We start from the raw sequence: 56941 nt of genomic DNA on the forward strand, positions 1-56941 counted from the left end.
GTCCAAATGGACAAACCCGCCGCTCTTTTCTTTATTATTCATTTTCAGAATCTCTCATGCGATTGATTGCAACAGCAATCAGTAGTGGATATGCGTCTGCTGGTTTAGACGGGGAATAGCCTGTGTTGTCGCGGATAGCATTTAATCGATATTTTATCGTATTGATGTGGCAGCAAAGTGCTTTTGCGGTATTTGCCATGCTGCTCTCATAGTCTAGCAAATATGCGGTCAAGGTTGTCAGCAACTCAGGCGTTGTTTCAATGTCTTCTATGATTTTTAGATAGCGAATCTGAGTTTCCCTGCAAGCACTTTCCTTTGCGCATATTTGGGCAAAGGAAACATCCGATGGACGTAAGACGCGCTTTTGCGGGTAGATGCTTCTGGCAAAAGAAGCGTACTGCATGACATCAAAGTATGCGTTATGGGCATCATTGGTCGTATTGAGGCAATCACAGCAAACCACTACGTAGTTACTATAAGAATCCGCCGACTCGTTAATGAAATCTTGCACGATAGAATCTCGTTCACCTGCCGTTTGGGGAGCGTGGGCAAAAATCACCATATTGGATTCATAGAAACCGACCAAAACCGTTTTGTATATTCCGGAAAAGTACTCTGTGCATTTCCTCAGCAATTTCAAATCCGGCTCTGAAGAATCAACAGAAGCAAACACCCACATTTGATTCAGCTCCGCAACATTAATTTGGAACAAGTCTGCTAATCGCCTCATTTTCAAGGGGTCATCGTCAATGATGGCTCGAACCAGCTCTGATGTTACAAGTTTTCCCAGATCCTTATTCCAAATATGGCTATATAGCTGGACAAATTCACTCGCCTGCCACAGATCTTCTCTTGATAGTAATTCATTGTACTTAAAAGTATATAAATCGAAACCTTCTTTGCCCTCCAAAAGTGTTGGGCAGTGTTGCAAATAATTTGCACCATCATCATAAGAGATCTTGACCGCTTGTTCACCCTGCATTTTTTGCAGTTGTTTTTTTAGTTCCTTGCTTAATAGCTCCGATAGCGATTGCGGCCAGCACGCGATATTGCTGATTGATTTTTTGTAATCTGTTAGAATAATTGATGCCTGCAAGTGGTTGCTGAGCATACGAAGTAATGTGTTTGTGTTGCGCTGCTCTGCAGGAAGATTAGAAAACCGGCGAATAAGTGTACTTACATAATTTGAACCTGCCTGTTGATCCTTGAAAATCGCATGATATATGTCGCCAATCACGTCACTATATTTATGGGTCCTTATATCCTCGGGCATGGTAATCAATACTAAATCAAGTTCATTGCAGCAGGCAATAACCCGATCATCCACGCTTGGAAGGATCAACCCGATGTAAAAAAGGATAAACCCAACGCTCCCCATTGCTTGATATCTACGGATGTTTTCGCACTGTGCCTCAACATTGTCTGCAATTGTGGCAAACGAGGTAATAATCAGATCATTCCCTTGAAACTCGGTTTTGGAAAATAATTCATCCAACGTGTTGGTAATCCACCCATACTCCAAAACGGTAACTGATTCAACAGGGTTTGACATTCCGGCATGGCCTGCGAGAATAGTTGCGCCATACATAGATGGTAGTTTCATGACATCCGCGACCGTGATCATTCGCATCACCTCCTACAGTAATTAAATACAGGGTTGAGCAAAACTCCGATTTGCTCAAGAAGAAATACAATAAACGGTTCCGCTTAACTTACTCGAACACTATATATTGTGTATCGGTTTTGCAAAACTCACGTTTTGCTCATCCCTATAATTGAAAGTATATCACAGATTTCTTCTCAAAGTACAGCGAAAAAACAAAAGCGTATGGAAATCTTCTATATATTCCTGTATCCAAAGGAAAAGTGGCCTCGATCTGGTGCTGCTCTGCTATATGTTAAATCAGCAGAGAGTACTGCTCGATAACACTTCAGTCCCACAGAGTAGAAAAGCATGGCAACCGGAAAATGCAGATCCTATTGACAAACTCAATCTGCTCGGTTATAATATACCAGCAGTATATACTGCCAGTATATCGGGAGGCGCCAATGGAACGTACAGAAACTCAAATGAAGATCCTCGAAGTTGGGAAAAAAGAATTTCTGGAAAAGGGCTTCAAGGACGCATCTCTAAATAAAATCGTTGCGGAGGCAGGCTTCACGAAGGGCGCCTTTTACGGCTATTACCCGGATAAGGCCGCGCTTTTTGAAGATCTTGTGGGCGAGGCAGCAAAGGGACTGCTGGAGCAGTTCAAAGCCGCACAGACCGCCCATTTCGATCTTGTCTCCAAGGAAAAGACGAAGGACAGCCTGAAGCTGTCCAATGAGTATTTGCGCGTCTTTGTGGAATATATGTACGCCCATTTTGATGCCTTCAAGCTAATCCTCTGCCGGGCGGAAGGTACGCGCTATGCAAATTTTTTGGAGGAGCTTGTGGAACTGGAGGTAAAGTGCTCAGAGGAATACTACGCACTTCTCCGCAAAAGAGGAAAGCTCTCCGGGAAAATGACAAAGCAGCTTCACCACATGATTACCAGCGCCTATTTTACGGCGGTATGTGAGACGATTGTCCATGATATGCCCAAAGAAGAAGCTGTGCGGTATGTTGAGGAGCTTGCAAAGTTCTTCAACTCTGGCTGGGAAGGCTTGCTCCGGCTGGAATAATACACAATCATACAATCACTTTAATTTTTTACACGCGAGTTAGCCTACTCTAACTGAACAATATAAAATTGGAGGTCATTTATTATGCTTAAAACAGATGCGAAGAAGCTGGAAACAAGGGACTTTATATCGGTGGGCATCTTTTCGCTCATCTATGCTGTGGTGGCGTTTGTGATTGGCGGGGTTGCGCAGATGACGCCGGTCACTTTCCCGTTTATGCCAATGATCGTGGCGCTCTTTACGGGGACAGTTTTCATGCTCTATGTGGCAAAAATACCGAAGAAGGGAGCTCTCTCCATTCTCGGTGTAATCGCGGCGATTTTGCTGTTTGTTACGGGAATGTTCTGGATGATGTCCGTATTCTTCCTGGTTTTCGGCGTGATCGCGGATTTTATCTGCGCTTCTGCTGATTTCAGATCCTTTAAGAAAAACCTGCTTGCCTACTGCGTCATGGCGCTTGCGCCGATGGGGGCATATATTCCAATGGTTGTCATGCCCGCACAATTTGATGCTTTTATGAAGAATAAAGGCGACTTCGCCTCCTTTGAAGGAGTGATTCATTCGATCGGGGCTACCTGGTGGGCGATCCCCGCAATGATTATCGGGACGATCGTCTGCGCGATCATCGGCGGACTGATTGGAAAGAAGCTTATGAAAAAACACTTTGAAAAAGCAGGGGTTGTATAAATGAGACTCGACCCACGGACGAAGCTTCTGATTCTCGCGGTCACAAGCGTTTCCGTTTTTATGAATAAAAGCATCGCGGTGGAGTGTGTGCTTGCGGGGATTCCGCTTGTACTTCTGAGCACTTCCGGCAATCTGAAAAGAATGCTGAAATACGCAGCTTTTTTTCTCACGCTTCTGCTGATCCAGCTTTTTATCGTACCGAGGCTGCCCGTGACTTTCGGCGGAATCGTCTATATGTTTGCAGTGTATATCCGCAAGCTTCTTCCCTGTTTTATGCTGGGCAGCTTTCTGATTGCAACGACAAGCGTAAGTAAATTTCTTGCGGCGATCACAAAGCTCCGATTGTCGAAAGGACTCACGATCGCTCTTGCCGTTACGCTCCGTTATTTCCCGACCATGAGAGAAGAGTGGGCCTCCATACGGGATGCCATGGCGCTGCGAGGGATATCAGCGTCCGCGGCTGGGCTGATTAGCCATCCTATACAGACGATGGAGCATGTCTATGTTCCCCTGCTTGTTTCTGCTTCCAGGATTTCGGACGAGATTACGCAGGCAGCGATTACAAGAGGCATTGAGCACACAGGTGAAAGAAGCTGTATAGAGGAAATCGCGTTTTCGTTTGCTGATTTGCTGGTGGTAATTGCTTACGCGGCGCTCGTTGCCGGCATGCTATACGCGGGCATGAAAGGGGTGTTTTGATTATGATATCGTTCCAAAATGTCTCTTTTACATACGCTGAAAGCGGGAACGGCGGAGTCCTTGATTTGAACCTTATTGTTCGGTCCGGCGAATGCGTGCTGCTTTGCGGGCCGTCCGGATGTGGAAAAACAACAGTTACACGGCTCGCAAACGGACTGATTCCCCATTTCTTCCACGGCAATCTTTCGGGGCAGGTGAACGTAAACGGTATGGATACCCGGGAGACAGAGATTGCTGCGCTATCGGATGCGGTAGGGACGGTTTTTCAGAATCCTCGAACGCAGTTTTTCAATACGGATACGGACAGCGAGATCGTGTTTGGGCTTGAAAATCGGGGCATTCCGCGAGAGACTCTGCGCTCCCGATTAGATGAACTTACGGAGGAGTTGCATCTTAGCGAGCTCCGGGGTCGAAATATCTTTGAACTGTCCGGCGGCGAGAAGCAGAAGATCGCGTTTTCCAGCGTATATGCTTCGGCTCCCGATGTCCTTGTGTTTGACGAGCCATCATCGAATCTCGACATGAAGGCCATCGGAGAATTGGCTGATTTGATCCAACGGGCGAAAATATCAGGAAAGACCATTCTGATCGCAGAGCACCGCATCTGGTATCTGATGGACATTGTGGATCGCGTCGTTTATATGCAGGATGGCCGGATTGCGTCGGACATGGAGGCTGCAGCGTTCAAGGCGCTGCCTGAAGCGGATATTCGCAGAATGGGACTGCGTGTCAGAGATCTGTCGGTATCCGAATCGGGCAGTGTGAAAACAATCGCTGCCGATGGATTGCTTTCCGCTCAGAAAATCAGCGTCCGTCTCGGCGGCCGAAGTGTATTGAATAATCTCTCTTTTCAGGCAAGCCGCGGAGAAATCATCGCCATTGCGGGCGTCAACGGCGCCGGGAAATCGACCCTCGCCAGAATGCTCTGCGGATTGCAAAAGAACAGCGCTGGCACTGTTTTGTGGGCTGGAAAACCGATGAGCCGACGGTTGAGGCGGAAAAAGGCATACATGGTCATGCAGGATGTGGGGCACCAGCTCTTTACCGACAGCGTGGCGGCGGAATGCGCGCTTGGCATAAAAGCTCCGAACAAAGACGAGATTGACCGCACATTAGAAAAGGTGGATCTGCTGGCGTATAAGGAACGGCATCCCTTGTCTCTTTCCGGCGGGCAGATGCAGCGCCTTGCGGTTGTGGTGAGCGATATCTGCGGCAAGGAGCTGCTGGTGTTCGATGAACCTACCAGCGGACTGGATCTGAAAAGCATGGAAGAGGTCGGTGCCTTGACACGAAGCCTTGCGACGCAAGGCAAGGTGATTTTGATCATCACACATGATATTGAGTTTATGATGCGGATTTGCACAAGAATACTGTTCATTCGGGACGGAGAAATCGTGGAGGATCTTTCCGGTGGGCAGAAAGAAAAGATTGTAAGACTTTTACGAGGTGAGGAATGATGGCGGGAAAAGAAAACTCGGCGATGACGATTCTGATGGATTTTGCGAAGCCGTGCAAAGGGAAACTGATCGGCTCCGTCATACTTGCGGTTTTGGGGGCGCTTTGCGGCATGATCCCCTATATCGCGGTGTCCCGCGGGATCATTATGATCTGCCACGAAGACTATGCTTTCAGCAAGTTGGCGTTTCTGGCATTGATTGCTCTTGCGGGCTATCTCGGGCAGGTGTGGTTTGGAACTTTTTCTACAATGAAAAGCCATGAGTCTGCCTTTATCATTCTGCGGAATATCCGCATGGCGATAACAGAGAAGCTCTCCCGTGTCCCCATGGGAACGATCCTTGATACGCCGTCCGGGAAATTCAAAACGATCATCGTGGACACCGTGGAAAAGCTGGAGCTTCCGCTGGCGCATATGGTACCGGAGCTCACTGCCAACATCCTAATCCCAGTTCTAATGCTCGTTTACCTCTTTAGCCTTGATTGGAGACTCGCGCTGATATCTCTTGTGACGATTCCGGTGGGTGCCTTCTGCTATATGGGAATGATGAAGGATTACGAGAAGAGATATGCCAGAGTACTTGCCGCAGGGAAAAACATGGATGCCGCAACGGTGGAATACATCGGCGGCATCGAAGTGGTGAAGACGTTCAATCAGGGTGAACGCTCATATAAAAAATACGCCGACGCCGTGGCGGAGAACGAGACCGCCAAAGTGACCTGGTTCAAGCAAACCAACGGCTACTATGTGATGGGGCTTTCCATCCTGACGGCAACGCTTGTGGGCGTGCTGCCCTTGGGGAGCTGGCTCTTTATAAACGGAAGGGTCGAAGCGGGTACGCTGATTACCTGCATCATTCTCGCCCTTGGACTCGTAAAACCACTGATTCAGGCATTGCAGTACACCGACAGCCTGGCCATGGTGGATTCCACCGTAAAAGAGGTAGGGAATCTTCTGGATGAGCCGGAGCTTGTGCGGCCGACCGAGAGAGCTGTCCTTGTGGACGCCGACGTATCCTTTGATCAGGTTACCTTCCGATACAAAGAGACGGAGGTTTTGCATGGAATTTCCTTTGACTGCGCAAAAAACGGTATGACGGCCATTGTGGGTCCCTCCGGCTCCGGTAAATCTACCATTGCGCGGCTCATCGCCTCCTTCTGGGAGGCGGAGAGCGGTGGCGTCCGTATTGGCGGCGTAGACGTACGGAACATTCCTCTCCCTCAGATAATGGAGCTTGTCTCATATGTATCACAGGATAACTTCCTGTTCCATCTGTCTATCCGGGAAAACATTCGCATCGGAAAACCGGAGGCCACAGACGCAGAGATCGAGGCAGCGGCAAAAAAAGCGAGCTGTCACGATTTCATCGCCGCTCTGCCGGAGGGCTATGATACGCTGGCGGGCGATGCGGGAAGCCACCTCTCCGGCGGAGAAAGGCAGCGTATCGCCATTGCAAGGGCAATCCTAAAGAACAGCCCGATCGTGGTGCTGGATGAAGCCACGGCATTTACCGATCCTGAAAATGAGGCCGTTATTCAAGCATCCATCGCAGGGCTTGTAGCAGGAAAAACTTTGATCGTCATTGCGCATCGGCTGTCTACCATTACAAAAGCAGACAAGATCCTTGTCGTGGATAAAGGAAATGTCGCTGCGGAAGGAACCCATGAGGAGCTTCTTGAAACAAGCAATCTATACAAGGAATTGTGGAAAGCCCATATGCAGGGCAAGGATACCGCAGAGGAGGTGGCGTGATGATAAGGTTGTTTCAAAGACTTCTGTTGTTCTCGGGCTTACAGAAAAAGCGTCTTATCCGCTCTTTCCTTGCATACCTTGTCAGCTCGTTCTTTGAGATGATCCCAATCATGGCCATTCTAACGGTGCTCACAGGAATCCTGAAGCAGCTTTCCGGCGATGTTATGCCTGAAAGCACGATCTGGATTTCGCTTGGCATCATGATTGTTTCCATTGTAGGGCGAATTGTATTTGTCAATCTTTCTGCCAATGCCAGAACTCTTGGCAGCTTCGCGTTCGGGTCGGAAAAGCGCATGGAGATCGGCGAACGCCTGAAAAGAGCTCCTATGGGCTATTTCAATGAAAACAGGCTCGGTGATATCACTGCGGCGGTGACGACCACCCTTGGTGATCTGGAGCAGCAGTCCGTTACCATTATGGAAAATGTGGCGGGCGGGTTTATCCACGCCATCGTGATTGGCGTTTGGCTTATAATCTATGAGTGGCGGATCGGGCTGATCTCTTTGGCCGGGCTTGCCGTGGCGCTCATTGTTTATTCGCTTATTGGCAAGGTCGGCAGGAAATACGCGCCCCGCCGTCAGGCCGCACAGGCTGGCCTGGTCACTGCCGTTTTGGAATATGTGCAGGGCATGGGCGTAGTCAAGGCGTTTGGGCTGGCGGAGCGCACCGGAAAAGCAGTTGACGCCGCAATCGAGGAAAGCAAAGAGGCAAATATCGTGCTTGAAAAGGCGTTTTCCAAAATGACGGCGCTCTATCAGACGGTATTCAAGCTCGCACGGGCGGCTATTCTGGTTTTTGCGCCCTATCTTTTGGCAGGAGGAAGCATCACGCCGGAGAAGTGCCTGCTTCTTCTCGTGTCCAGCTTCATGATCTATGCCGCCGTGGAGGTGGCGGGCAGTATGTCCTCCATTGCCCGCGCGGTGGAGGCTTCCCTGGACCGGCTGGATAACATCATGGACATTCCATCCCTGGACGAAAACGGGGCTGATCTTGTGCCGGAAAATTTCAATATCGAAGTGAAGAATATGTCCTTTGGATACGGGGAAAAGGAGGTATTACATCAAATCAGCTTAAGCGTACCCCAGGGAAGCTCCTGCGCCATTGTTGGTCCCTCCGGCGCCGGAAAAACCACGCTGGTCGGTCTGATTGCCCGTTTCTGGGATGTGAAGGATGGACAGATTACGCTCGGCGGCCGGGATGTGCGGGAATATACCAGCGGCAGCCTTCTAAAGAATTTCGCCATCGTATTTCAGAATGTGTATCTCTTTGAGGACACCGTCGAGAACAATATCCGGTTTGGCAGACCGGACGCAAGCGAGGATGAAATCATAGCAGTCGCAAAGAAGGCCTGCTGCCATGACTTTATCATGACGCTGCCCGATGGCTATCAGACAAAGATCGGCGAAGGAGGCTCCAGCCTCTCCGGCGGGGAAAAGCAGCGAATCTCCATTGCAAGGGCAATTCTGAAGGACGCACCCATCGTCATTTTGGATGAAGCCACAGCCAGCGTGGATCCCGAAAACGAGCAGGAGCTGCAAAAGGCCATCCGGGAGCTGACAAAAGGCAAAACGATCCTGATGATTGCCCACCGTCTGTCCACCGTGCGCACGGCAGATCAAATCATCGTGCTGGAGAACGGCAGGATCATTCAACGCGGAAACCATAAGGAGCTGATGCGCGAAGACGGCCTGTACAGACGCTTTGTGGGAATGCGCAGCCAGGCAATCGGCTGGACGCTGAAAGGCGGGAAAGCACATGGATAGAAGGTTAGACAAAAGATACTTGACCGGAGCGGTATCTGCAATGGAAAAACAGTATGGCGCGGAAAAGACAGACGCGATCATAGAAGATGCATGGAGGCGTTATGCGGAAATCGTAGATGAAAACGCCGACGAGCCGAAAAAGATGTATATGCATACGAGGAAACGCATCTATCCTGCCATCGCCGCCTTTGACGCCATGACGGGAAATGGAATCTCCCGTGAGGAAGCGGCGGCTTTTCTGAATAGATATTATGAAAAGCGGGCAGCGGGCGTTGGTGCAAAAATCCAAGGGGCAATGAAGATACCGGGTCTGTATAAGCTGGTGCCGAGGTTCTTTGCCAAAATGACAAAAAGCTCCTTTGGAGAGGACTGCGGTTTTCGGGCTAATTGGATACGAACAGAGCAAGAGGAAATGTGCTTCGACATGCTGGCCTGCCCCTATCAGGACACCTGTGTGAAATACGGCTGCCCGGAGATTGTGGCCGGCTTTTGCCGCGCGGATGACGAGGCCTACGGGCATATGCATCCAAAGCTCAAATGGGGACGGACAAAGACGCTCGGACAGGGCGGAGACTGCTGTGATTTTAGACTGACGATAGAGTAATGACCCTATGGAAAGACTGATGAGATACAAGACCCTCCAATGCTTTCTTGCGGCGCTGATTATGATTGCGTTCCTCGCTCCTTCTGCATATGCATCCGGTGCACCGGACACATATGAGGCAAGCGCAAACGCTGTTTCCGAAAAATATATTGGCAAAACGGTTCCAGGCGCGTGTGTCGTAATTTCGGAGCATGACAATTCGGTATTTGCGAAGGGGTATGGCCTTGCTGATTTAGAGAACAATACGGCCATCGACCCGGAGACCACGGTTTTTGAATGGGGTTCCATATCAAAGACCTTTGTGTGGGTCAGCGTGATGCAGCTTGTTGAGGATAGGAAAGTCGATCTGGAAACGGATATCCGCACCTATCTGCCGGACAGCTTTTTGAAAAATCTGCGATTCGCTGAGCCGGTTACTTTTCTCCACCTGATGAACCATACGGCAGGATTTGAGGAAGAATTGCTGGATTTGCGCTATTACAGCGCGAGTAAGGAAATCCCCTTCAAAGAAGTACTATGTAGCAGGTGTAGGAATTGCAGCGGCCATCTGCGGGTTTTTCACGGGAATTAGCCATGCCGTAAAGAGAAAAACCAGAGCACCGGTCCTTACGATTGTTTTATTTGCATTGCAAATTATATCTGCGTGGATGCTCGGATTCTTAACAGTAGTATAAATTAACAGAAAACGGAGGAATGGATTTATGGACAAAAAGAAAAAGTGGACGGTTAAGGATGTTATTACAACGGTGCTGCTCTCCGCAGTGCTGATCGTGATCCAGCTCGTCGTCAATATGGTCTGCATGGCCAACGACTTTGTCAGCATGGTGCTGTCGGTGGGGATCACCATGTTCCTCTGCGCACCGGTCTATATGCTCATGGTCAGCCGGATCGGAAAGCGGTTTGTGACGCTGATCTATATGACGATCCTCGGCGTGATTTTCCTGCTGATGGGCAACTGGTTCTTGCTTCCTTATTATGTTCTCGTGGGAATCCTCTGCGAGGCGATTCTCTGGAAGGAAGGCTCCTGCCAAAAGCCGAAACGGCTGACCGCCGCCTGGACGGTGGCAAGCCTTTTATACAACGGGGTCAATCTGCTGCCCATCTGGTTCTTCTGGGACACCTACTACGATTTTGCGCTGGCAAGCGGTATGGAGCAGAGCTACATCGATTCCTATGTGCGTTACTACACCTCTCCCGGCTGGCTGGCCTTTATTCTGCTGTTTACGACACTGATGGGCTTTTTAGGCTGCATGGTGGGCAGTCGGCTGATCCGCAGGCATTTTAAGAAGGCCGGCGTTCTATGAGGGCGGACGCATCCTTCGCGGTGCCGGTCAAGCTGTGGGCGCTGCTGTGCGTCTTTGCCGGAGTAACCATCGGCGGGAATGTGCTGCTTACCTGCATCCTGACCGGCGGGGCGCTTCTTTATCTCGTCTTACAGAGAAATTTCCGCCTTGCCGCGTCCTATGGCTGCTTTTATCTGCTGCTGGCGCTGCTGCTGTACGGCATCCGCTTCCACGGGCTGCACATGCCGATCTTTTCGGAATTTTATGTTCTGATGTTCTGGAATCTGTCACCGATCTTTCTGGTGTCATGGGATCTGATCACCACGCCGCCGGGGATGCTCTCCGCGTTCTTATCCCGCCTCCGTATGCCCACCTCGTTCATTCTCGGGCTTCTTGTGGTTTTTCGCTTCTTCCCTACCATGCGGACGGAGCTGAAAGGCGTAGGCAGGTCGATGAAAAACCGGGGGCTGACCGCGGCGGGGCAGCTGCTCGCGCATCCCGTGCAGAGCATGGAGTATGTGCTGGTTCCGTTTCTCCTTCGGGTGTTGCAGCTTGCCGATCAGCTTTCCGTTTCCGCCGTTGCAAGGGGTGCGGAGCGTCCGGGCGTGCGCGGCAGCTATTATGAGAAAAGGATCGGGGCGCGGGATCACATCGCGGCAGCCGTATGTGCGATAGTCACGGCTTCCTATTTGGTATTGGAAAGGAGCATGGCATGATTGAGCTTACACACGCTTCCTTTCAATACGAAAACTCAGACAGAGGCGTGCGGGACATCTCCCTTTCAGTAAAAAGCGGCGAATGCGTCGTGCTGACGGGGCTTTCCGGCTGCGGCAAGACCACCGTGACAAGGCTTGTCAACGGGCTTGCGCCGTCCTATTACCCCGGAGCCTTCAGCGGAAGCGTGAGGATAGACGGCAAGGACATATCAAGGCTTTCCACATGGGAGATCGGGCGTTTGGTGGGAAGCGTTTTTCAGGACCCTAAAAGCCAGTTCTTTTCCTCCGAGCTTGCCGGAGAGGTGGCCTTTCCCTGCGAGAATTACGGCCTCTCCGCCCGGGAGATACGGGAGAGGACGGACGCCGCCATAGAGGCGTTGCAGCTGTCCCATTTGAAAGACAGGGCAGTTGACGTCCTCTCAAGCGGAGAAAAGCAGCGGGCGGCCATTGCTTCCGTATATGCCATAAAGCCAAAGGTCTTTGTGTGTGATGAGCCGACGGCCAACCTCGATGCCGCCGGGACGAGGCAGCTTGCGCAGACCCTACGGCAGCTCAAGGAGCAGGGCTTTACCCTGCTCCTCGCGGAGCATCGGATCGACTGGCTGATGGGGATCGCAGACCGGTTTTTATATCTGCGGGACGGCAGAATAGCGGCTGAGTATACACCGGAGGATTTGCTTCTTCTGCCGGAGAAGGACATTTTGCACATGGGTCTGCGCTCTCCGCACGAGGGAAAGTGCCTTCCCGCTCCCTCCGTATTGGACGAAAGCCCTGCCGTCTTGAAGACAGCGTGGCTCTCGAAAAGAATACGCAAAGAAGTTATTTTTGAGGATATTTCGCTGTCCGTTCCAGAGGGCGGCGTGACCGCCATAACGGGACAAAACGGCGCGGGGAAAACCACCCTTGCGCAGATCCTCTGCGGGCTGACAAGGCAGACAAGGGGGCATATCCTGATAGATGGAAAAAAAGCAAGAGCGGCGGTCCGGCGCAGGGAGATCTATTACTGCGGCAATGACACATCAACGCAGTTTTTTACGGCAAGCGTGGCGGAGGAGCTGCTGCTGAATACCGAATTGACGGAAGAAAACAAGGACCGTGCCAGATATTTGCTCAAAGAGTTTGGGCTTTATGAGTACAGGGATGCGCACCCGTCCGCCCTGTCCGGCGGGCAGAAGCAGCGGCTTGCCATTGCTTGCGCCATCTTTTCCGGCCGCAGGATATTGATACTCGATGAGCCCACCAGCGGCCTTGACGGGCAGAATATGCGCCTGATCGCGGAAAGGCTGAAAAGCGAAGCGCGGAACGGCAGAACCATTCTCGTGATCACCCACGACAGGGAGCTGATCGAGAGCTGCTGCGACAGAATTGCAAAGATCGGTGTAAAGTTTGGAGGGGGAGATGTTGCATAGATGAAACAAAAGATCAGCAATGTAGCGTATTTGTTTCTTCGAATCTAAATCGTATAATATAGAAGTCATGATAGCATTCTGTTGGCAACGATAGAATGCCGGCAGAGTCTTTTTCCGCATAGCGTTCCTCTAATAGGATGATCTCCGCAAGCAAGTTCTCATACAACGATCGGTTGACATGCAAATTCGTTTCATTTACACTATTATTAGGAACACTTCCTGATGATAGTGTAACAAATATGCTTGATTTCCGGGCGAGAAAGGGGCGTGTCAATATTGGAAACACCAACAAATACGCAGGCACACAGACGGAAAAGAACCTTTGAAAGCCCCTTGCCTGAGAGCCTTAGACCCGGAACAAGTACACCTGCTTCGCAGCCAAGGCCAGGAAGGAGGGCTATGAGCAGATGGCTGCTCTCTTCCTAAAAGACCGCCAATAAAAGGATATATGAGGATGTCTGCAAAGTGGATGATAAAATCAGCTGCGGAACGGTCTGCCGTAACCTGGGGCGCTTAACTGCTGACGGGCAAATCTGTCATGTGCGCGTTCCAGGTACGGATCGGTATGACAGCCGAACAGACATGCACAATCATCTGAACTGTATGCAATGCGGTACGGCAGTAGATGCTCCTTTAGATTACCGGACAAAGATCGATACAACCGTTGCAGGGATGACCGGCCGTCAAATCAACCGGCATCGGATCATTGTGGAAGGCCTCTGTTCGAAATGCCAGAGAGAATGCGAAAAAGGATGGTTGACAAAGAAATGATAAATGGGGAAAACGGTAAAATGCTTCGAAACGACCCGTATGAGATCCGGCTGATGCAAAATCTATATGATGCAGCGGTAAAGCAATTATCCCTCAAATTTGAAATACTAAACAATGAGTTCAAAGTGCTCTATGCCAGAAATCCCATCCATCACATCGAGGGCCGCGTAAAGGCCATAGAAAGCATGGTGGCAAAGCTACGAAAGAAGGGTCTTCCGCCGACGATTGAGGCGGCGAGGGAGAGCATCAACGACATTGCCGGCGTCAGAGTGGTATGCAGCTATATTGACGATGTGTACCGGGTGGCGGAAATGGTGGAGCGCCAGACGGATATTGAGATCATCAAACGGCAGGACTATATACGCACGCCAAACTACAATGGGTACCGGTCGCTGCATTTGGATATCCGTATGCCGGTGTATCTGTCAGATCGGACGGAGCATGTGACCGCAGAGATACAGATCCGCACGATCGCCATGGACTTTTGGGCCAGTTTGGAGCATGACATCCGATATAAGGTAGACAAAACAAAGCTGCCGGAGGGCATCAATGAGGAGATGCTCGAATGTTCAGGTAAGATTGCCGAGATTGACCGGAAGATGCAGGATATGTACAGGCGGATCAAGGCGGCGGAAAAGAACACAGCGTCTCCAGCCCTGAGTGAGCCAAAGAAACAGGATCGGGAGTGATTGCGCAGAAAATGCGCCATACCACATTGCGCAATAGTGGTATGGCGCATTTTTTAGTTATCGGGTTGCGTGGCTGTCAGCCGAGTCCGTAGATCAGCAGTGAAATACCACAGGCGAGCAGACTGACTGCCGAGCCAATCAGGAGCTGCGGCAGGGTGTGGCGTGACAGCTTCAAAGAGGATCGATAGACCGCTGCGATCAGCAGCACGGACGGTATAATAAAAAGCGGATGCAGCTTCCACGTCAGCAGAAACACAGGTGCCGTCGTGCTGCAGGCATGGCCGCTTGCGTGCAGCCTGAAAACGGCGTTGAGAATCAGCAGTGCTGCGATGGAAATGACATAGGAGAGGAATAGAATGTGGACGAGCCAGGAGCACGGGGTCAGTATTGACCAGAGAAACCCGCACAGGTATCCGATGGCACTGCATACCAGCGCCGTGCTGCGCTGTCCCTTTCTCCGATCCTTTCCAATGTGAAATATCTCCCGTATAGGATATGCAGCCATGGGGATGAGCAGCAAAAACAACTCGCACAGGAGCAGCTCACGCAGTGTCATAAGCTTTGCGGGGGCATACATCAGAAGCACTGTTATACCGATGACGATGGGTGGTAGGGTTAGAATGCGCACGATCAGATGAAAGATTCCGGCGCATCTTCCCTTTTCATTGGTTGTGCCTGCTCTCATGACTCAAAGCCCAGCATAATCCCGCCGCGCTCGGCGTAATAGCTGCACAGTCCCCGCAGTGGATAGCTTCTCACGTCTGCCGCCGGAAATCGCTGCCGGATCTCGGCGCAAAGCTCCAGCGCAAGCGCCGCATTCTGACAATGCCCGATCCGAACCTTCCCGCCCTTGTAGCCAAGCTCCACCATTTCGCTCAGCATAAACTGCCGCGCTTTACGAACCCCACGGCATTTTCCAAGCATCTCAAGCATACCTTCAGCGCTGGCCTGCCCGATGGCGCGGATCCCGAGGACGCTTGCCATTGTTGCGGCGAGCTTGCTGACACGGCCGTTCTGTGCAAGGTTGTGCATGGATTCCAATGCAAAAAGCAGGTGCGTGTGGGCCTGATATGTATTCAAGGCTTCGCATGCTTTATCAAAGTCCGCATGAGAACGCAGCTCATATAAAGCCCTTTCAATGAGAAGGGCGATTTCGGGCCCGGCGGAGAGAGAGTCCACAACATAGATGCGCCGGGCCGGGTTGCGTTCCTCACAATTCTTCTTTGCCACGCATGCAGCATTATAACTGCCTGAAAGAGCGCTCGTAATGGTAAATGCAATTACATTGCCGCTCTCACCGAATGCGCTTTCCCAGTCTGCGATGTTCGGACACGCACTGTAGGAACGCCCCTTGGTGTCGCGGAGCGTGCTGACCATCGCGTCAACATCAAGGTTGGTGTCATCGTAAAACTCCTCGGCGTCCGTGCGTATTGAGAGCGGGACACTGATGAAGTCCGCTCCATCCAGTGTGAGAAGGTCGCAGCTGGAGTCTGCAACGATACGAAACTGATTCATGGTGTGTCCTCCGAATAACAAGAAACATTTCAACCGGCTTTGGAAGCCGACACGGAAATTCTATCAGGTTTTTATCATTCCGTCAACAGTTTTCAGAAAACCGATAAAAAGATTTTAAAAACCGTTGAAAGATTGAAAATACCCGTGTATAATGGCTGCATGGAAAAGGGAGTGAATAATATGATAGAGACTATTGAGGGCTTTCGCTTACCGCGGTATGCACAGATTCCGAATGTCGGGCTTTATCTGGAGCAGGTGGTACGCTATGTCAACACACACCTTGCGCCGTTGGGGGAGCCGGAGCTGACAAGTTCAATGGTGAGCAATTACGTGAAGCAGGGGCTGATCTCATCCCCCATAAAGAAGTCATACACGGCGGAGCACCTTTCACGGCTCCTGTTCATCGCGGTAGTCAAGCCCGTTGTCCCGTTGGAAGGGCTTCGAATGATGTTCAGCATACAGGGGGACAACTATACCCTTCCGACCGCATATGACTATTTTTGTGATGAGTTTGAGAATATGCTCGGCGCGGCGTTCGGCATAGCTCCCGCAAGAGAGGGCCTCGGCAAGACACAATCCGACGCAAAGGATCTTCTCCGCAACACGATCGTGGCCACCGTCAACAAGGTCTATCTGGATCGGTATCTGGAAGAATATCAAAAGCAGAGGGAAAAAGCCCCAGATGAACAGCAAACATGATCGAGAATGTTTCACTATCTCGTTCCGCCAAAGGAGCTACACTCCCTTGCGATGCTTGCATGCCTATCCCTTGTGGACTTGCCGTTCGCAAACAGCATAAAACGCTGTTCGCCACCAGCAAGCTTGAACGCGAATAATATGAAGCAAACTAATCGGAATTCAATTAGGAATTTTATATGGATAAGAAAAAAGATTTTCTGTTATCGGTTGTTGGATTGGCAATTTTACTTGTAGGAGCGGTTATAGTATCAGTTATGGATTACCCGCTGGGGTTATTGCTTATTCTTCCGTCTGCAATTCCACACATCGTTAGACTGTATACTCTAAGAAAGGATAAGTAGAATTCCAGTTTATCTGGCTAACAAACCCCTCAAAACACGAGCGGCCAAGGTCTTGCGTGAGGTAGGAAAATTCAAAAAGTTATGCTAAAATTAAAATGGTTAATCAATAGGCAAATTAGAATTTGATAAAGGAATGTGATTGTATGAAAAAAATGATTTTAGGAATTGTGTGGCAGCTAATGGGTTTTCTTGGTTCAATAATTATTCTATGCTCTGCGGCACCTTACCAGTTGGATTATAACGGAATTACTGGTATTTTAGGCAGTTTGTTGGGATTAGACTTAATAATCCCACTCATTATTTGCATTATATTTTTTATTTGCGGTGCAGTGGTCTGTTTCAAGGCAATAGGTGAAAAGTAAAATTCAGTTGATAGAAAGTCCAAGCTGGGAAGAAGGAATTCCAACTGCTCTTTCTGAAATTATGGACAAGCTTTGTGACGCTTTGGACGAATAAAAAAGAAAAATTCCAGTTTGTCAAGCTGAACATAAAAACCGAACACCGAAAAACTGACCGTTGACCCGCGCCGTGTGCGTACAGTCAGCGGTCTTTTTTATCCCCAAAATCAAAAAAGTCTATCGCAATGACAAAAGAGAAAGTCATTTTCTCCGTCCAGTGATATTGTGCATTGATTTGAGGGAGACTTTTTGAGAAAACAGGACGATCGTTGCAGTTCAAAGGAAGTGAGCTGTTTGCCATACTTCAGAATTCTCTTTTCCAAGTCTCCTATCTGCCCCTATTTGAAACTGCAACAACTGTTTGCTGTAATTCATCTCTCTCCTCCGTGTAATAGGATATCTGAAAAGGTCTACCTTTTCGGCGTTACCAACAGGCAGACAATCGGGATATGATTTTGTGTCCGAAAAAGTTATTTTGTCATTTTGGGATATGTCCGAAAAAGGCATGAGCTTTTGAAACGGAAAAGGAGATGAAAACAAGGTGAAAAAGACATACGGCTATGCCCGTGTATCCACGAGAGAACAACATCTGGATCGGCAACTCAAAGCCCTCATGGATGCCGGTGTAGAGGAGCGGGATATCATTACGGACAAGGTAAGCGGCAAGGATTTGGAGCGTGAGGGGTACCGATCGCTGAAGAATCACTTTCTCCGCGACGGAGATACCCTGATTGTTAAATCGCTGGATCGACTCAGTCGGAGAAAGATTGACATCAAGAAAGAGCTGGAATACTTCCGGGAGCACCACATTCGGATCAAAATCCTTGACATCCCGACTACCATGGTGGAGCTTCCTGATGAGCAGGACTGGATTTTTGAGATGATAAACAACATCCTGATTGAAGTACTTGCGAGTATTGCTGAACAGGAGCGTATCACAACAAAGCGGCGACAGTCTGAAGGGATCGCCATTGCAAAAGAGGCGGGGAAGCATTTGGGGCGCCCAATGATAGACTTTCCGCCAAACTGGAATCAATTCTATTCAGACTGGAAGGCCGGTACGATTATGGCAGTTGCTGCAATGCGCCAGCTAGGCCTAAAGAGGAGCACATTTTACCGATTAGTGAAGCAGCAGGAGGAAAAACATGAAACTGAAAAATAAATTGTTATTAGGCGGCCTCACAGCCGTTCTTCTCGCAGTTATGTCGTTTTCTGCATGGAAGATATGGGTGATTAGATCCGAGTATCACACCGGTGAAGCTGCTTACGAGGATATCAGTCACATGATTTTGCTTCCACAGAAAGCTGCTGAACCACAGCCACCTGTTATCAACAAACCAGCCGGGGCAGAAACACTTCCTGATGAGGACGACACGGTTTGGCCTGAGGTGGATTTTGCTGCACTGCGTGAGATCAACCCTGATATCGTTGCATGGATCTACATTGAAGGAACGAAGATCAACTATCCGATTGTACAGGGAGAGGAAAACAGCTATTATTTGAAGCACCTGTTCAGCGGCGAGTGGAATGGATCCGGCTGTATATTCCTGGATTTCCGAAACGACGCAAGTTTTGCCGACCGGCACTCCATAATTTATGGACATCATATGAAGAACGGCACAATGTTTACAGACCTTGATAAATATAAAAAGCAGGAGTTCTTTGATGAGCATCCGGTCGCGCTGCTGATAACACCGGACAAAAACTATAAAGTAGTGTTCTTCGCGGGGTATGTTGCCGCACCACAGGACGATGCGTGGGAAATTGGTTTTACGGAAGCGGAATTTGAAGTCTGGCTTCAGAATGCGGCTGACCGTTCCTGCTTCACCAGCGAGATTGCACCGAATATCTCTGATCACATTCTAACGCTCTCTACCTGTAGCTATGAGTTTGATGATGCCCGTTTTGTGCTGGCAGGGGTGCTTCGATGAAAAACCATTAACTTGTGTTAGATAAAAAAGCAATAGAAGTGATAAAATTTTCCATTCACATCCGGAACCCATAAGCTGTGCCGGACATGTCGGGCATTATTCGGGCAAGTCCACCTCGCCGACGAAAGAATATGTCCACAAGGAACTCTAGCGCAGCGGTGTTACGCTGAACCTGCTGTGGCTGGAATACTGCGACCGGTGCTAGGCGGCGGGCGAGATTCCATACCAGTCCACCCAGTTCAGCAAGTACTATGCCAACTATCTGGTAAAGGTCAACGCTACCATGCACCTGAGCCACAAGCCCGGTGAGGTTATGCAGGTGGACTGGGCCGACGACACTGCCGCTGTTATTGACACAGACACCGGTGAAATTATCCCGGCCTATGTGTTCGTGGCAACCCTGCCATACAGCGGCTACAGCTATGTAGAAGCCTTTTTCTCCATGAACCAGGAGTCATGGACCACTGCCCATGTGAATGCTTACAAATACTTCGGCGGCGTCACCCGGATCATCCAGTGCGACAACCTGAAAACCGATGTGCAGAAACACGGAAAAGACGAGGTTGTTCTCAACAAATCGTATCAGGATCTGGCGCTGCTGATAAAGCATACCACCACCTACAAGGGGCTAAAGCCGCTGTATAGCGAATACAAAAAATCCCGCGACAAGGAAAAGTATCTGCGCGGACGTGAGCGCGAAATCATTCTCTTTGAAGCATCGGCGCGGGCGCTGAAAGCAGCGGGTGTCGGTGACAAGCTCCCCGACCTTGCCAAGCTGCGCGAGGAATATTCCAGACTGTCCGAAGAAAAGGATCGGCTGTACGCTGAGTACGGAAGCCTGAAAAAACGTATGCGGGAATACGATGCCGTCAAGCAGAATATTGACAGCATCCTGTCCCCCAATCGTGGGCAGGAACAGGACAAAGCCTTGTAGCTTCTCTGGCATTCACACATTATTTTCAAACAATTTAATGTGTGTTCGTCGTTTCGTGGTTGACAACCGCACATTATTTATTTATAATATAATGTGTGATTGTCAAAGCGAGGTGAGAAGCATGAACGCCAAGGAAAAAATCGAAGAGCTACTGGAAGCATCGGAGGACGGCACGATCACCGCAGCGCAGGTAACGGAAGCCGGACTGCACCGCAGCGTTTTACAGGAATTTGTCAAGAGCGGCGAGATGTACCGCTTTGGGCGCGGCCTGTATGTGCGGAGCAGCGCATGGGAGGACGATTTCTACCTCTTGCAGCGCAAGTATGGGCGCGGGATTTACTCGCACGATACCGCTCTGTATCTGCTGGGCTATTCAGACCGTACCCCGGCGAAATATACGATGACCTTTCCCAAGGGCTACAATGCCCCGTCCTTAAAGCAGGAGAACTTAATCATCAAGCGCGTTGTGCCGGAGAACTATGAGTTCGGACAAACTCAAATTGAATCCCCCTCCGGCAATCCGATTCGTGTTTACGATTTGGAACGGACGCTGTGTGACATTCTGCGCGGCAGCGGCAGCGATATTCAAATCGTCGGTGAAGCCATGAAACGCTATGCGGCATCCAAAGATAAGAACATTCACAAACTGATGCAGTACGCAGACCAGCTTCGTGTGAAGCCCAAGGTGCTGCGATACATGGAGGTTTTGTTATGATTACAAAAAATCCGATGCAGCTGAAAGCCTTTATCAAGAACAAAGCGGCGGAGAAGCATATCTCGGCGCAGCTCGTCATGCAGAACTATATGCTTGAACGGCTGTTGGAACGGATTTCGCTCTCGCCCTATCAACACAATTTCATTCTCAAAGGCGGATTCCTGATTTCCGCCATTGTGGGGCTGGACACACGGGCAACAATGGATCTGGACACAACGATCAAGGGCTTCACCCTGACGCATGAAGCAATCCGCAAAATCTTTACAGAGATTTGCGCTGTCCAGATTGCCGACGACGTGCAGTTTGAGGTCGTCGGTATCTCTGACATTCGGGAAACCGACGATTACCCCGGCATCCGGGTCGCGCTGAAAGCGAACTATCCGCCGATCAGCGTACCGCTGACGGTGGATGTCACCACGGGCGACATGATAACGCCCCGTGAGGTGGAATACTCATTCTCGCTGCTGTTCGATGACCGCACAATCAGTATTCTTGCCTACAACCTTGAAACGGTGCTGGCGGAAAAGCTGGAAACGGTGCTGTCCCGCAATATTGCAAATACCCGTCCGAGAGATTATTACGACGTACATATCCTGTACGCGCTGCGCGGCGCGGAATGTGACAAAGCGACGCTGCGCCGGGCGCTGGAACGGACAACGCAGAAACGCGGCAGCGGCGTAATGCTGACAGACTACCCGGAGATTATGAAAGAGATCCGCGAAAGTGATACACTCCGTAGGCTGTGGGAGAAATACAGCCGCGAGTATGAGTACGCAAAGGATATTTCCTTTGATGATACCTGTAATACCATTCAAACGATTATGGACGCAATCATGGCGTAAACGAAAGGCTTCCTTATGGGCTGGCTGGCAGCGCAGGGCGCGATTATGGCGATTGGGCTTTTCATCGGGCTTGTCTGCTCGGTGATCGGACTATTCTTCGGGCATATCATTCTCTTTGACAGCATCGCTCTCGGCATCGCCGCCGGAGTGTGCTGCAATCAGTTTACCGCAATTCATCCGGTGCTGTGCATTGTGATCGGCATTGCAACATTTCTGCTGCTGTTGTGGCTGCAAAATACCAGCATCGGCTTCTGGCTCGTCGGCGGGCTGCTCACGCTGATCTATGCAGCGGTATTCGGACTGCTGGCCTACTTCATTTCGGAGCATGATCCCATTTGGGGCTGGGTGATTGGGCTGAATGAGATGTTCAAAATCGTCGAGCGTGAAGATGATATTATCGCCGATGAAGAAAAAGCGTTTGATGGTTTTCTACGAACAATCAATACCGAGATTCTTGGCGCAGATTTAATAGATGTAGGCTTGATACTTAGAGCATTGACAGTCGAAACCCTTTTTGTTAAGATAAAAGTGCACCTGACAAAAAGGTTTTTTATCCTGACTGAAAGGAGCTTCGCTTGTAATGTGTTTAGCTGCACCTTTTAGTTAGGTGCAGCTATTTTTGTGAAAGGATGTTGAAAATGCAGACAAGAGTTGCCGTAATGGCTGTCATAGTTGAAGACGACGACGCCGCCGAGAAGTTGAATGCGGTTCTCCACCATTATGGAGAGCATATTATCGGGAGGATGGGTATTCCCTATCGTGCGAGGGGAATCAATATCATCTCCATTGCAATAGACGCGCCACAGGATGAAATCTCCTCACTTGCAGGAAAACTTGGAAATATTCACGGCATCAGCGTTAAAACTGCATACTCTAAAGTCACAGATGAGGGCTGATACTGTTTCTTTGATCGACAAACTCGCACGAGAGCACCGCCTTAAAAAAAAGGAGTACCTTGCGCTGCTTGAAAATGCAAGCGTTGAGGAACACGTTCACGCAGCAACGCTTGCTGATAAGGAACGCAGAAGGCTTTACGGTACGGAGGTTTTCATAAGAGGGCTGATAGAGGTAGGAAACATTTGCAGAAACAATTGCTATTATTGCGGGATCAGAGCATCAAACGGCAAATGTGTACGGTATACGCTCACCGATAAACAGATCCTTGCTTGCTGCAGGGAAGGACATGAAATAGGCTTCAGAAGCTTTGTTTTACAAGGCGGAGAGGGAGCTTTTCCTGTTGAACGGGTAATCCGCATCGTATCTGAAATACGCGGTGAATTTCCCGATTGTGCAATAACCCTTTCCCTTGGAGAGTACGAACGGGACGAATATGAAAAAATGTTCAATGCGGGCGCAAATCGTTACCTTCTGAGGCACGAGACGGCGGATGAAAAGCACTATGGTTTACTCCATCCGGGCGAGATGTCCTATAAACACCGTGTGCAGTGCCTTGAATCGCTTCGAGAGGTCGGCTTTACCGTCGGCTGTGGTTTCATGGTGGGTTCACCATTCCAGACTCTTGAAAACATTTCTTCCGACCTAAAATTCATTGAGGAGTTTTCGCCGGAAATGTGCGGAATTGGACCATTCATTCCACAAAAAGATACGCCGTTCGGAGGCTTTCGTGCAGGCTCGGCAGATTTGACATGCTTCCTGCTGTCGTTGATCAGGCTGATAAAGCCGAACATTCTGCTTCCGGCAACAACGGCTCTTGGCTCAATCGAACCGGACGGAAGGCTGAAAGGAATCCTTGCAGGCGCAAATGTCGTCATGCCGAACCTGTCACCGGTCGAAGTTAGGAGCAAGTACATTTTGTACGACAATAAGCTCTCAACGGGTTCAGAATCTGCACAGAACCTTGAAGCGTTGAAAAGAAGCCTCGCCTCAATAGGCTTTTCCGTCGCCGAATCGAGAGGCGACATAAAAACATCTGACGGAAAGAACTGAGTCTGACCGAAAAGAAAGGAAACAATATGGCTATTTACAATCCCGAATCATTATCAGCGGAGGAATTCATCAATCATGACGAGATCCTCGAAACTCTCCAGTATGCGAAAGCCAACAAAAACAACATTGAGCTGATTGACAGCATACTTGAAAAAGCAAGGCCTAAACATTACGCCGATGGTAGAATCATGCATTGCCCGGGCTTGACGCACAGGGAGGCATCGGTGCTTCTCGCTTGCGATATCCCCGAAAAGATCGAGGAGATATACAAGCTTGCAAACGAAATCAAGCTTTCTTTTTACGGCAACCGCATAGTTATGTTTGCTCCGCTTTATCTTTCCAACTACTGCGTTAACGGTTGTGTCTACTGTCCGTACCACCTCAAGAACAAGAGCATTGCGAGGAAGAAGCTTACTCAACGGGAAATTCGGGATGAGGTCATTGCTCTTCAGGACATGGGACATAAACGCCTTGCAATAGAAGCGGGAGAAGATCCCGTGCATAATCCGATAGAATACATCCTCGAAAGCATTAAGACGATCTATTCCGTTCACCATAAGAATGGCGATATTCGCAGAGTGAATGTGAATATCGCGGCGACGACAGTTGAAAATTACCGAAAGCTGAAGGAGGCTGGGATCGGCACCTACATTCTCTTCCAGGAGACATACAACAAAGCAAGTTATCTTGAGCTTCACCCAACGGGGCCTAAGCATGATTACGACTACCACACCGAGGCTATGGACCGCGCCATGGAGGGCGGCATAGATGATGTGGGGCTGGGCGTACTTTTCGGGCTGGAGGGCTATCAGTACGAGTTTGCAGGCCTGCTGATGCACGCCGAGCACCTTGAGGCCGTTCACGGCGTCGGACCGCACACGATAAGCGTGCCGAGGATAAAGCGCGCCGACGACATCGACCCCGACTCGTTTGAAAACAGCCTGTCGGACGAGCTTTTTGCAAAAATAACCGCCTGCATACGCATCGCCGTGCCGTACACCGGCATGATAATATCCACCCGTGAGAGCGAGGCCGTGAGAGAAAAATTGCTCACGCTGGGTATCTCACAGATAAGCGGCGCTTCTCGCACCTCCGTCGGCGGCTATACCGAGGACGAACGCCCGCACGACAGCGAACAGTTTGATGTGTCAGACCAGCGCACACTCGACGAGGTCGTCAGATGGCTGATGGAGCTTGAACACATCCCGTCGTTCTGCACTGCCTGCTACCGCGAGGGCAGAACGGGCGACCGCTTCATGAGCCTGTGCAAATCAGGGCAGATACTCAACTGCTGCCACCCCAACGCGCTGATGACGCTTGCTGAATACCTTGTCGATTACGCAACCCCCGAGACAAAAAGGCTCGGCTTCGACCTTATAGAAAGGGAGCTCGAAAAGATACCTAAGGAAAAGATCAGACGCATCGCAGCGGAAAATATCGAGAGAATCAAATCCTCGGACAAGAGAGATTTCAGATTTTAATGGAGGCGCGTCATGGATCTTAACTCTACTGTAAGCGCTCAAAGGCTCCATATAGGCTTTTTCGGAACCGTCAACAGCGGAAAATCGAGCCTTGTAAACGCTTTGACCGGTCAGAAGCTCTCCATCGTTTCCGATACGAGGGGAACAACGACCGACCCCGTACAGAAGGCCATGGAGCTGCTGCCCTTAGGCCCTGTCGTCATCATAGACACCCCCGGCCTCGACGACGGGACGGAGCTCGGCAGGCTCCGCATCGAGCGAACGATGCAGATGCTGAGAAAAACCGATATTGCGGTTATTGTTACGGATGCTTCCGAAAAAAATGCAGAGACCGAGGGCTTCATTAAAAAGGTCAGGGAAGAGGGCATACCGTATATTCTTGTCAGAAACAAATGTGACCTTGACGACACAGATGCCGATGGCAGCGATGTGCTTTTTGTCAGCGCAAAAACGGGGAAAAACATTAATGAGCTAAAAAGGCGTATCGCCGCGAGCATACCGGCGGTAAGGGCGGAGAAAAGGATCGTTTCGGATCTTCTGAAAAAGGGCGATACCGTCATTCTCGTCACTCCGATAGACGAGTCCGCCCCGAAGGGAAGGCTGATACTTCCCCAGCAGCAGACGATACGCGACATTCTGGATATCGGGGGTATCTGCATGGTCGCTCAGCCGGACAAGCTCGCTTCTTCACTTGACCTGTTAAAGGAGCCGCCGAGGATGATCGTTTGCGACTCGCAGGTGTTTGGCTACGTCGATTCTGTTGTGCCGAAAGGCATCGCTTTGACTTCATTTTCAATTCTTTTCGCAAGGTACAGGGGGGATTTCGAACAACTCATTCGAGGGAGCGATGCGATCGATCGTCTTAAAGACGGCGACACCGTACTTATCAGCGAGGGCTGCACCCACCATCGCCAGTGCGGGGATATCGGCACCGTCAAGCTGCCCGCCTGGCTGAAAAAATACACGGGCAAGGAGTTGAACTTCCGCTTCACCTCCGGCGGTGAATTCCCAAAGGATATTTCGGGGATTGCTCTGGTTGTTCATTGTGGCGGATGTATGCTTAACGCCCGGGAACTTTCGGGCAGGCTTGACAACTGTGAAATAGAGGGAGTCAGTGTTACGAACTATGGTATTGCCATAGCGAAGATGCACGGGATACTCGAAAGAGCTCTTTCGGTTTTCCATATCTGTCAAGTGTAAAGAAATCACTCATTGCCAAACTAAAAGAACAAGCGTGGAGCAATGTCTCACTTGTTCGTTATTTTTCTTGAAACCACCCAATATTGGCGATTTCGCCGCAGATACCTTTTGATAATGATCGCGAAGAAACCGCCGCAGATTCCCTGCGGCTATGCGTGCGGGCTTGTTCAGCTCCTTGTCGCCGGAGATTTCCGAGATGACCTTCGAAGACTATGCTCTGTGTGGCTATAACGAAAACTTTGGTATGGAAGGATACGTAGTCAACTCTAATTTTTTGAACTAACACTCCCGTTGTTTGTTGAATGGGATGTACAATTCCGGGCTTGCTTAGTGAAGGCATAATATGCTATACTGTGCTACATAAGAGAGGTGAAGCAAATGACCTTTGCAGATGCGATTCTGAAACTGCGCAGTGAACGGAGGCTGTCCCAGACTCAGCTTGCCAAAGAATTGGGTGTCAGCTATACCTCCGTAAACCGATGGGAAAACGGGAGGTCACTTCCGACAAAAATGATGCTTCTCGTGATCTGCAGATACTGTGAAGAGCATCATTTGGAATTCTCTTGTGAAGAGGTTGGCCGCCTGTCGTAAAAGAAATGACCCTCAGATACAGACATTGCGCTGGTGCGGAATGTCAAGTACGGTGAAAAGCCGAACATGTATCTGAACTGCCACAATGCTACCAACCAAATATCATAATGAAAGGTCTGTTAAAACCAATGAACCAAAAAGAACTCAACGAGCTGCGACGCCGCTGGAAGCCGGATAAAAATGCCATCAGTCGTATTTACGGCTGTTTTGTCAATAGCAATAAGGAGATTATAACCGATTTGGACGAGTCGCTTGGCATGATGACACAGGAGGAAGCCGAGAAATACCTCAGCCTGCTGAAAAAGGCACTGTCAGGAGCACTCGGAAAAAACTTGATCGATATTGTGTTTTCCACCCAGCAGGTCATGACGGGGGAAGAACACAGAATGTTGATGGACCTGCGCACATCCGGTGCGCAGGATGCTCGGGTGCGGCAGGCATTTTATCAGAAAGTCATTCAATCGTTGGACATGGGCGAGAACAATTATCTGTTGCTGCTGGCAAGCGACAGCTATGATGTACCCCGTCGAAATCGCGACGCCATGCGAGTCGAGGAATCGGAGGAGGTCTTTTCCTATATTCTGTGTGCGGTCTGCCCGGTTAAAACGGGAAAAACGGAATTGGGCTATTTCTCCGGAGACAATGAGTTTCATTGTGCCGCCAGTCAAACTGTTGCTGCACCGGAGATAGGCTTCCTGTTCCCGGCCTTTGATAACCGCAGTGCCAACATCTACAATGCACTGTTTTATTCCCGCAAAGAGGGAGAACTGCATCAGGAGTTTATCGACGCAGTATTCCATACCGATTTGCCCATGTCGGCCGCAGAACAGCGGGAGGCCTTTGAGGCCGCTCTTTCCGAGTCGTTGGGCAGCGCCTGCAGTCTTGAGATTATGCAGGCAATCCACGGTCAGCTTGCCGCAATGATTGAAAAGCATCGGGAGACGAAGGATCCGGAGCCGCTGACTGTCAGCCCCTGTGAAGTGAGCAAGATTATTTTGGATTGCGGTGCTTCGGAGGAACAGTCGGAAGCTTTTCAAGCTGCCTGTGGGGAACGGTTCGGCGCAGGCGCCGTTCTCAATCCGGCCAACCTGATTGATGCAAAGAAAGTGGAGCTGAAAACGGAGAAGGTATCACTCTCTATTGATCCTGAATACAGCCATCTTGTGGAAGCGAAGGTCATCGACGGTCAAAAGGTGTTAATCGTTCCGGTAGAAGATCATTTGGAATTCAACGGAGTTGCCGTCAATGTCAATAGGGACAAAGAATAACCGACAATGCGCGCAGCGAAGCTTTACGGTATGCCGAAGGGGGTATTTTTACGGCTCGGCGATATAGATTGGCAAGAAAACAGAAAAGGATTACGCTAACGGCGGCAGCCAAAATGCTTGGCGTTTCGCAGCCGACATTGAGCGCGTGGGAGGGCGAAAGGAAGAACCCTTCTGTGGAATCCCTGATTCAGATGTCCGAGCTTTACGGCGTGAGCGTGGACTTTCTTCTGGGCCTTCCGGAAGCTCGATATCATCGGGCAGATATGCTTCAGCCGATTCCGCCGGAAGCTCTGCCGGCTTTTCATGATACACCCGTCTTCTCAAGCCGATATGGCTGGGCAATGGTGAATGCGATAGAAGGAGAGCTTCTCTTTGCAAGCGGGATGCGTCTGTCGCTGGCAGATGCAGCCGAAGTGTATGTTCTGCCTCCGGCCTTTGCAACACCCGGCGCGGCAGTAACCATGCCGTTGAGAAGGGACGAGCTTACCGGGTACGACTGCGTATGGGTGGAGCCAATCTCCATGGACGCCGCCCTGCGAGATGAGCTTCGCGGTTGGTATCATATTAAAAGACGCTTTGTGGAAAACGAGGTGGGGCAGCGCTTCTACTTTGATTTTTACGGTGCAAAATGGCTTGCCTTTCCAAACGGACCGGGAAATATATGAATGAGGTCCATCTTGATGCGCGAAGTGAAATCAGAATAAGAACGTCCGCCCGTTTCTGCCCTTGAGGCGTGGAGCGGGCTTTCGTTCATTTTCCGGGCTGGTCTCGTTGCACTTTTGTGACACTTTCCATGCACTTTTGCGGGGGAAGTATTTGGCGCTCTCCTGTATACTACAATCAAGGTTGACACCCAACCAAAACGATTAAAAAAGGAGCGTAACATACCATGAAAAAGAAAACGGTTTTGAGCTTTGCACTGGCATTGGCATTGATGGTAACGGTCATCGGCACAGCGACCTCCGCCTTTGCCGCCACATCCGCACCAATGGAGCCTGTTACTAAAATTGCAACCGAGAACGAGGATGCCATCTGGGAGCAGATCGAGGCGGTGGAAGAGAAGAGCGACGCCATCTTCCAGAGAAACGCAGCGCTGTGGGAAAAGCTGGACGAAATCTGCAACGCCCTGCCTGACGACTATGACTTCACAGACTTTGACGAGGCGGCGTTTATCCGCAGCACCAATGCCCTGACCGAAGCGGAGAAGGAAACGCTTCTGGCAGACATCAAGGAGCTGAACGAACTGGATGCCCAGATGGAGGCACTGTACGCTCAGCTGCCCGCCTGCGACAATATGCCGCTCTATGAAAAGGCGCTGGAAAAGGCCGACCCCAAGGTGCTGGATGAGATCGACACTCTGGAGCAGGAGTATGACCGCGTCTGCGAAAAGCACGCCGACCTGTGGGACAAGGTAGATGAAGCGTACTTCAATCTTCCGGACGACTACGACTTCGACAACTACGATGAGGCAGCCTTCATCCGCAGCCTGAGCTTCCTGACCGACGCGGAAAAGGACGCGCTGATCGCCGACTACAACCGTCTTACGGAGATCGACAGCCGACTGTGCGAGCTGTACAATTCCATCTGGGGCAACACCGGCTGCGAAAGCGGCATCTGCCCCCTTTGACGGAAAGGCGGTTTTCTGATAGTATAAAATCAACATCCTGCCGATGCTGCGCCCACGCGCAGCATTTGGCGCTGCTTGCAAGGAGGACGCATGGGACATACCATTTATCTGGCGGACGATGAAAAGAGCATACGGGAGTTGCTGCACAGCTTCCTTACAAGCGACGGCTATACCGTGCGCTCCTTTGAAAGCGGTGACGCGCTGCTGGAGGCGTTTCGTCAGGAGCCCGCGGAGTTGGTGATCCTGGATATCATGATGCCCGGCACGGACGGACTTGCCGTGTGCCGGGAGCTTCGCTCTGTTTCCGATATTCCCATCATCCTTCTTACGGCCAAGGACAGCGAGCTGGACTACGTCATGGGCATCAGTCAGGGCAGCGACGATTATCTCACCAAGCCCTTCCGTCCGACGATATTGCTGATGAAGGTGAAGGCGCTGCTGCGCCGCGTGGAGATGGATCGAGGAAAAACAGCGGCGGCAGAGGATGAGCTGCGCTACGGGGATATCCGCTATTCCGCTACGGAAAACGCCGTCTTTTGCGGAAGCACGATCGTGGCGCTGACCCAGACCGAGCTGCGGCTGCTCAGCTATATGATGAAGCAGCCGGAAAAGGCCTATTCCCGCGAGGAGCTGCTCAGCGCGGTGTGGGGCTTCGACTCGGAGGTGGAGACCCGCGTGACCGATGAAACGCTGCGCCGCATCCGAAAAAAGCTGCTGCAAGCGGGCAGCAACGTCAGCGTAAGCACCATCTGGGGCTTTGGTTATAAGCTGAAGGGGGCAGAGCGCACGTGAAAAACATCAAGCTGCGGATCGTGTATCTGATCCTTTGCTCGGCTCTGCTGCTCTTTGCACTGTTCATGCTGGCGGTGAACCTCATCATACCCGCACACTTTGTACGTGAGGCAAAAAAGGCGCTCATCAGCGAGGCACAGTACCAGAACCGCACCATCCCCTATACCGACGATGAATCCTTTTTTGACGATGAATGGAATGACACGGAGGAGCACTTCCTTACGCCAAGCATCGTATTTTTAGAGTTGGATCATGTCAATCAATCAAGCGGTTGGAACAGGGACGCATATCGCCTGGAGAAAAAACTGCTGGAATACTGCAAGGGGCGGGATCTATCGCTCAACCAATGCTATACCTTCAAAACGGACAGGCATCACCTGATCTTCATGTCCGTGCAGGAGGAGCAGGACGATTGGGAAAAGCCATACGCCTATATCATGTACATAGACATCGGGCCCATCACCCGCTATATCGTGACGCTGAATTGGGCGTTCTTTGCGGTGCTGCTGGCGATCTCCTCCGTCATGTGCCTGCTGGGGTTCCGCTTCGGTCGGGATATTGAAAAGGAAGCGGAGCGGCAGCAGACCTTCTTCCAGAATGCCTCCCACGAGCTGAAAACGCCGCTTATGGCGATACAGGGCTATGCGGAGGGAATACAGGCGGGCGTCATGGATGCGGGCGGCGCTGCGGAGGTGATCCTGGAGGAAAGCGACCGCATGACGGAGCTGGTGGAAGAGCTCCTGGACATCTCGAAAATCGATATGGGGCGGCAGCTGCTTGCCTTTTCCGAGATGGATATTCGGGAGCTGCTATACGACAGCATACGCGCCGTGGAGCCGACAGTCGTCAGCGGCGGTATCGCCATCGTGCCGGAATTCCCTGAAGAACCCATCATGGTCAAATGCGATGACACGCAGATGCGCAGGGCGGTCACGAATATCCTGACCAACGGATTGCGCTATGCCCGCAGCGAGCTGCGCCTGACCTGCCGCGCAGACAGGCGGCAGGTGACGATACGCATACAGGACGACGGGGACGGCATCGCCGAGGAAGATCTTCCCCGCATCTTCGACCGCTTTTACATGGGCAAAAGCGGAAAATCCGGCATCGGCCTTGCGCTGACCCGGGAGATCATCCACCTGCACAAGGGAACCATCCGCGCCCGCAACGGGGACACCGGCGCTGTTTTCGAGATCTCCATTCCGGTGAGCAAATAAGAAGATCACCGCGCCGCCTTTGAGCGTCCCTCTTGCAAAAAGGACGGGCCTGGAAAGAATCTTTGCTGGTGCCGGGCGGAGAGTTTCCCGTGATTTCCTCTTGTGCCCACATTGTCAGAATGGAGTACATCTATGGACTGCAAAGCAAAAAAATATCTGCATATTTATGACTGGAACTACTGGTGGGGCTATTACCGCTGCTGTAAGGACTGGGAACCTTTCCATGTGGCGGAGTTTTCTCTTTCCGAGGACGAGGCAGGAAAGGCGCCCTTTTTCCACTTTGATTTCCATAACCTCCCTGCCCTTCACCAGACCATTCTGGACGGTGAGTTTGTGGAGCCGGATAACCCGGATCTTCCGCACTTTCTGGAGCAGGCAAGGCGGCTCAGAAGCGGTGAACAGGACTGGTTCGTCGGGGCGCTGTACTATCCGCTTTTTTCACCGGAGATGCATTTCTGCAACGCCTCCGTCCGGAGCGGCGTCCCGCTGACACAGCTGCTTTCCCCGTCTGTACCGCCCTATTATGGGGTGATCTTTCTCCGGGAGGAGCGCCCCCTCACTCCGGAGGTGCTGACGCATTGGGCGGAGACACTGTCCCAACCCCTGTTCGGCCAGCCGTTTTCCTGTACGCTTGCACAAGTCCCCAGCCGGCAGGAGGCCATGGAGCAGTTTGAGAATGAGATGCGGCTGACGCGATGAACGAGCGCCCGCCGCGCTGCCCGGCAGCAGCTGCAAGGCCCCCAACGCCCTGCGGTTGCAGAATTACTTACAACGGAGAAAATGCATGACATTTGAAATTCACAGCAATATCACAAATCGATCTATGACCGTAGCCGCCCGCGCGATGCGCAGGGTGCTGCGGCGAAAGAGAAACATTCTTTGGGCCATCTTCGGCTGGAGCGTCTTTTTATTCAACGCATTGCTGCTGATTCCATTCGATGGAGAGCCTTTTGCGCTTGATGTCAGAACGGTGACTTCCCTGCTGGCAGAGGTGATGCTGCTGTCCGTTCTGCTGTTTCAGGACCGATTCAATGGCATGATCGCCCGCAAAAACGCGCTGGCGGGCACAAAGGAATATCATGTCGCATTCGGCGAGGATTCCTATACCGTCGTTACGGCGGCCACCACCTCCACGTTCCGCTATGAGCTGATCGACGCACTGGCTGAGTCGCAGGACTACATCATCTTTCTGATGAAAAAACGCTATGCGCAGCCTCTGGACAAGCGTACTCTTACCGGCGGGACGGTGGAGGAATTCAAGCGATTCCTTGAGGAGAAGACCGGAAAGACGTTCCGGCGTGTGAAATGAACGAATTTTCTATTACGCCCTTTCGCGGGCCGCATTTGCTTCTGCTTTTGCTTACGGCAACGGCGGTGCTGCTCATATTCTTGCTGCTGCGCGGAAAACCGGAAGCACGGCGCTCCCGGTATCTGATCGGCGTTTGCTTTTTTAATCTCGCGCTGTTTGCCGGCTACAAGCTCTCACTGTCCATGGACGCAGCGTATATCCGTGCGTACTATCCCAACGGCTTCAACATTTTCAATGAGCTGCCGCTGCACCTGTGCAACATCAATCTGTTCCTGATCCCGCTGGGCGTGTGGAAGAGAAACCGCTCGATCATGGGCTTTTCCTTCTTTGTAGCGCCCTTTGGCGCACTGATGGCGCTGCTCTTCCCGGAGCCGCTGTTCTCCGGCTTTTCGCTGTTAATGCCGCGAATTTTCGGCTACTATGTGACCCACGCTCTCCTTGTTGTCTGCGGCCTGAGTCTGGCGACGCTGGGCTTTTACCGCCCCGACCCCAAGGATATCCCGCGGATCCTCAAGACCTTTGGTTTGCTTGCCGTAGGTGCGCACCTTATCAATCTCCTGTTACGCCTCACGCTCTGCCCGGAGGCAAACTACTTCTTCACCTACGGCGCGGAGATCGGCGTGCTCAAGCTGTTTTGGCGCATCATCCCGGCGCCGCTGCTTTACGGACTGCCGGCACCGCTGTTCCTTGCAGGCTATATGTACGCGGTCTGTGCGTTGTCCCGCCTGACGCGAGGAGCGGAAGAAGTGCCTTTTTCATAAATTGGATAAGTCCCACAGCGCAAAAACAGGAGGATAAGACATTGCTGCATACCAATCAAAGATAAAACGCGGCGGCCAGAGCGTTGCAGGCCTCGTTCAAATCGGGTACTGACAATACACTCCCCCGCCGTTCAGCATCTCATTTCGCTCTTGCCGCCCGGCTTTTCAACGCGCATCGTTTGAATTTCCGCCTGCTTGAAGAGGATGCAGCCGCAATGTCCCTTGAAGGTGGGGAAGCAGATGATCTTCAGATCCGTGTCGATCTCCGGGCTGTGATCTATGATCTCCAGCGTTTCACCGCCGCTGTCCTCGACCGTGCCGGAGCCTATGCGATCACGCGCGCAAATTGGAGCGGTGACCTGCCGGAGGACGTGACCCGCATCGATGTTCCTACCGCTATGGCGTGGTCCATCACCAGAACCGTGCTCTCCGGCGAGGCGGATCTTCCGAATGTCTATGCCATTCAGGCGGGCATGAAGCTCCTGCCGCTGTCCGCCTACCTGAGCGGAGAGGCGTATCAGCCCCCGAAGGGAAGCTATCAGGAAGAAAACAACTATGTTCCCGTCAATAAGGTCCTCTCGCTGGACCCGGTCACATTCTTCAGCAAGGCAAACGCGCTGATGGAGAGCAACCCGCCGTCCGCTGCCGACGCAGAGCTGCTGGAAAAGCTCGCGGCAGTCGGCGTTGGCCCCGGTATGAAATTTGACGCAGCCGTTCTGACCGGGGATGTGCAGACAAGCTGGCAGGAGATGCTTCAGGGTCTTCGGCCGAAGCTTGCGGCAGAGGGCATGAAGTATTCCAACAAGCTGGGTCAGTGGAGCTATTTCGGCGCGCCGATCGGGGATTTCGGTACGGAATATGCCTGTCGTGCGCTGGTGGCGATCGCCGGGCTTGGGGCAAATACCGTGGAGATCGCCCTGTATCACAAGACGGATAAGGACGCTGACGGGAATCCCCTGACGGGCGAGAAGTCCTATCTGCTCCACTTTGAGAGCGATCCGCAGGTTCTTGATGGCGGCTTCTGGTCGGTTACCGCATACGGCGATGACGATTTCCTTATCGACAACCCCATCGACCGCTACTGCATCAACGACCGCTCGGGGCTGAAGCGGAATGACGACGGCTCTGTGGATGTGATCTTGTCGAAGGACGCGCCGGAGGACACGACGAACTGGCTCCCGGTCTCGGACGGCGGCTTCCACCTCTTTATGTGTATCTATACGCCGGATATGGAGGCGCTCAAGACCTGGACAGCGCCGACCATCACGGCGATCGGCTAAAGGGAACCTCGTTTGAAAGCCGCCCTTTCATAGACACAAAAGCTACCGGGGAGCGCAACTCCCCGGCAGCTTTTTCTCGCTTTCCGCTTTTGAAGCATCGTCTTGTGTCGCATCAGAGTGACGCTCTATCCCCTGCGCAGCGGTGTAGTCTAAGAATCCGCGCTTACAGGTATTTCTCCCTCAGGTATTCTGCTTCCTGCTTGGTGATCGACCGGCCCCATTGGCAGGCGTTGATGCTGCCGTAGAGCTCTCCTCACAGGCAATCGAGGCAGGACACATTTTCCCGCAGCTGCGCTTGTATTCCTCCAGCGCGTGCAGCAATGACGTCGGCAGATCCTTCTCATAGTGCGGGAGGAACTCTGGCGATCCGGCAGTCGTTTGTTCAGCGGAATTCCCCACATAGATCCCCTCCATGTCATCCAGTCTCAGACAGGCCGGCCGGCGGTGCTCCGAGTGCCGATTCCCGCAGCCGCAATCGATATCGATGATATTATTTCCATGCTAAAATCCCAGGCGGGGCGGCTTTTCGCTGCCTGTGGGCAAATATGTGGTCAAAGGGGTACGGCGCAGAGAGGAAGTCCCGGTTCTGTGCTGTAATTGCCCCTGCTTGCGGCATATTTGGCAATATGCAGGGGAATAATCCACAGAAATCACGGGTGGGTTCAGTTGCGCTGGCAGTTGCAAACATCAGAACTGCTAAAAGCCGTGGAATTGTTGTTTCGGCATAAAACACTAGTTGCTGCCCCAAGTGTATACTGGAGTATCTGCAGTTCCCGTTAGACTGCTCGAAGAGGTAAAGACTCTGTTTGGCGAGTGCTCCCAGGTGACATTCCCATTGGCGTCCTTCTTGATAAACTTAAAAGAAAACGTCGTTCCGGCAGGCACGCTTACATGAAGGAACCACTCTGGATAATTTGGACACATCATGGCCTCGGTGCATTTGTTCGTGTCCCAACTGCCCAGTTCTGGAATGGAGCCAACAATGTGAATCGTTTCTCCGTAATTTGTGCTTGCGTTAACATGGAAGATCACCTGATTGGGATCCCCGGATAGAACAGTATATTTGAATCCATTGCTGACATTAGAACCTTTTGTTACGGTAATGGTGTTTTCGCCCACTGTGGCACTGCCGGGAACAAGCACCTCAATCAATGTGTCAGATGAGGACACCACCGTGGCAACTGCTGAACCAAACTTGACCGTAGGGGTACCACCTAAGCCGCGTCCGTAAATATAGACAGTATTACCGGCTCTGCCCATCGTTGAGATTACATCTCCGATACAGGGAATATCAGGATCCATCACGGGATTGTGCGACCACACGCAAACTTCACCGCCAGTAAGAGTAAAACTTGGGATGGTGCCATTGCTTACAGTTATGCCTTCACCATAGAGTAGCCCACTTAAGACATCGCTGTAAGTACCATTGGGGAGTGAAGTAACCAGAGAAGGGATCGCATAAGCTTGGGTTGGATGCCGATTGATGGCAACAACGACTTGTTTGCTGAAAAACTGTCTGGAGTAGACAATCACATCTGCAGAAGAATAGAGTATCTGAGTGGTTCCATATGCCAATGCATCATTCTCTTGCCGTAAATCAGACAGCGCTTTGATCAACTGTGTGGCTGTTGTTTGCCCGAAGTTGGATACAGCCCCCATGTAGATGCGCCCGGCTCCGCTGTCCGCTGCGCTGAGGTATTGCTCTGTACCGTAGTAAATGTTAGGAATGCCGCGACATGTCATCAAGGCGGCAATCGCAGCATGGTAGGGCCTGTCATCTTGCTGAATGAATCGGAAACGTGTCACATCGTGATTGTCAATAAAGGTCACTGCTTGGTTTTCATAGGTATAATCGTTCGCAGTGTATACAAGCATCTCAGCAAAAGCTGTCATGTTCTGCGAGAAGTTTCCAAATGTACTATCTACTGTATTATAGAACTCAAAATCAAGATCATTTACACCGGTTCTGTCTGGAAAACTGGCATATTCTGAGTATTTGCTATCTGGCTTACCAATAAAGAACTCACCAAAGTGGGATAGCGGACCACTTACAGAATCGACAGCGTCTTTTGCATTTTTCACAAATGCAGGATTCATGTGCAGTGTCGCATCGTGACGTATGCCACTAATGCCTTTAGAGGCCCAAAACTTCATTGCCTCCTCTAAATATGCTGCGACCTGTGCATTTTCCTGAGAGTAGTCTGCTAGATTTGCCAGTTCTTTAAAGCGGTAACCAAAGGTAGAGTTGTCGGTTCCGCGGTCACCAAGATGGTGGAACCAGCCGTTTGTATCATTGTTAGGATCTGCAACTAGGTTTTCAATTTGCCCATCGTTGTTGTAGTCGATTGGATCGCCGTTACTATCAAATGTGTAGATTCCACTCGCGTCCTTATCAGGCTCATAGAGGCGTCCGTCATATCGGCTGTCACTAGAATGGTTGGAAACAAAGTCAATTACCAACTTAATTCCTGCGCCTGTCAGCGCATTCTTCATGTCCGTGAAATCGGCCATTGTACCATAGTGCTTATTGGTTGTAAAGTAGTTTCTGGCGTGATATCCATGATAGCTGGTCCAACCGTCGTCGGTAACGGTATCTCGGTTTTCATAAGGAGCTGAAATCCATACAGCCGTAATGCCCATGCTCTTCAAATATGGGATCTTGTCAATGATTCCCTTCCAGTCTCCACCCTGATATAGCCTGATATCGGTGCCGGTTCCGTCAAAAAGACTTGGATTAAAGCCGCTGGGGATGTTGTTGGATGTATCTCCATCATAAAACCTGTCTGTAATGATCTGATAAATTACATCCTTAGATGTTACCGGACCAAGATAATCGTTGCTGAGCGTGCTTGTGTTTTGTGAATATGGCGTATGCACTGCGGCATCTACCGAGGCGCTCGCAGAAGACACCTTTACCGAGATGAGTATTGCGACAACTATAACAACGGCGAGAATACGTTTTGCTTTTTTCATACTGAGCTCCTTTCTGTGTTTCGGTGGAAATGTGTACATGTGATCTCCCATATACCAAAGAAAGCCGTGCGAGAACACTTAAGCGGCTCGCGGGTATTAGGACAGTTGAAGACCCGAGGCGGAATGCTTGCCGGGAAAAAAGATTGACACACGAATTAGTAGAGACCAAGCACTTCCTCGATGGCTTCATGGAGCGAAGTGGGGAGCGAATTCAGCTTTTGGGGAAAGAATCGATAGCCGATTGCTTCTAAGGCATTGAAAACCGACTCCTTCAGGTTTGTTTCTATCTGCGCCCGTTGCAGCAGGCAAAATAGATTTTCCCTCCGAATCTCCGCTTGAACTGATAAATAGTCTTGAATAAATACATGGACATCCTGATCTGTTTCTGACTCTGCAATCTCTGCCAAGCTCCCTTTTAGTGTGTTGTCATAAATGCAGCGCACTTTATACTCAGACAAACCGCAGCGAACCGTCGCCTCCTTGACGACTATGCCGCAGAAGCAAAGAGTAAAGGCCCGTTTTCGGGGTAAAAAAGGATGCCGTCCGGGCGCTCTGATGACGAAATGCCCCTGTTTCCAGAAAAGAAGGAACTGTGTTTTCGCACCGGGGGCGCTTGAAATACCGTCGTCTTCGTACATCGTAAAGCATCCGTCCGCACCGGGATAAATCCGCAGGAAAAGCTGCTTGGGGTTTTCATCAATACAGTGAAATTTGGCCGTTGGAATGATTCCGCCGGCCCTTACAAACACCGGAATAGAGGAAAGCGGACGGAATGCCCGCAGCCGTCGCCCGCCGACATAGCGTACGCCGGTAAAGAAATCATAGTACGTTCCGGGCGGCAACCAGACGTCCGTCCCCGCCATTTCCAGCTTCGGGCAGCAGGGGGAAACGGCTGGCGCAACAATCATTTGGGACCCAAATTCATACTGGTTTGGGCAGCAATACGCGGCTTCTTCCTTCGGAAATCCGTGGTACATCGGTCGAATCAGAGGGATTCCCTCTGTGTGGCAACGGTGGTTCATGGTATAAAGATAAGGAATCATCTGGTGCCGCAGCCGAAGAAAGCCTCCCATGATTTCCCGGATGTCGTGACGAAAACGCCATGGCTCCTTCCCGGCAAAGCGGTTGCAGGTGCTGTGTAGTCTGTTGATAGGGGAAAAAACGCCGAACTGCATCCAACGGCATATTAGCTCATCATCTCGGATACCATCCATGTGTCCACCGATATCATGACTCCACCAGCCGTAGCCGATATTAGACGCAGTTGAGGTGAAGTATGGCTGAAATCTCAGGCTTTCCCAGGACACTACCGTATCTCCTGAGAATCCAACAGGATAGCGATGAGATCCTGGTCCTGCGTATCTGGAAAGAATCAGAGGCCGCTTTCCATGGCGTGCGGCCTCTATAAAATGATAATGATTCAAAAGCCACAGAGGATCCAACCCGGGGATTCTGGATTCGGCTTCTTGTTGCCAATCAATCCACCAAAAATCGACACCCTCCTGCTCCATGGGGTGAAGCAGGACGGAAAAGTATGCATTGCGAAAGCAAATGTCCGTAAAATCGAAAGGGATTGTTCTTTGCGCATCAGGAGCCAGCCCCATGGCCTGCGCCATTTGTGCATAGCGCTGCTCGAACGGCTGGACTCCGGCTGCCGGGTGTAGATTCAGCGTTACATGCTTGCCACGGGCATGGAGCTGTGTCAGTAATTCAGCTGGGCGCGGGAGCAGCTTTCGGTTCCATGTATAGCCGGTCCATGAATTATATCCGTCCGGTACACTGGTAAGATGCCAGTCCATGTCCAGCACGGCAACGGAAAATGGCAGGCGTTCGCTCTCAAAGCGATCCATCAGCGTCAGATATTCCTGCTGTGTATAGGGCCAGAAGCGACTCCACCAATTTCCCAATGCGTATCGCGGCAGCAGCGGAGTCGCACCGCAAAGCCGATAGAAGTCCTGTAATCCTCTGGAGTAATTCTTTCCATAGAGGAAAAGGTAAACGTCCGCTGCATCGGAGCACCTTGAGCACAGAACGCCGGATGCTGTAAATACACAACTCTTGTCCTCCAGAAGGCCGATGCCCTCCTCTGAGAAAATACCGTCCTCCAGCTGGATAGCGCCATCTGCCATGTCCAGCGTGCGGGCCGTACCACCCAGATTGTGCAGAGGATCCCCATAATTCCAAATTGCCCCTGTGCAGGGTGATTTCGCAGAAAACCGGAAACGGGTTTCATTCAGCCAGATTGCTGCGTCCGCAGTGGATATCTGAATGCGCCCATCCTGCGCGGAAACAGTGTATGGTGTTTTGGCAAAACTGCGGCCAGTCACAATCTGACTCATCCGATCTTCAAACAGCTCCGCCGGGTCGAATTCAATCCGGAAGAGCATAGAGGTCAACACTGTGACCCGCCAGAAGCGCCTGTGAAAGATGTGCGCCCCGTGCGGCTGCGGGTTTTGATCCATAGATCCTCCTCTTTTATGCTTTGTTTGCTCCGGCCGTAACGCCGTGGATCAAATACCTTTGCAGGCACACATACAAAAACGTAATCGGCACAGCAACCAGCACAGCTCCTGCCGCAAAGGTCGTAAAGTTGTTGTTGGTGTTGGCGTTTATCATATCATACAGGCCGATGGCAAGGGTTTTCTTCTCCGGGCTGGACAGGATCATTCTCGGGAAGATGAAGTCCATCCAGGGGGCAATAAACTGGGACAGTGCCACGAAGATAAGAATCGGCTTAATCAGCGGCAGGATGATCTGCCAGAAGATGCGGAGGTTTGAGGCACCGTCCAGCCGCGCCGCCTCGTCCAGACTTCGCGGGATATTGGAAAGATACCCCTTTACAAGCCATGTGTTGTATGGAATTTGTCCCGCAGCATAGGTCAGAATCAAACCGAAATGCGTGTTTAGCAGATTCAGCTGCCAGAGAATATTATACATTGCCATCATTCCCATAAAGCTGGGAAACATCTGCAAAATCAGTATGCTCAGCAGGCCGAACTTCTTTCCCGGAAATCTAAACCGTGAAAAAACATAAGCGGTCGTGGATGTAAGGATTACGGAAAGCACCATGTTGATCGATGCAATCTTCAGGGTGTTGCCGTACCATGCAAGGAACTTTGTCTCCTTGATTAGCTTGATGTAGTGCGATATCGTCGGGTTCTCCGGGAAGGCTGTGGCGGAAAGCAGGCTGCTCTGCGGATTGAAGGAAGCGCCTACGATCCAGACGATGGGAACCAGCACCACAAGCGCCATAACGATTAGCATAGCGTAGATTAAGACGGTGCTCATTGCGTTTGTAAAAACACGCCCCGCTTTTACGAAGGCTTCTGCATGGGAACTCGACACAGTGCTTTTCATCCCATCATATCCTCCTCTTTGAAAGATTTTGTTCGCAGGAAGTTCCATGTAGAGATCGTGGCGATCACGACGAACACGAGGATGGACATAACCGCTGCCATCTGGAATTGTCGGTTGTCATTGGTTAGCTTATAAATCCAGGTGATCAGGATATCGGTGGAGCCTGCGAACTTGTATTCCGGGTTGATCGGATTGCCGTTCGTCAGGAAATAGATGACATTAAAATTGTTAAAATTCATCGCAAAAGACATGATGAGCAGCGGCGCCGTAGAAAACAGCACAATGGGAAGCGTGATGTGCCGGAATTCCTGCCGCGGAGTCGCGCCGTCAATTCTGGCGGCTTCGAGAAGCTCCGGAGAGATACTGGTCATAACGCCGGACATCATCGTCATGAAATATGGGAAGCCAAGCCAGAAGTTCACAACAAAGATGACAATCTTTGCCAGCGTTGCGTCCGAAAGCCACGGGATGTTCTGCGCTATGATCCCGGCATTCCTTAGAAAGGTATTGATTGGGCCGAACTGCCCGTTGAACATATTGCGGAAGATCAGCAGCGAGATCATGCCGGGAATCGCCCAAGGCAGAATGAATACCGTACGCCAGAACTTCTTTCCGCGAACCCGGCGGTGATTCACGAGAATGGCCATGCCCAAGCCGCCAAAATAACAGGTTGCAGTGGAGCCAAGAGCCCAGATAAGTGTCCAGAGCAAGACGCCCCAGAACGTATCGTTCCATAGGGGGAGCTTGAACATGTCTGTAAAGTTCCGAAAGCCCACCCAATCCAGTAGGCTCCTTGGAGGCAGATAGTTGGGAGCAGAGTAGTTTGTAAAGGCAATCAGAAACCCGAACGTGATGGGAACCACCACGAACAGGGCAATCAGTATTACGGCGGGTGTCAGCATCGCGTAGGGGAAGGATTTCTCCCGAAAGTCGTGTATCCATTCTCCGACGTTTTTCAACGGCTCCCCCCTCTCCAAAATCCCCCGATCATTGATCGCGTCGCGGATGTTCCCAATATAGACGCCAATGAAGAGGATTGTGACCAGGGCCCATAGAATGCCAAGGATCAAGAGGATAATGGAGTTATCCCCTTGCGTGACACTAGAGCCGTTGATGATCATCTCCGTCTCGCCCAGTGTGAACAAGCCCCAAAGCCCGTGCCGAAGAGAAGGGAGCGCGAGCACCAACCCCACCTGACAAAGGAAAAAGAACAAGGCTTTCACATACTGTTTGTTCCATAGTTGGCCGGACCCCCAGATCAGAGCGGATGCGAGCCCGACTCTCCACTTTTTGCTTCGACGCATCGTCATTTGGTCTCCTTTCCGTTTCCGGGGCAGGCGAACCCCGCCCCGGAATACTGCTGTAGTTTCTGAAACGCTATGACAGGGCGTCCGTTTTACTGCACCAGCGAGCTGTAAAACTCATCCTTGGCGGAAGCCAGCGCATCCTCGGGGGTTTGCAGATTGTCCCACACGGCGATAACCGCTTTCTGATAGGGAGACCAAACGTTGGCCATCTCGGGGATGTAGGGCTGCGGCAGCGCGTCGTTGACGGCGACGGCAATGCTGCTCATAAAAGGATCATTGACATAGAAGTCCAGTTTCTGGCCTTCTATGCTGGCGGAGAGCTCGTTCTTTGTTTCATACAGCAGCTTCAGGCAATCGGGGTCCGTTGCGATGAACTGGGCGAGAAGCATGGACGCAACGGGATACTTTGTGAAGGCACTGACGCAGACGGTATCCACAGTGGACAGTGTTTTGGGACGGATCCCGTTGTCCATCTTCGGCAGGGGAGCAATGCCGAAGTTGACACCGGCATTTGTAAAGTCCGCAATGGACCACGGACCGGTAATAACATAGGGGGCTGCACCCGAAGAGAACATTGTGTTCATTGCATCCCAGGTAGCGTCTGCGGAGGCGACAGGATAAACATCGTCACGCAGCGTCTTATAGAAGGCCAGGCCCTCCGCGGCCTCCTTGGTGTCCCATCCAAGCTGGTTCGGGTCATTATGCTCAGGCCCGAAGAGGTCATAGCCGTAGCCGCCCAAGAAACCATGAGCGTAATAAGGCTCCACAGCCTGCCACAAGCAGGCAAACTTGTTCTTGGCCGGATCGTTGAACTCCTTGGCAAAAGCCTTCATCTCCGCCCATGTGTCGACAGGCATGTCCACCAGATCCTTGTTGTAGAACATGACGATCGTCTTCATGGACAAGGGGAACGCAAAGGTCTTTCCCTCATAGGAAACCGCATCAACTGCATTCTGAACGAAGGCGCTTCGGATGTCATCGGACAGCTTGTCGATCTCCAGAATGGTGCCGGCTTGGGCGGAAACGGCTACACCGTCGTGTGCCATGACAAACACATCTGCGCCCAAACCTGTCGGGCCGTCCAGCTCATTTTTCTGTCGAGCGTCGGTGGTTCCAACGTTTTCAACGGTTAGGGCAACACCGGGATATTTGGCATTCCACAGCTCAACGATCTTCTCATTGTAGGCGTCATTGTCAAACCAAAGTTTGAGTGCAGCGCCGTCCTCAGGCATGAGCGTAGAAGAATCCATGGATTCTGAATCACTCATGGATGGCTTACTGTTGTTTTCTGCGAGGGCAGGAGTGGGGGGCGTTTTGCTGCAGGCGGTCAGCAGGGACAACAGCATTGCAGCAGCAAACAGGAACGCAAGAAGTCTTCTTGGTTTTTTCATTGGTATACCTCCATTTTTGTTTTTTATCTCAAGCGTTTCCGCTTTAGATTACAGTTAACCGATTAACAAAAGAAAAAAATATGCTTACAAAGTGGGAACCAGAACGGCGGAGTTGGGCGCTAGTTCCAGCATGAGCATGGAGCCCTCTGTGCTGTACCGTTCGGAAGTGAAATAATCTACAGGACTTTGCAGCACCCTGTTTAAAGCCTGTGGGACAAGGATGCTCCGGTACTGGTGCCGATCGGAGAGGTTCATGACGACCAAGAAGCCCTCAGAATGATGCACACAGCAATATGTCAGCACGTCCTCATCCGCGCTCAGGATCCGATATCCCGAACGGATCGCCGCCGTGTAATTCCTTCGTAGCCGAATGGCTTTCTGATAGAACGCAAACAAATCAGACGCCGGATCCGACCAATCCATTGGTCGGCGGTACTCGCTCTCATGCCATCCGGATAGACCTTGTTCGTCGCCATAGAAAACCATCGGGACGCCAGTATGGGTCAGCAGAAACAACACGGCCTGCTTCAGTTTATCGCGGCTTCCGCCTGCCTGAGAAAGAAAACGCGGAATATCGTGGCTGTCAATGAGATTCATCTGCGCCGCCTGAATAGGCTCCTGATAGCGCATGAGAAGGTAAGAAATCCGCTGAGCAAACTGCAAGGCTGTCAATCTTCCGTTGGCGATTGCATCAACAATGGCGAACATCAAATTGTAGTTCATCGCGGAATCGAACTGATCTCCTTCCAGAAACGATCTTGCATCGTCCCAAATTTCCCCAATCAATACTGCATCAGCCTTGATCGCCCGAATGGCTTTTCGGAACTGCCTCCAAAAGTCGTGATCGACCTCATTGGCAACATCCAGCCGCCATCCGTCAATATCAAACTCCTGAACCCAGTAGGTGCCAACCTCCAGAAGATACCGAGCTGTCTCAGGGTTTCCTGTGTTTAGCTTTGGCATGGAATCCACATAAGCAAAGCACTCGTAGTTTGGCCTTGGCCCGCCCTTCGGAGGAAACTCTTGCACATAGAACCAATCCTTGTAGGGCGAAGCCGCGCCGTTTTCACGCAGATCCTGAAACGCAAAGAAATCTGGCCCGCAGTGGTTAAAAACGCCGTCCAATATGACGCGGATCCCTTTTTTATGGCAGGCATCTACCAGCATCCGGAAGTCCTCCTTTGTTCCGAAGCAGGGATCGATCTCAAAATAATCCACCGTATCATATTTATGCCAACTGTTCGCTGCAAAAATCGGCGTCATATAAATACAGTCAATTCCAAGCTCATTCAGGTATGGCAGATTATCGCATATCCCACGAAGGGTGCCCCCATGGCGTGATGAAAAGACCTTTCCATCGTACACTACATGCTTTTCCTGTCCTGCAATATAGCCTTGGGATGAGGCGAAGCTATCCGGGTAGATCTGATACACGACCGCACTTTTGAACCAGTCCGGCACATGCGCCATGTCCTCGATGCGAATGTAATGGAAATTGTAATAGAGCTGGCGGTTTTCATCGGGCGCCGAAAAGAACCCGTCATTATAATAGAATGTGGTTTCCCCACCCTTCTTCAATTCAAAGTAGTAGCACAGTCTGGTTACCTTCGGATCAAAGATCGCTTCATAGTAGTCAAACAGGGAATCTGTAAACCGAACGGCCATTTGCTCGCGCGTGACGGCGATTGGGCTGTTGGGGTCCATCCGATCGCCATAACAGATATGGCACGCATCCAAATCGCCTCTGGCCGCCCGTAGGCGAATCACCACCCGGTCAGGAGCCGTGGCGAAGCTATACTCCGAATAGGTCCTGTGGAAAACAGCGGATCTGTTCATCTACATCCCTCCCTTTGCCAATAGCGGTGCGACAGAACTTCTTATCTCAAGCGAAACGGGAAGTGTTCGCCGGGTCAGTGAACACTTTTCGTCACGAATTGCCGAAACCAGAGCTTGGACTGCCATTCGTCCCCGGTCATACACGGGCTGGTCGACGGAAGTCAAGGCGGGCATGGAGAATTCGCACCCCTTCGTGTTATCAAAGCCCACAATGGATAAATCGTCAGGAATCTGTTTTCCGGCCGTATACATTGCTTTCATTATGCCGAAAGCCATAATATCGCCAACCGCAAACACGGCGGTAATGTCTGGCCTGCCGAGAAGACGCCGGCCGATCCGATAGCCGCCGTCAAAGGAAAGCGCGTCATGGAAGACCAAATCCTCCACATCGGCGATACCTGCTTCATTCATGGCCTTTTTGTAGCCAAGATACCGGCGGCGGATGGGTCCGTCTACTATAATGCTTGACGAAGCAAGCGCGATGCGCTTATGCTCGTTTTCTAGCAGATATTTTGTCGCCAAATAGCCGCCGTTTTCATCATCGATCCCGATGTTGGAATGAACCTGCGTCCCCTTGTCATAGCAGTCAACCAAAACAAGCTGCTTTCCGAGGCTCTGCATCTCTTCCGAGATCAGATCAGTATAGTTGCCAATGAAGATCGCTCCATCCAGATTGCGCTTGCAGACCCAATCTCGGCAACTCTCCCCAGGACGGATGCCTTTGATAAGAATGTCATACCCAAGCGCGGAAGCTTCATATTCTGCGCCGCTGACAATCTCGCCGTAGAAGGGATTGTCCCGAAGAAGCAGGCTTGTACTGGAATCTTCTTCTGTAATAGGCAGCAGTAAGCCAATCATTTCCGAAACCCCTCTGGAGAGCGTTCTAGCCACCAGATTTTGCTGATAGTCCATGTCCTGCATGACCTGATATATTCTTTCTCTGGTTTCTTCAGAGATTTTGTCTACTCCGTTGATCGCATTAGAAACGGAAGCCACGGAAACGCCAGCAGCCTTTGCAATATCCCGGAGTGTTGCTCGTTTTTCCATCATTTCACACTTTCTGCGCACTTTGTTAACCGCTTTACCTCACAGATATAATGTACAATATTGCTCTTGTGTTTGTCAAGAAATTTTGTACACTTTGTCAAGATGCATATTTTCTGTTGGATTTTTTGTGCCAATTTGACACTGCGCAGATTTTGACGACGAAGAATGACAGGCCGAGCTTTCAAAAAAAGCCACATAAATGCAGACACACGGAGACCCCCCCATTTATTGGTACTGCATTGTGAGACAGTTGCCGACCCAATATGGGGCTGCTCAAGGCTGCGTGCGGCCTGTGGCATTTTTGTGACACTTTCCATGCACTTTTGCGGGGGAAGTATTTGGCGTTCTCCTATATACTACAATCAAGGTTGACGCTCAACCAAAATGATTAAAAAAAGGAGAGTAACATACCATGAAAAAGAAAACGATTTGGAGCCTTGCACTGGCCCTGGCGTTGGTGGTATCGGCTATCGGTACGGCAACCTCCGCCTTTGCCGCCACACCCGCACCAATGGAGCCTGTTACTAAAATTGCAACCGAGAACGAGGACGCCATCTGGGAGCAGATCGAGGTGGTGGAAGAGAAGAGCGACGCCATCTTCCAAAGAAACGCAGCGCTGTGGGAAAAGCTGGACGAAATCTGCAACGCCCTGCCTGACGACTACGACTTCACAGACTTTGACGAAGCAGCGTTTATCCGCAGCACCAACGCCCTGACGGAAGCGGAGAAGGAAACGCTTCTGGCGGACATCAAGGAGCTGAACGGCCTTGACGCTGAGATGGAGGCACTGTACGCTCAGCTGCCCGACTGCGACAATATGCCGCTTTACGAGAAGGCACTGGAAAAGGCCGACCCCAAGGTGCTGGATGAGATCGACACCCTGGAGCAGGAGTATGACCGCGTCTGCGAAAAGCACGCCGACCTGTGGGACAAGGTAGATGAAGCGTACTTTGATCTTCCGGACGACTACGACTTCGACAACTACGATGAGGCCGCTTTCATCCGCAGCCTGGGCTTCCTGACCGACGCGGAAAAGGACGCGCTGATCGCCGACTACAACCGTCTTACGGAGATCGACAGCCGGTTGTGCGAGCTGTACAATTCCATCTGGGGCAACACCGGCTGCGAAAGCGGCATCTGCCCCCTTTGACGGAAAGGTGATATTCTGATAGTATAAAATCAACATCGTGCCGATGCTGCGCCCACGCGCAGCATTTGGCGCTACTGGAGGCGTTTCGTCAGAAACCTGCGGAACTTGTGATACCGCAACACTTTCCTGAACTTCTTAGCCGCTTTTAGCGGTTTCCTCTTGATTTTAATCCCTTTCCTAACACTTTGTGTTCCACATCTGCCTATGGCATTTTATGTGGTCAAAAGCAAAGCCTCACCGGAGCAATTCCGGCGGGGCTTTGCGGGATTCTCGGCGTCCCGCTTTTTTCCTCTTGGTGAGTAACACGAAAACTGCGCCGAGGCCACCTCGCGCCGTGGGATGCCACAATCAAAGAACAGAAGCTATACAGGGACCATGTTGACATTTCAACATCTCTGTGTTAAAGTTCTTTTGTTGAGACTTCAACATTTATGGAAGTGGAGGACAGTCATGCAGGAGAGATTTGAAACCTTTACAGTTTTGATCAACAGAATCAGCCGCGACATACGGAAAATCAAAAATCAGGAGATGGCCGACTATCACCTCAGAAGCGCCCATGTGTCCTGTCTGTACTACGTTTATTCGCTGGGAAGCGTGACCTCAGCGGAGCTGTGCGAGCATTGTGAGGAGGACAAGGCGACCATTTCCCGTGCGGTGGACTATCTGGAGACCAACGGCTTTCTTCTGCGTGACACCGGCGCCAAACGGTACAAAAGCCCCTTGCTTCTGACGGATAAGGGGCGGGATGCCGGCAAAAGAATTGCAGAGAAGATCGGCGGCATTCTTGAAACGATCAGCCATGCTCTCACGGAGAATGAAAGGATCGAATTCTACCGTTGTCTATCCACCATCAGCAGAAGCCTTGAGGCTATCGTCCAAAACAGTGAAGAAAAGGAGCTGTGATGCAATTGAAAACAAGGATCATTGTTGATTCCACCGCGGACCTGGTCCCCGAGATCAAAGAGCGGGTCTATACGGTTCCCCTCACCGTTCACTTCGGTCAGGAGGAATATATCGACGGCGTGACCATCGACCACAAGACCTTCTATGAAAAGCTGGTCGAGAGCGATGTACTGCCCACCACCAGTCAGGCAACCCCGAACGACTTCATCGGCGCGTTTGAAACGGCAAGGCAGGCGGGAGAAGCCGCCGTTGTCATCACCCTTGCGTCCAAGTTCTCCGGCACGTATCAAGGCGCCGTAATTGCGGCGGCGGAATATGAAAACATCTATGTTGTGGACGGCGCAAGCGCGGCAATGGGGACCGGCATCCTTGTAGAGCTTGCGTTCCGGCTTTTGGACGCGGGGTCCTCCGCAGAGGAAATTGCGAAGGCTCTGGAGGAAGAGAAGAAAAATATTGTCATTGTTGCCTTGGTGGATACCCTCGAATACCTCAAACGGGGCGGTCGCATTTCAAAGACAGCCGCATTTGCCGGCGGGATACTGAACATCAAGCCCGTGATCTCCGTCACCGACGATGAAATACATCTGCTTGGAAAAGCGCGCGGCTCTAAGATGGGAAACAATCTGCTCGTTCAGGAGATCAATGAGGCGGGCGGCATTGATTTCAGCAAGCCGGTGCTGCTTGGCTACAGCGGACTTTCCGATGCGCTTTTATTGAAGTACATAGAGGACAGCCGCCACATTTGGGAGGGGCATTTGCGGGAGGTTCGCTACACAACGGTGGGCAGCGTGATCGGAACACACCTCGGTCCCGGCGCCGTTGTGGTGGCATTTTTCAAGAATAGATAAAAGGCAGAACGGAACAATAGCGATTGAAGAAGCTGCAATAAAGGTATGGCCCTTCCGCACCATCGTCAAATAAAACGGTGGTGCAGAAGGGCGTTTGCGCAATGCTGCGGGAGGAAAACCCCAAAGAGCAGCCTACGCACAGGCAGGACCTCGACCGCTGAAAAAGCAGAGCGGCGCGACGGTAAAGCCCGTCCCGCCGTTCGTGTTTCGAGGGCTTGATTGATAAGGTGGAAGTTGTATTATTCACCACGATTATCGGTTACGTAAACAATGCAGGCAATTCCGGAAAGCATCGAAAAAATAATTGTTCTAATACCGCCCTCTCGGCTTGCCATGCTTCTACTGTTAGTGCAATCTCAAACACGCTTTTGGGACACATTAGCATAAAGCATTTGAGAAAAAAACTGCCGCTGTGCACCATTACCGCAGTTAGGCGGGGCTCCTGGCAAAGACGATAAAAACCCTCAGTCCAAAATCTGCCGGATGCTTCCGTTGTGCTTTTACACGGCGGCGTTCATTGAAAGCGTTTAATTTGCGAATAAATCGCATATTGACTTTTCTGCTTTCCTTGTGTATACTGATTTGCAAATGAATTGCAAATTGGAGGCGTGGTGACTTGTCCAGTTACAGCACGCAGCAGCGGAAGGCTCTGCTTGCCTATTTGAGCCGGCACCCGGATGAGCTGCTGTCCGCACGGCAAATTGCGGACGCACTGGCGGATGAAAAAATCAGCCTCAGCGCCGTATATCGGAACCTTGCACAGTTAGAGACGGAAGAAAAAGTGCGGCGCAGCAGCAAGAGCGGCACGCGGGAGGTCTACTTTCAGTACCTTGACACCGAAAGCTGCAAGGGTGCGCTGCACATGAGCTGTGTAAAATGCGGCAGAACCTTTCACATGGCAAGCGGCAACGCCGCCCTGTTTGCAAAGCACCTGGCGCAGAGTGAGCAATTCACGCTGGACGCCGCCGACACGGTTCTCTATGGCACCTGCGCGGATTGCCGGGATGAATAGTATTTGGAAGGAGGACAGGCTATGACAAAGAAATCTCGTTTGATCACAGGCTTGCTGGCAGCCGTGCTGGCGGCTGTCATGCTGTCCTCCGCTGTCTATATTGCGGTCGAAGCCAACCACAACTGCTCCGGCGAGGACTGCGCCATCTGCCACCAGCTGCAGGTCTGTGAAAATCTGCTCAAGAGCATTGGGCTTGCCGGTGCTGCTGCGGTTTTCGCCGCGGCGGTCAGGTATGCCCCGTGCAGGGTCATTCCCTTCTGCGCGGAGGTTGTCCGCACGTTTACTCTGGTTTCACTCAAGGTCAAGCTTTCAGATTAAATAAGAACTATTTACAAGGGTGTAGTCTATCCGTTTTCGGATAGGCTTTCGCGGTGTTGCCGTCACCCTTGTATTTTTGCGCCCATTTTTACGTTCTTATTATAATCTGGAGGTACATATAGCCTATGAAAAAGATAACTGCGCTGCTGCTTGCGCTTATGATGCTGGCCGGCGTCCTTGCCGGCTGCGGAAAGCCGAAGGATACCGGTAAAGCCGGCAAATTGAAGGTCGTCACGACCATCTTCCCCGAATACGATTGGGTCAGGGCGATCCTGGGCGACAAGGCGGATAATGCCGAGGTCACCATGCTGCTGGATAACGGCGTTGACCTGCACAGCTATCAGCCCACCGCCGATGATATTGTCAAGATCTCCGACTGCGACCTCTTCGTCTATGTGGGCGGCGAGTCCGACGGCTGGGTGGAAAATGCTCTGAAAAACGCCGCCAACAGGAAAATGAAGGTCATCAACCTGCTGGAGGTGCTGGGTGATTCCGTGAAAACGGAGGAGACGGTTGAGGGTATGCAGGAGGACGGTCACGGTCACAGCCACGATGAACAGCTCACGGAGGATGACATCAAGGATCGCACCCTCTCGGATTTCGCCGGTGCGTGGAAATCCCTGCACCCCTATCTGCTGAACGGCGACCTGGACAAATTCTGCCAACACAGGGCGGAGGAGGACGAGGACAGCTCGACCACAAAGGACACCTATTTGGAGAAGTACAAGACCTCGTGGCAATGCGACGCCGAGAAGATATCTATCAACGGGAACACGATCACATTCACTTATGCAGACGGAAAAACCGTTTCCGCTGAATACACCTATGCCGGTTATCAGCCGAAGCTGGATGACGAGGGCAAGATCCGCAGCGTCCGCTATCAGTTCGAAACCACCAGTGCCGATGCGCCCAAATATGTGCAGTTCAACGACCACGGCCACGAGCCGGGTGAGGCGGAGCATTTCCATATCTACTTCGGCAACGACGGCTTCGATGCGCTGATGAGCGCCAAGACCAATCCGTTTTTTGTGAAGGACGCGCTTTCCGCAGAGGACATCCTTGATGAGCTGATGGGGCACGACCATGGGGAGGAAAAGGACGAGCATGTCTGGCTGTCCCTGAAGAACGCCCAGACACTCTGCGTGACGCTTGCGGATGCGCTGTGTGCCATCGACCCGGACAACAAGAACACCTATATCGCCAACGCCGCGGCGTATAAGGACAAGCTGGCCGCCCTTGACGCAGACTATAAGGCGGCTGTGGAGGGTGCGACCCATAAGACCGTTTTGTTTGGCGACCGTTTCCCGTTCCGCTATCTGGTGGACGATTACGGTCTGCGCTACTACGCCGCCTTTGCGGGCTGCTCCGCCGAAACCGAAGCCAGCTTTGAAACCGTTTCGTTCCTTGCTAAGAAGGTGGATGAGCTGGGACTTCCCTGCGTGCTGACCATCGAGGGCGCACAGCACAGGATCGCGGAAACCATCGTCCAGAACACCGCCGGGAAGAATCAGAAGGTGCTGACCATGGATTCCATGCAGTCCACCACCTCCAAGGACGTGGCAAACGGCGCCACCTACCTTTCCGTTATGGAGAAGAATCTCTCCGTGCTGAAGGAAGCGTTGGGGTAAGGAGGTAGGTCTATGGCTCAGCTCACTTGTCAAAATCTCTGTGCCGGCTACGATGGACGACCCGTTCTCCAAGACCTCACCTTTGAGCTCCTGGCAGGCGACTACCTCTGCATCGTAGGGGAAAATGGATCCGGCAAGAGCACCCTTATGAAAACGATCCTCGGCTTGCAGATGCCCATCAGCGGCAGAATTTTGACGGGCGATGGGCTGAGGAAAAACGAGATCGGCTATCTGCCGCAGCAGACAGTGATACAAAAGGACTTCCCGGCATCCGTGAGAGAGATCGTTCTCTCCGGGTGCCTGGGACGCTGCGGCAGCCGTCCTTTTTATAACAAAGAAGAAAAGAAACTTGCGGCGGAGGCTATGGAGAAAATGCAGATCACCCGGCTTGCAAGGCGGTGCTATCGGAAGCTGTCCGGCGGACAGCAGCAGCGGGTGCTGCTTGCCCGCGCGCTGTGCGCCACACAAAAAATGCTGCTTCTTGATGAGCCTGTTTCCGGGCTTGACCCCAAGGTGACGGCGGAAATGTATACGCTCATCGAAAAGCTCAACCGTGAGGACGGCATCACCGTGATCATGATTTCTCACGATGTGGCTGCCGCCGTCCGATACGCCAGCCATATTCTGCATATTGGCGACACTGTTTTCTTTGGGACAAGGGCGGACTATCTCCAAAGCTCGCAAGGGCGGCTGTTTGACGTGAAGAAAGGCGGTGACAGCCAATGACCGCTATCTTGGAAAAGCTGGCTCTCTATTGGGCATATCCCTTTGTCCGCTATGCGCTCATTGTCGGTGTGCTGATCGCGCTTTGCTCCTCCCTGCTGGGCGTGACGCTGGTGCTGAAGCGGTTTTCCTTCATCGGTGACGGTCTGTCCCATGTGGCGTTCGGTGCAATGGCGATTGCCGCCGTGCTGCAGATCACCAACAAGATGCCCCTTGTCATGGTCGTTACCATCCTCAGCGCCGTGCTGCTCCTGCGCACCGGGCAGAATACGAAAATCAAGGGCGACGCCGCTATCGCCATGATCTCGGTGGGGGCACTGGCCATCGGCTATCTTCTGATGAACATTTTCTCCACCTCGTCCAATCTTTCGGGCGATGTGTGCAGCACGCTGTTCGGCTCCACCTCCATTCTGACGCTGTCCCCCGCAGAGGTATGGCTGTGCGTGGGAATGTCGGTGCTGGTCGTAGCGGTGTTCATCCTGTTCTACAATAAGATCTTCGCCGTGACTTTTGACGAGAGCTTCGCAAGGGCGACCGGCACGAAGGCAGGGCTTTACAACCTACTGATCGCCGTCGTCGTTGCGGTCATCATCGTGCTGGCGATGAACCTTGTGGGTTCCCTGCTGATCTCCGCACTGGTGATCTTCCCGGCACTGTCCGCCATGCGGATGTTCAAGAGCTTTCGCAGCGTGACCATCTGCGCGGCAGTCCTTTCGGTTTTCTGTGCGCTGCTCGGCATTCTGGCGTCCATTCTCGCCGGTACGCCGGTAGGTTCCACCATCGTCGCCGTTCAGATCGGCGCTTTCGGTCTGTCGTGGCTGGCAGGCACGGTATTGGGAGGTGTTCGCAGATGAAAAAACTATTGTGTGTTTTGCTGATTGCCCTAACTCTTGTACCTCTCGCCGCCTGCGGAGGTGAAAAAGATAAAGTGACTGCTGCAGCTGATTCAGCCGATAACCAAGCGCCAGAGGCTTCTGTTTCACAAAAACAGCCCTCAGAAAAGAAATCGGAGTCTAAGCCTGCAGCCTCTGAACCAACGCAAAGCACAGACGGTGTTGATGTTGACCTCACAAGGCTTAGCAGTACAATGGTATATTCCGAAATCTATAATATGATGAACGCCCCCGGTGATTATATTGGAAAAACCATTAAAATGACGGGACAATTTGTATATTACGAAAACCCTGATACGAAAGCCCAATACTTCACCTGTATCATTGGCGATGCAATGGCTTGCTGCTCACAGGGATTGGAGTTTGTACTGACCGGTAAGCATACCTATCCGGATGATTATCCGGAGCTGGGCAGCGAGATTACGGTTAGTGGTACATTTGAGTTATATGAGGAAGGAGACATCCGATATTGTCGGCTGGTTGATGCGGAAATGATTGGGCAATAACGCAGCCTCCTGCAAAAACAGACAGCTTTCCGCCTAAGTCGCATTTCTGCGTGAGAGTTGGCGAGAGCTGCCTGTTTTGCTATGGAACTGACTATCGGTGTGATAGTGAGGCATTTTGACTATATCTTTGTCATCTGCTTCTTCACCGTATATGAGCATTGACTTTGCAGCATTCAGCCTATAGCAAGAACTTTCAAGGTTCCACTTGCGAAATGGTAGAATCCCTGCTATAATGTTTATGTAAGTTTCAGAATTGCCACCAAGCAATTACAGTGAATGAGTAACACAGTGCCTGAGGATGAACATCTTCAGGCACTTTTTTGTTTCTTCTGCCTCTCACAAACAGAGGCACAGACGGGGACGGCGGGGAGTATGCCCCCTCCCTGATAGCAATTTCATATCTGGGATCCTTGGGTCCAAAAGCGCTTAGAGAGCTTCGGTTCTTTAAGCGCTTTTTTATATAGATCGGAGCCTAACCGCTCCCTTACTCTTTGCTCCGGGGAGCCTTTCGGCATACCCGTACAGATAGATATTACATGCAGGAATGCAGAAAGGAAATGCCAGTGGAAGACGATTACATGATGGTGATCATCCCGTGTATTGCGGAGATTGCCGCCTCAGATACGCCTGAACGAGTCAAAAAGCTCCGCCTTGGAGCCGTTAGCGAGCTTCAGCGGTATCTGCATTATTACCGGCAGCTTGGCTATATGCCGAAGCTGCTCTATGCCATTGCAGACAGGAAATGCCGGATGATAGCTTCCGCCACAACCAAGGCGGAGATGCAAAAGCTAGTCCGGCCCAATTGTCCGCACTATGACGGAGCCGGATTTATCCCAGCTGCTTACAATGTCCCGGAGGAAGAACTCATCTGTTGGAGCGAAACATCCCTGAAAGGGCCGCTGACCGCAGAGGGCTTTCAGCGGTATATGGAGCTTTTTAAGCTGGTGCTTCCGGAGGAAAGCCGCAGACTCGCGTTGTGAGGTGATACAGATGGATAACATCGGGAATACCGAGCATGCGTTGACCTTCGCGGATCTGCGTGTTCACTACTATACCGGACGGAGCTACCTCATCTCCGGCGAAGGCCGGGATAAGGTGTTCGGCTATCGGCACGGAGTGATGACCGATATCGGAGATCTGCCGGAAGCCGAATGGACCCGGCTGGCAAAACAACTGATCCGGCAATCCGGTGAGCAGGAGCTATATCAGCAGCTTTTCGCATGGGAAAGAGAACAAAGCCATTGGGAACAAAGTCCTTCTCAGTTTGAACTGGATGTGCTGAGTTTGCATATGGCGCGGCTGCCGGACAATCCGGCGTGGTGCGATTTTATTCCATTCAACCGGAAATATCGCCCTGAAGTGCTTTGCAAAGCAGAGATTCTATGGGTCAAGTGTTCCGGGTGCGGAAAACGCCACGAAATGACAGGAACACAGCTCAAAAATATCCGTGACAGAAGCAATGGTAAGCTGTACTGCCGGAAATGCGGTGATTGGATGCCGGTCCACCCATGCGCTCATCCTAAGGAAGGGGGTGATGGGAACGGATAAAGTCGTCATCGTTGTCAAGGACGGAATGGTTCGGGAAGTGTTCGGAGCCTGCCCTTACAAATTCGATGTTGAGATCCTGGACATGGATTTTAACGGAGCCGACCCTGACGCAGAGAATGCCGCACAGGATCGGCTTCAGACTGTCCGGCAGTATCTCAGC

At 51.4% G+C, this 56941-nt stretch carries 59 protein-coding genes and 1 pseudogene (1 of these 60 cut by a window edge); 49 read left to right on the forward strand and 11 right to left on the reverse strand.

All coding sequences use genetic code 11. The features are described from left to right. Positions 1-34 precede the first annotated feature (34 nt). Entirely contained in the window at positions 35-1624 is a 1590-nt protein-coding gene (locus LKD37_RS01025; RefSeq protein ID WP_302927548.1) for a PucR family transcriptional regulator, read from the reverse strand. A gap of 425 nt (positions 1625-2049) precedes the next feature. On the opposite strand from LKD37_RS01025, the gene LKD37_RS01030 reads away from it, so the two are divergent. The 14 genes and pseudogenes from LKD37_RS01030 to LKD37_RS01095 all read left to right on the forward strand — a co-directional run bounded on the left by LKD37_RS01030 (position 2050) and on the right by LKD37_RS01095 (position 14493). Further along, positions 2050-2664 (forward strand): TetR/AcrR family transcriptional regulator, encoded by a 615-nt coding sequence (locus LKD37_RS01030; protein WP_302927549.1) that lies wholly within the window; start codon positions 2050-2052, stop codon positions 2662-2664. Positions 2665-2748: 84 nt separating this feature from the next. Continuing rightward, positions 2749-3351, forward strand: coding sequence for an MptD family putative ECF transporter S component (locus tag LKD37_RS01035; protein ID WP_302927550.1), 603 nt, complete (start codon positions 2749-2751; stop codon positions 3349-3351). After that, complete coding sequence (locus tag LKD37_RS01040) at positions 3352-4050, forward strand: energy-coupling factor transporter transmembrane component T family protein (protein ID WP_302927551.1); 699 nt, start codon at positions 3352-3354, stop codon at positions 4048-4050. It abuts the gene before it with no gap. A gap of 65 nt (positions 4051-4115) precedes the next feature. Then, entirely contained in the window at positions 4116-5507 is a 1392-nt protein-coding gene (locus LKD37_RS01045) for an ABC transporter ATP-binding protein (protein ID WP_349048696.1), read from the forward strand. Beyond that, positions 5507-7258 carry an ABC transporter ATP-binding protein gene (locus LKD37_RS01050; RefSeq protein WP_302927645.1) on the forward strand — a complete coding sequence of 584 codons (1752 nt, stop codon included), beginning with the start codon at positions 5507-5509 and terminating at the stop codon, positions 7256-7258. Before LKD37_RS01045 ends, LKD37_RS01050 begins: the two co-directional genes overlap by 1 nt. Then, entirely contained in the window at positions 7258-9021 is a 1764-nt protein-coding gene (locus LKD37_RS01055) for an ABC transporter ATP-binding protein (protein ID WP_302927553.1), read from the forward strand. The genes LKD37_RS01050 and LKD37_RS01055 overlap by 1 nt, the downstream gene beginning before the upstream one ends. Positions 9022-9061: 40 nt before the next feature. After that, positions 9062-9625 carry an L-2-amino-thiazoline-4-carboxylic acid hydrolase gene (locus LKD37_RS01060; RefSeq protein ID WP_302927554.1) on the forward strand — a complete coding sequence of 188 codons (564 nt, stop codon included), beginning with the start codon at positions 9062-9064 and terminating at the stop codon, positions 9623-9625. A gap of 19 nt (positions 9626-9644) precedes the next feature. After that, a complete protein-coding gene (locus tag LKD37_RS01065) occupies positions 9645-10196 on the forward strand; it encodes a serine hydrolase domain-containing protein (protein WP_302927555.1) in 552 nt (183 codons plus the stop codon). 130 nt (positions 10197-10326) lie between these two features. Further along, positions 10327-10929, forward strand: a complete 603-nt coding sequence (locus tag LKD37_RS01070) for an MptD family putative ECF transporter S component (protein ID WP_302927556.1) — start codon at positions 10327-10329, stop codon at positions 10927-10929. Further along, the gene (locus LKD37_RS01075; RefSeq protein ID WP_302927557.1) at positions 10926-11624 is read left to right on the forward strand and encodes an energy-coupling factor transporter transmembrane component T family protein; all 699 of its coding nucleotides are present in this window, start codon (positions 10926-10928) and stop codon (positions 11622-11624) included. Before LKD37_RS01070 ends, LKD37_RS01075 begins: the two co-directional genes overlap by 4 nt. Then, positions 11621-13033 carry an ABC transporter ATP-binding protein gene (locus LKD37_RS01080; protein WP_302927558.1) on the forward strand — a complete coding sequence of 471 codons (1413 nt, stop codon included), beginning with the start codon at positions 11621-11623 and terminating at the stop codon, positions 13031-13033. The genes LKD37_RS01075 and LKD37_RS01080 overlap by 4 nt, the downstream gene beginning before the upstream one ends. Positions 13034-13272: 239 nt before the next feature. Further along, positions 13273-13461 (forward strand): annotated as a pseudogene (locus tag LKD37_RS01085) (hypothetical protein); the annotation flags it as partial. Between the two features lie 16 nt (positions 13462-13477). After that, positions 13478-13804 (forward strand): Fur family transcriptional regulator, encoded by a 327-nt coding sequence (locus LKD37_RS01090; RefSeq protein ID WP_349048698.1) that lies wholly within the window; start codon positions 13478-13480, stop codon positions 13802-13804. 20 nt (positions 13805-13824) lie between these two features. Continuing rightward, positions 13825-14493, forward strand: a complete 669-nt coding sequence (locus LKD37_RS01095) for a GTP pyrophosphokinase (RefSeq protein ID WP_302927559.1) — start codon at positions 13825-13827, stop codon at positions 14491-14493. A 76-nt stretch (positions 14494-14569) separates the two neighbouring features. On the opposite strand, the gene LKD37_RS01100 is transcribed toward LKD37_RS01095, so the two are convergent. Together LKD37_RS01100 and LKD37_RS01105 are read right to left on the reverse strand one after the other, a co-directional pair. After that, positions 14570-15178, reverse strand: coding sequence for a hypothetical protein (locus tag LKD37_RS01100; protein ID WP_302927560.1), 609 nt, complete (start codon positions 15176-15178; stop codon positions 14570-14572). Then, positions 15175-16008, reverse strand: coding sequence for a DegV family protein (locus LKD37_RS01105; RefSeq protein WP_302927561.1), 834 nt, complete (start codon positions 16006-16008; stop codon positions 15175-15177). Before LKD37_RS01105 ends, LKD37_RS01100 begins: the two co-directional genes overlap by 4 nt. A gap of 39 nt (positions 16009-16047) precedes the next feature. Here LKD37_RS01105 and LKD37_RS01110 point away from each other — a divergent pair, with 39 nt between their 5' ends. From LKD37_RS01110 to LKD37_RS01120, 3 genes are all read left to right on the forward strand, one after another. Next, positions 16048-16707, forward strand: coding sequence for a DUF1836 domain-containing protein (locus LKD37_RS01110; RefSeq protein ID WP_302927562.1), 660 nt, complete (start codon positions 16048-16050; stop codon positions 16705-16707). Further along, entirely contained in the window at positions 16704-16844 is a 141-nt protein-coding gene (locus tag LKD37_RS01115; RefSeq protein ID WP_302927563.1) for a hypothetical protein, read from the forward strand. Before LKD37_RS01110 ends, LKD37_RS01115 begins: the two co-directional genes overlap by 4 nt. A 347-nt stretch (positions 16845-17191) precedes the next feature. Next, positions 17192-17410, forward strand: a complete 219-nt coding sequence (locus tag LKD37_RS01120) for a hypothetical protein (RefSeq protein ID WP_302927564.1) — start codon at positions 17192-17194, stop codon at positions 17408-17410. 178 nt (positions 17411-17588) lie between these two features. On the opposite strand, the gene LKD37_RS01125 is transcribed toward LKD37_RS01120, so the two are convergent. Continuing rightward, on the reverse strand, positions 17589-17747 hold the full coding sequence (locus LKD37_RS01125) for a hypothetical protein (protein ID WP_302927565.1): 159 nt from the start codon (positions 17745-17747) through the stop codon (positions 17589-17591). Positions 17748-17987: 240 nt separating this feature from the next. Here LKD37_RS01125 and LKD37_RS01130 point away from each other — a divergent pair, with 240 nt between their 5' ends. The 20 genes from LKD37_RS01130 (at position 17988) to LKD37_RS01225 (ending at position 35341) form a co-directional block, all read left to right on the forward strand. After that, positions 17988-18608 (forward strand): recombinase family protein, encoded by a 621-nt coding sequence (locus tag LKD37_RS01130; RefSeq protein WP_302927566.1) that lies wholly within the window; start codon positions 17988-17990, stop codon positions 18606-18608. Beyond that, complete coding sequence (gene srtB / locus LKD37_RS01135) at positions 18592-19377, forward strand: class B sortase (protein ID WP_302927567.1); 786 nt, start codon at positions 18592-18594, stop codon at positions 19375-19377. The genes LKD37_RS01130 and srtB overlap by 17 nt, the downstream gene beginning before the upstream one ends. A 283-nt stretch (positions 19378-19660) precedes the next feature. Continuing rightward, positions 19661-20311: a DDE-type integrase/transposase/recombinase gene (locus LKD37_RS01140; protein ID WP_302927568.1), complete on the forward strand. Its 651-nt coding sequence runs from the start codon at positions 19661-19663 to the stop codon at positions 20309-20311. A gap of 121 nt (positions 20312-20432) precedes the next feature. Then, on the forward strand, positions 20433-21026 hold the full coding sequence (locus LKD37_RS01145) for a type IV toxin-antitoxin system AbiEi family antitoxin domain-containing protein (protein WP_302927569.1): 594 nt from the start codon (positions 20433-20435) through the stop codon (positions 21024-21026). Next, positions 21023-21868 carry a nucleotidyl transferase AbiEii/AbiGii toxin family protein gene (locus tag LKD37_RS01150; protein ID WP_302927570.1) on the forward strand — a complete coding sequence of 282 codons (846 nt, stop codon included), beginning with the start codon at positions 21023-21025 and terminating at the stop codon, positions 21866-21868. The genes LKD37_RS01145 and LKD37_RS01150 overlap by 4 nt, the downstream gene beginning before the upstream one ends. 15 nt (positions 21869-21883) lie before the next feature. Continuing rightward, entirely contained in the window at positions 21884-22471 is a 588-nt protein-coding gene (locus LKD37_RS01155) for a hypothetical protein (RefSeq protein WP_302927571.1), read from the forward strand. Between the two features lie 35 nt (positions 22472-22506). Then, entirely contained in the window at positions 22507-22764 is a 258-nt protein-coding gene (locus LKD37_RS01160; RefSeq protein ID WP_302927572.1) for a TM1266 family iron-only hydrogenase system putative regulator, read from the forward strand. Beyond that, positions 22754-23815 (forward strand): [FeFe] hydrogenase H-cluster radical SAM maturase HydE, encoded by a 1062-nt coding sequence (hydE, locus tag LKD37_RS01165; RefSeq protein ID WP_302927573.1) that lies wholly within the window; start codon positions 22754-22756, stop codon positions 23813-23815. Before LKD37_RS01160 ends, hydE begins: the two co-directional genes overlap by 11 nt. Positions 23816-23847: 32 nt before the next feature. Further along, positions 23848-25296, forward strand: coding sequence for a [FeFe] hydrogenase H-cluster radical SAM maturase HydG (hydG, locus tag LKD37_RS01170; RefSeq protein ID WP_349048697.1), 1449 nt, complete (start codon positions 23848-23850; stop codon positions 25294-25296). A gap of 12 nt (positions 25297-25308) precedes the next feature. After that, a complete protein-coding gene (gene hydF, locus LKD37_RS01175; protein WP_302927575.1) occupies positions 25309-26496 on the forward strand; it encodes a [FeFe] hydrogenase H-cluster maturation GTPase HydF in 1188 nt (395 codons plus the stop codon). Between the two features lie 378 nt (positions 26497-26874). Beyond that, positions 26875-27087, forward strand: coding sequence for a helix-turn-helix transcriptional regulator (locus LKD37_RS01180; protein ID WP_256283904.1), 213 nt, complete (start codon positions 26875-26877; stop codon positions 27085-27087). Positions 27088-27215: 128 nt separating this feature from the next. Next, on the forward strand, positions 27216-28355 hold the full coding sequence (locus tag LKD37_RS01185; protein WP_302927576.1) for a DUF4317 domain-containing protein: 1140 nt from the start codon (positions 27216-27218) through the stop codon (positions 28353-28355). A gap of 68 nt (positions 28356-28423) precedes the next feature. After that, on the forward strand, positions 28424-29020 hold the full coding sequence (locus LKD37_RS01190) for a helix-turn-helix domain-containing protein (protein WP_302927577.1): 597 nt from the start codon (positions 28424-28426) through the stop codon (positions 29018-29020). A gap of 224 nt (positions 29021-29244) precedes the next feature. Then, the gene (locus LKD37_RS01195) at positions 29245-29982 is read left to right on the forward strand and encodes a hypothetical protein (RefSeq protein WP_302927578.1); all 738 of its coding nucleotides are present in this window, start codon (positions 29245-29247) and stop codon (positions 29980-29982) included. Positions 29983-30072: 90 nt separating this feature from the next. Next, complete coding sequence (locus LKD37_RS01200) at positions 30073-30774, forward strand: response regulator transcription factor (protein WP_302927579.1); 702 nt, start codon at positions 30073-30075, stop codon at positions 30772-30774. Beyond that, complete coding sequence (locus LKD37_RS17675) at positions 30771-31991, forward strand: sensor histidine kinase (protein ID WP_302927580.1); 1221 nt, start codon at positions 30771-30773, stop codon at positions 31989-31991. The genes LKD37_RS01200 and LKD37_RS17675 overlap by 4 nt, the downstream gene beginning before the upstream one ends. Positions 31992-32123: 132 nt before the next feature. Then, positions 32124-32690: a hypothetical protein gene (locus LKD37_RS01210; protein ID WP_302927581.1), complete on the forward strand. Its 567-nt coding sequence runs from the start codon at positions 32124-32126 to the stop codon at positions 32688-32690. 85 nt (positions 32691-32775) lie between these two features. Continuing rightward, positions 32776-33300 (forward strand): YcxB family protein, encoded by a 525-nt coding sequence (locus LKD37_RS01215; RefSeq protein ID WP_302927582.1) that lies wholly within the window; start codon positions 32776-32778, stop codon positions 33298-33300. After that, entirely contained in the window at positions 33297-34061 is a 765-nt protein-coding gene (locus LKD37_RS01220; protein WP_302927583.1) for a YwaF family protein, read from the forward strand. Before LKD37_RS01215 ends, LKD37_RS01220 begins: the two co-directional genes overlap by 4 nt. Positions 34062-34276: 215 nt before the next feature. Beyond that, positions 34277-35341 (forward strand): DUF1214 domain-containing protein, encoded by a 1065-nt coding sequence (locus tag LKD37_RS01225; RefSeq protein WP_302927584.1) that lies wholly within the window; start codon positions 34277-34279, stop codon positions 35339-35341. Between the two features lie 732 nt (positions 35342-36073). Here the strand turns inward: LKD37_RS01225 and LKD37_RS01230 are convergent. The 7 genes from LKD37_RS01230 to LKD37_RS01260 all read right to left on the reverse strand — a co-directional run bounded on the left by LKD37_RS01230 (position 36074) and on the right by LKD37_RS01260 (position 47255). Then, positions 36074-38314 (reverse strand): alpha-amylase family glycosyl hydrolase, encoded by a 2241-nt coding sequence (locus LKD37_RS01230; protein WP_302927585.1) that lies wholly within the window; start codon positions 38312-38314, stop codon positions 36074-36076. Between the two features lie 155 nt (positions 38315-38469). Then, complete coding sequence (locus tag LKD37_RS01235) at positions 38470-40776, reverse strand: glycoside hydrolase family 31 protein (protein WP_302927586.1); 2307 nt, start codon at positions 40774-40776, stop codon at positions 38470-38472. A 13-nt stretch (positions 40777-40789) separates the two neighbouring features. Then, positions 40790-41671, reverse strand: a complete 882-nt coding sequence (locus LKD37_RS01240; RefSeq protein ID WP_302927587.1) for a sugar ABC transporter permease — start codon at positions 41669-41671, stop codon at positions 40790-40792. Beyond that, positions 41668-42975: a carbohydrate ABC transporter permease gene (locus tag LKD37_RS01245; protein ID WP_302927588.1), complete on the reverse strand. Its 1308-nt coding sequence runs from the start codon at positions 42973-42975 to the stop codon at positions 41668-41670. Before LKD37_RS01245 ends, LKD37_RS01240 begins: the two co-directional genes overlap by 4 nt. 92 nt (positions 42976-43067) lie before the next feature. After that, on the reverse strand, positions 43068-44369 hold the full coding sequence (locus LKD37_RS01250; protein ID WP_302927589.1) for a sugar ABC transporter substrate-binding protein: 1302 nt from the start codon (positions 44367-44369) through the stop codon (positions 43068-43070). Between the two features lie 84 nt (positions 44370-44453). Next, positions 44454-46205, reverse strand: a complete 1752-nt coding sequence (locus tag LKD37_RS01255; RefSeq protein ID WP_302927590.1) for an alpha-glycosidase — start codon at positions 46203-46205, stop codon at positions 44454-44456. Further along, positions 46206-47255 (reverse strand): LacI family DNA-binding transcriptional regulator, encoded by a 1050-nt coding sequence (locus LKD37_RS01260; RefSeq protein ID WP_302927591.1) that lies wholly within the window; start codon positions 47253-47255, stop codon positions 46206-46208. 409 nt (positions 47256-47664) lie between these two features. On the opposite strand from LKD37_RS01260, the gene LKD37_RS01265 reads away from it, so the two are divergent. From LKD37_RS01265 to LKD37_RS01320, 12 genes are all read left to right on the forward strand, one after another. Continuing rightward, a complete protein-coding gene (locus LKD37_RS01265) occupies positions 47665-48402 on the forward strand; it encodes a hypothetical protein (protein WP_302927592.1) in 738 nt (245 codons plus the stop codon). Between the two features lie 450 nt (positions 48403-48852). Next, on the forward strand, positions 48853-49305 hold the full coding sequence (locus LKD37_RS01270; RefSeq protein WP_256283894.1) for a MarR family winged helix-turn-helix transcriptional regulator: 453 nt from the start codon (positions 48853-48855) through the stop codon (positions 49303-49305). A gap of 5 nt (positions 49306-49310) precedes the next feature. Then, entirely contained in the window at positions 49311-50153 is an 843-nt protein-coding gene (locus LKD37_RS01275) for a DegV family protein (RefSeq protein ID WP_302927593.1), read from the forward strand. A gap of 616 nt (positions 50154-50769) precedes the next feature. Beyond that, positions 50770-51165, forward strand: coding sequence for a Fur family transcriptional regulator (locus LKD37_RS01280; RefSeq protein ID WP_302927594.1), 396 nt, complete (start codon positions 50770-50772; stop codon positions 51163-51165). A gap of 21 nt (positions 51166-51186) precedes the next feature. Next, positions 51187-51483: a hypothetical protein gene (locus tag LKD37_RS01285; protein ID WP_302927595.1), complete on the forward strand. Its 297-nt coding sequence runs from the start codon at positions 51187-51189 to the stop codon at positions 51481-51483. A gap of 125 nt (positions 51484-51608) precedes the next feature. After that, positions 51609-53111, forward strand: coding sequence for a metal ABC transporter solute-binding protein, Zn/Mn family (locus tag LKD37_RS01290; RefSeq protein ID WP_302927596.1), 1503 nt, complete (start codon positions 51609-51611; stop codon positions 53109-53111). A 12-nt stretch (positions 53112-53123) separates the two neighbouring features. Beyond that, positions 53124-53837, forward strand: coding sequence for a metal ABC transporter ATP-binding protein (locus tag LKD37_RS01295; RefSeq protein WP_302927597.1), 714 nt, complete (start codon positions 53124-53126; stop codon positions 53835-53837). Next, a complete protein-coding gene (locus LKD37_RS01300) occupies positions 53834-54688 on the forward strand; it encodes a metal ABC transporter permease (protein WP_302927598.1) in 855 nt (284 codons plus the stop codon). The genes LKD37_RS01295 and LKD37_RS01300 overlap by 4 nt, the downstream gene beginning before the upstream one ends. Next, positions 54685-55233 carry a hypothetical protein gene (locus tag LKD37_RS01305; RefSeq protein WP_302927599.1) on the forward strand — a complete coding sequence of 183 codons (549 nt, stop codon included), beginning with the start codon at positions 54685-54687 and terminating at the stop codon, positions 55231-55233. The genes LKD37_RS01300 and LKD37_RS01305 overlap by 4 nt, the downstream gene beginning before the upstream one ends. A gap of 557 nt (positions 55234-55790) precedes the next feature. Then, positions 55791-56213 (forward strand): hypothetical protein, encoded by a 423-nt coding sequence (locus LKD37_RS01310; protein WP_302927600.1) that lies wholly within the window; start codon positions 55791-55793, stop codon positions 56211-56213. A gap of 10 nt (positions 56214-56223) precedes the next feature. Further along, positions 56224-56781, forward strand: coding sequence for a hypothetical protein (locus LKD37_RS01315; RefSeq protein WP_302927601.1), 558 nt, complete (start codon positions 56224-56226; stop codon positions 56779-56781). Beyond that, positions 56768-56941 carry the 5' portion of a hypothetical protein gene (locus tag LKD37_RS01320; RefSeq protein ID WP_178803257.1) on the forward strand. The gene runs 12 nt beyond the window's last position, so the window shows 174 of its 186 coding nt (coding positions 1-174); its start codon is at positions 56768-56770; its stop codon lies beyond the right edge, outside the window. Before LKD37_RS01315 ends, LKD37_RS01320 begins: the two co-directional genes overlap by 14 nt.

Origin of the sequence: Brotocaccenecus cirricatena (assembly GCF_020687045.1) — a bacterium.
Lineage (GTDB): Bacteria > Bacillota > Clostridia > Oscillospirales > Oscillospiraceae > Vescimonas > Vescimonas cirricatena.

Coding starts and splice junctions, on each gene's coding strand:
- LKD37_RS01025 (WP_302927548.1), bottom strand. CDS start 1,624: ATGATCACGGTCGCGGATGTCATGAAACTACCATCTATGTATGGCGCA.
- LKD37_RS01030 (WP_302927549.1), top strand. CDS start 2,050: ATGGAACGTACAGAAACTCAAATGAAGATCCTCGAAGTTGGGAAAAAA.
- LKD37_RS01035 (WP_302927550.1), top strand. CDS start 2,749: ATGCTTAAAACAGATGCGAAGAAGCTGGAAACAAGGGACTTTATATCG.
- LKD37_RS01040 (WP_302927551.1), top strand. CDS start 3,352: ATGAGACTCGACCCACGGACGAAGCTTCTGATTCTCGCGGTCACAAGC.
- LKD37_RS01050 (WP_302927645.1), top strand. CDS start 5,507: ATGGCGGGAAAAGAAAACTCGGCGATGACGATTCTGATGGATTTTGCG.
- LKD37_RS01055 (WP_302927553.1), top strand. CDS start 7,258: ATGATAAGGTTGTTTCAAAGACTTCTGTTGTTCTCGGGCTTACAGAAA.
- LKD37_RS01060 (WP_302927554.1), top strand. CDS start 9,062: ATGGAAAAACAGTATGGCGCGGAAAAGACAGACGCGATCATAGAAGAT.
- LKD37_RS01065 (WP_302927555.1), top strand. CDS start 9,645: ATGAGATACAAGACCCTCCAATGCTTTCTTGCGGCGCTGATTATGATT.
- LKD37_RS01070 (WP_302927556.1), top strand. CDS start 10,327: ATGGACAAAAAGAAAAAGTGGACGGTTAAGGATGTTATTACAACGGTG.
- LKD37_RS01075 (WP_302927557.1), top strand. CDS start 10,926: ATGAGGGCGGACGCATCCTTCGCGGTGCCGGTCAAGCTGTGGGCGCTG.
- LKD37_RS01080 (WP_302927558.1), top strand. CDS start 11,621: ATGATTGAGCTTACACACGCTTCCTTTCAATACGAAAACTCAGACAGA.
- LKD37_RS01095 (WP_302927559.1), top strand. CDS start 13,825: ATGCTTCGAAACGACCCGTATGAGATCCGGCTGATGCAAAATCTATAT.
- LKD37_RS01100 (WP_302927560.1), bottom strand. CDS start 15,178: ATGAGAGCAGGCACAACCAATGAAAAGGGAAGATGCGCCGGAATCTTT.
- LKD37_RS01105 (WP_302927561.1), bottom strand. CDS start 16,008: ATGAATCAGTTTCGTATCGTTGCAGACTCCAGCTGCGACCTTCTCACA.
- LKD37_RS01115 (WP_302927563.1), top strand. CDS start 16,704: ATGATCGAGAATGTTTCACTATCTCGTTCCGCCAAAGGAGCTACACTC.
- LKD37_RS01120 (WP_302927564.1), top strand. CDS start 17,192: ATGAAAAAAATGATTTTAGGAATTGTGTGGCAGCTAATGGGTTTTCTT.
- LKD37_RS01125 (WP_302927565.1), bottom strand. CDS start 17,747: ATGGCAAACAGCTCACTTCCTTTGAACTGCAACGATCGTCCTGTTTTC.
- srtB (WP_302927567.1), top strand. CDS start 18,592: ATGAAACTGAAAAATAAATTGTTATTAGGCGGCCTCACAGCCGTTCTT.
- LKD37_RS01140 (WP_302927568.1), top strand. CDS start 19,661: ATGCACCTGAGCCACAAGCCCGGTGAGGTTATGCAGGTGGACTGGGCC.
- LKD37_RS01145 (WP_302927569.1), top strand. CDS start 20,433: ATGAACGCCAAGGAAAAAATCGAAGAGCTACTGGAAGCATCGGAGGAC.
- LKD37_RS01150 (WP_302927570.1), top strand. CDS start 21,023: ATGATTACAAAAAATCCGATGCAGCTGAAAGCCTTTATCAAGAACAAA.
- LKD37_RS01155 (WP_302927571.1), top strand. CDS start 21,884: ATGGGCTGGCTGGCAGCGCAGGGCGCGATTATGGCGATTGGGCTTTTC.
- LKD37_RS01160 (WP_302927572.1), top strand. CDS start 22,507: ATGCAGACAAGAGTTGCCGTAATGGCTGTCATAGTTGAAGACGACGAC.
- hydE (WP_302927573.1), top strand. CDS start 22,754: ATGAGGGCTGATACTGTTTCTTTGATCGACAAACTCGCACGAGAGCAC.
- hydF (WP_302927575.1), top strand. CDS start 25,309: ATGGATCTTAACTCTACTGTAAGCGCTCAAAGGCTCCATATAGGCTTT.
- LKD37_RS01180 (WP_256283904.1), top strand. CDS start 26,875: ATGACCTTTGCAGATGCGATTCTGAAACTGCGCAGTGAACGGAGGCTG.
- LKD37_RS01185 (WP_302927576.1), top strand. CDS start 27,216: ATGAACCAAAAAGAACTCAACGAGCTGCGACGCCGCTGGAAGCCGGAT.
- LKD37_RS01195 (WP_302927578.1), top strand. CDS start 29,245: ATGAAAAAGAAAACGGTTTTGAGCTTTGCACTGGCATTGGCATTGATG.
- LKD37_RS01200 (WP_302927579.1), top strand. CDS start 30,073: ATGGGACATACCATTTATCTGGCGGACGATGAAAAGAGCATACGGGAG.
- LKD37_RS01210 (WP_302927581.1), top strand. CDS start 32,124: ATGGACTGCAAAGCAAAAAAATATCTGCATATTTATGACTGGAACTAC.
- LKD37_RS01215 (WP_302927582.1), top strand. CDS start 32,776: ATGACATTTGAAATTCACAGCAATATCACAAATCGATCTATGACCGTA.
- LKD37_RS01220 (WP_302927583.1), top strand. CDS start 33,297: ATGAACGAATTTTCTATTACGCCCTTTCGCGGGCCGCATTTGCTTCTG.
- LKD37_RS01225 (WP_302927584.1), top strand. CDS start 34,277: ATGTCCCTTGAAGGTGGGGAAGCAGATGATCTTCAGATCCGTGTCGAT.
- LKD37_RS01230 (WP_302927585.1), bottom strand. CDS start 38,314: ATGAAAAAAGCAAAACGTATTCTCGCCGTTGTTATAGTTGTCGCAATA.
- LKD37_RS01235 (WP_302927586.1), bottom strand. CDS start 40,776: ATGGATCAAAACCCGCAGCCGCACGGGGCGCACATCTTTCACAGGCGC.
- LKD37_RS01240 (WP_302927587.1), bottom strand. CDS start 41,671: ATGAAAAGCACTGTGTCGAGTTCCCATGCAGAAGCCTTCGTAAAAGCG.
- LKD37_RS01245 (WP_302927588.1), bottom strand. CDS start 42,975: ATGCGTCGAAGCAAAAAGTGGAGAGTCGGGCTCGCATCCGCTCTGATC.
- LKD37_RS01250 (WP_302927589.1), bottom strand. CDS start 44,369: ATGAAAAAACCAAGAAGACTTCTTGCGTTCCTGTTTGCTGCTGCAATG.
- LKD37_RS01255 (WP_302927590.1), bottom strand. CDS start 46,205: ATGAACAGATCCGCTGTTTTCCACAGGACCTATTCGGAGTATAGCTTC.
- LKD37_RS01260 (WP_302927591.1), bottom strand. CDS start 47,255: ATGATGGAAAAACGAGCAACACTCCGGGATATTGCAAAGGCTGCTGGC.
- LKD37_RS01265 (WP_302927592.1), top strand. CDS start 47,665: ATGAAAAAGAAAACGATTTGGAGCCTTGCACTGGCCCTGGCGTTGGTG.
- LKD37_RS01270 (WP_256283894.1), top strand. CDS start 48,853: ATGCAGGAGAGATTTGAAACCTTTACAGTTTTGATCAACAGAATCAGC.
- LKD37_RS01285 (WP_302927595.1), top strand. CDS start 51,187: ATGACAAAGAAATCTCGTTTGATCACAGGCTTGCTGGCAGCCGTGCTG.
- LKD37_RS01290 (WP_302927596.1), top strand. CDS start 51,609: ATGAAAAAGATAACTGCGCTGCTGCTTGCGCTTATGATGCTGGCCGGC.
- LKD37_RS01295 (WP_302927597.1), top strand. CDS start 53,124: ATGGCTCAGCTCACTTGTCAAAATCTCTGTGCCGGCTACGATGGACGA.
- LKD37_RS01300 (WP_302927598.1), top strand. CDS start 53,834: ATGACCGCTATCTTGGAAAAGCTGGCTCTCTATTGGGCATATCCCTTT.
- LKD37_RS01305 (WP_302927599.1), top strand. CDS start 54,685: ATGAAAAAACTATTGTGTGTTTTGCTGATTGCCCTAACTCTTGTACCT.
- LKD37_RS01310 (WP_302927600.1), top strand. CDS start 55,791: ATGCCAGTGGAAGACGATTACATGATGGTGATCATCCCGTGTATTGCG.
- LKD37_RS01315 (WP_302927601.1), top strand. CDS start 56,224: ATGGATAACATCGGGAATACCGAGCATGCGTTGACCTTCGCGGATCTG.